Origin of the sequence: Micromonospora sp. Llam0, from assembly GCF_003751085.1 — a bacterium.
GTDB lineage: Bacteria > Actinomycetota > Actinomycetes > Mycobacteriales > Micromonosporaceae > Micromonospora_E.
Genome location: NZ_RJJY01000001.1, coordinates 6154824 through 6212494 on the forward strand (window position 1 = coordinate 6154824; position 57671 = coordinate 6212494).

At 69.9% G+C, this 57671-nt stretch carries 55 protein-coding genes, 1 tRNA gene and 3 pseudogenes (2 of these 59 cut by a window edge); 17 read left to right on the plus strand and 42 right to left on the minus strand.

The annotated features are described in order from the left end of the window. The 4 genes from EDC02_RS26605 to EDC02_RS26620 form a co-directional block, all read right to left on the minus strand. Positions 1-113, minus strand: partial view of a YbhB/YbcL family Raf kinase inhibitor-like protein gene (locus tag EDC02_RS26605; protein WP_123604304.1) — the beginning only. 430 nt of this gene lie to the left of the window's left edge; the window shows 113 of its 543 coding nt (coding positions 1-113); its start codon is at positions 111-113; its stop codon lies off the left edge, out of view. Between the two features lie 66 nt (positions 114-179). After that, a complete protein-coding gene (locus tag EDC02_RS26610; RefSeq protein WP_123604305.1) occupies positions 180-2402 on the minus strand; it encodes an MMPL family transporter in 2223 nt (740 codons plus the stop codon). A gap of 53 nt (positions 2403-2455) precedes the next feature. Next, positions 2456-3037, minus strand: a complete 582-nt coding sequence (locus EDC02_RS26615; RefSeq protein WP_233606301.1) for a TetR/AcrR family transcriptional regulator — start codon at positions 3035-3037, stop codon at positions 2456-2458. Positions 3038-3254: 217 nt separating this feature from the next. Continuing rightward, positions 3255-3914: a TetR/AcrR family transcriptional regulator gene (locus EDC02_RS26620; protein WP_123604307.1), complete on the minus strand. Its 660-nt coding sequence runs from the start codon at positions 3912-3914 to the stop codon at positions 3255-3257. Between the two features lie 275 nt (positions 3915-4189). Between EDC02_RS26620 and EDC02_RS26625 the strand changes: the two genes are divergently transcribed. Genes EDC02_RS26625 through EDC02_RS26635 form a run of 3 tightly spaced genes read left to right on the plus strand, consistent with a single transcriptional unit; the run spans position 4190 to position 7160 of the window. Continuing rightward, complete coding sequence (locus EDC02_RS26625; RefSeq protein WP_148083637.1) at positions 4190-4885, plus strand: DUF3558 domain-containing protein; 696 nt, start codon at positions 4190-4192, stop codon at positions 4883-4885. Between the two features lie 48 nt (positions 4886-4933). Then, positions 4934-6343 carry a hypothetical protein gene (locus tag EDC02_RS26630; RefSeq protein WP_123604309.1) on the plus strand — a complete coding sequence of 470 codons (1410 nt, stop codon included), beginning with the start codon at positions 4934-4936 and terminating at the stop codon, positions 6341-6343. Between the two features lie 16 nt (positions 6344-6359). Then, a complete protein-coding gene (locus EDC02_RS26635) occupies positions 6360-7160 on the plus strand; it encodes a hypothetical protein (RefSeq protein WP_123604310.1) in 801 nt (266 codons plus the stop codon). A 29-nt stretch (positions 7161-7189) separates the two neighbouring features. Here EDC02_RS26635 and EDC02_RS26640 read toward each other — a convergent pair whose 3' ends face one another. The 3 genes from EDC02_RS26640 to EDC02_RS26650 form a co-directional block, all read right to left on the minus strand. Beyond that, positions 7190-7450, minus strand: a complete 261-nt coding sequence (locus tag EDC02_RS26640) for a hypothetical protein (protein ID WP_233606302.1) — start codon at positions 7448-7450, stop codon at positions 7190-7192. Positions 7451-7614: 164 nt separating this feature from the next. Beyond that, positions 7615-7842 (minus strand): hypothetical protein, encoded by a 228-nt coding sequence (locus EDC02_RS26645; protein WP_148083638.1) that lies wholly within the window; start codon positions 7840-7842, stop codon positions 7615-7617. 5 nt (positions 7843-7847) lie between these two features. Then, complete coding sequence (locus EDC02_RS26650; protein WP_123604312.1) at positions 7848-8087, minus strand: hypothetical protein; 240 nt, start codon at positions 8085-8087, stop codon at positions 7848-7850. Between the two features lie 157 nt (positions 8088-8244). Here EDC02_RS26650 and EDC02_RS26655 point away from each other — a divergent pair, with 157 nt between their 5' ends. Both EDC02_RS26655 and cutA read left to right on the plus strand, forming a co-directional pair. Further along, positions 8245-8439 carry an AlpA family transcriptional regulator gene (locus tag EDC02_RS26655; RefSeq protein ID WP_123604313.1) on the plus strand — a complete coding sequence of 65 codons (195 nt, stop codon included), beginning with the start codon at positions 8245-8247 and terminating at the stop codon, positions 8437-8439. A gap of 191 nt (positions 8440-8630) precedes the next feature. Further along, positions 8631-8966, plus strand: coding sequence for a divalent-cation tolerance protein CutA (cutA, locus tag EDC02_RS26660; protein WP_123604314.1), 336 nt, complete (start codon positions 8631-8633; stop codon positions 8964-8966). Between the two features lie 27 nt (positions 8967-8993). Here cutA and EDC02_RS26665 read toward each other — a convergent pair. The 4 genes and pseudogenes from EDC02_RS26665 to EDC02_RS26680 all read right to left on the minus strand — a co-directional run. Continuing rightward, positions 8994-9989: pseudogene (locus EDC02_RS26665) on the minus strand (XRE family transcriptional regulator); the annotation flags it as partial. After that, on the minus strand, positions 9986-11302 hold the full coding sequence (locus tag EDC02_RS26670) for an ISL3 family transposase (RefSeq protein WP_123604316.1): 1317 nt from the start codon (positions 11300-11302) through the stop codon (positions 9986-9988). The pseudogene EDC02_RS26665 and the gene EDC02_RS26670, both read right to left, overlap by 4 nt. Positions 11303-11388: 86 nt before the next feature. Continuing rightward, the gene (locus EDC02_RS26675; protein WP_370461567.1) at positions 11389-11652 is read right to left on the minus strand and encodes a helix-turn-helix domain-containing protein; all 264 of its coding nucleotides are present in this window, start codon (positions 11650-11652) and stop codon (positions 11389-11391) included. 216 nt (positions 11653-11868) lie between these two features. Next, on the minus strand, positions 11869-13119 hold the full coding sequence (locus EDC02_RS26680) for a helix-turn-helix domain-containing protein (RefSeq protein ID WP_123604317.1): 1251 nt from the start codon (positions 13117-13119) through the stop codon (positions 11869-11871). Between the two features lie 461 nt (positions 13120-13580). Between EDC02_RS26680 and EDC02_RS26685 the strand changes: the two genes are divergently transcribed. The 5 genes from EDC02_RS26685 to EDC02_RS26705 all read left to right on the plus strand — a co-directional run bounded on the left by EDC02_RS26685 (position 13581) and on the right by EDC02_RS26705 (position 18595). Then, complete coding sequence (locus tag EDC02_RS26685; RefSeq protein WP_199757460.1) at positions 13581-15308, plus strand: IS66 family transposase; 1728 nt, start codon at positions 13581-13583, stop codon at positions 15306-15308. Between the two features lie 235 nt (positions 15309-15543). After that, the gene (locus EDC02_RS26690; protein WP_233606303.1) at positions 15544-16044 is read left to right on the plus strand and encodes a DUF6879 family protein; all 501 of its coding nucleotides are present in this window, start codon (positions 15544-15546) and stop codon (positions 16042-16044) included. A gap of 8 nt (positions 16045-16052) precedes the next feature. Continuing rightward, positions 16053-16412 (plus strand): helix-turn-helix transcriptional regulator, encoded by a 360-nt coding sequence (locus EDC02_RS26695; RefSeq protein WP_123604318.1) that lies wholly within the window; start codon positions 16053-16055, stop codon positions 16410-16412. Between the two features lie 138 nt (positions 16413-16550). Continuing rightward, on the plus strand, positions 16551-18038 hold the full coding sequence (locus EDC02_RS26700; protein WP_370461507.1) for an ISKra4 family transposase: 1488 nt from the start codon (positions 16551-16553) through the stop codon (positions 18036-18038). 239 nt (positions 18039-18277) lie between these two features. Then, positions 18278-18595: a hypothetical protein gene (locus EDC02_RS26705; protein ID WP_148083639.1), complete on the plus strand. Its 318-nt coding sequence runs from the start codon at positions 18278-18280 to the stop codon at positions 18593-18595. Between the two features lie 546 nt (positions 18596-19141). Here EDC02_RS26705 and EDC02_RS26715 read toward each other — a convergent pair. Then, on the minus strand, positions 19142-19381 hold the full coding sequence (locus EDC02_RS26715) for a winged helix-turn-helix domain-containing protein (RefSeq protein ID WP_233606304.1): 240 nt from the start codon (positions 19379-19381) through the stop codon (positions 19142-19144). Between the two features lie 301 nt (positions 19382-19682). On the opposite strand from EDC02_RS26715, the gene EDC02_RS42920 reads away from it, so the two are divergent. Further along, positions 19683-20090 (plus strand): ABC transporter substrate-binding protein, encoded by a 408-nt coding sequence (locus EDC02_RS42920; protein WP_123605171.1) that lies wholly within the window; start codon positions 19683-19685, stop codon positions 20088-20090. Here the strand turns inward: EDC02_RS42920 and EDC02_RS26725 are convergent. The 5 genes and pseudogenes from EDC02_RS26725 to EDC02_RS26745 form a co-directional block, all read right to left on the minus strand. Next, positions 20057-20890 (minus strand): annotated as a pseudogene (locus EDC02_RS26725) (IS1634 family transposase); the annotation flags it as partial. The gene EDC02_RS42920 and the pseudogene EDC02_RS26725 sit on opposite strands and share 34 nt — an antisense overlap. 193 nt (positions 20891-21083) lie before the next feature. Beyond that, complete coding sequence (locus tag EDC02_RS26730; RefSeq protein ID WP_148083640.1) at positions 21084-22301, minus strand: hypothetical protein; 1218 nt, start codon at positions 22299-22301, stop codon at positions 21084-21086. 66 nt (positions 22302-22367) lie between these two features. After that, complete coding sequence (locus tag EDC02_RS26735; RefSeq protein ID WP_123604323.1) at positions 22368-23798, minus strand: hypothetical protein; 1431 nt, start codon at positions 23796-23798, stop codon at positions 22368-22370. Further along, positions 23791-27207 (minus strand): bifunctional serine/threonine-protein kinase/DEAD/DEAH box helicase, encoded by a 3417-nt coding sequence (locus EDC02_RS26740; protein ID WP_148083641.1) that lies wholly within the window; start codon positions 27205-27207, stop codon positions 23791-23793. Before EDC02_RS26740 ends, EDC02_RS26735 begins: the two co-directional genes overlap by 8 nt. A gap of 363 nt (positions 27208-27570) precedes the next feature. Next, a tRNA-Thr gene (locus EDC02_RS26745) sits at positions 27571-27643 on the minus strand. 121 nt (positions 27644-27764) lie between these two features. Here EDC02_RS26745 and EDC02_RS26750 point away from each other — a divergent pair. Beyond that, entirely contained in the window at positions 27765-29546 is a 1782-nt protein-coding gene (locus EDC02_RS26750) for a metallophosphoesterase (protein WP_233606305.1), read from the plus strand. Positions 29547-29572: 26 nt separating this feature from the next. Here the strand turns inward: EDC02_RS26750 and EDC02_RS26755 are convergent, their stop codons facing one another. The 13 genes from EDC02_RS26755 to EDC02_RS26815 all read right to left on the minus strand — a co-directional run bounded on the left by EDC02_RS26755 (position 29573) and on the right by EDC02_RS26815 (position 44889). Continuing rightward, the gene (locus EDC02_RS26755) at positions 29573-30406 is read right to left on the minus strand and encodes a regulatory iron-sulfur-containing complex subunit RicT (protein WP_123604325.1); all 834 of its coding nucleotides are present in this window, start codon (positions 30404-30406) and stop codon (positions 29573-29575) included. A gap of 254 nt (positions 30407-30660) precedes the next feature. Then, positions 30661-31392: a hypothetical protein gene (locus tag EDC02_RS26760; RefSeq protein ID WP_123604326.1), complete on the minus strand. Its 732-nt coding sequence runs from the start codon at positions 31390-31392 to the stop codon at positions 30661-30663. Next, positions 31392-31754 carry a hypothetical protein gene (locus EDC02_RS26765; protein WP_123604327.1) on the minus strand — a complete coding sequence of 121 codons (363 nt, stop codon included), beginning with the start codon at positions 31752-31754 and terminating at the stop codon, positions 31392-31394. The genes EDC02_RS26760 and EDC02_RS26765 overlap by 1 nt, the downstream gene beginning before the upstream one ends. Position 31755: 1 nt before the next feature. Next, positions 31756-32082 (minus strand): YbaB/EbfC family nucleoid-associated protein, encoded by a 327-nt coding sequence (locus tag EDC02_RS26770; RefSeq protein ID WP_123605173.1) that lies wholly within the window; start codon positions 32080-32082, stop codon positions 31756-31758. Positions 32083-32178: 96 nt separating this feature from the next. Further along, entirely contained in the window at positions 32179-33384 is a 1206-nt protein-coding gene (locus EDC02_RS26775; RefSeq protein WP_123605174.1) for a DNA polymerase III subunit delta', read from the minus strand. Positions 33385-33449: 65 nt separating this feature from the next. Then, positions 33450-35564 carry a dTMP kinase gene (gene tmk / locus EDC02_RS26780; protein WP_123605175.1) on the minus strand — a complete coding sequence of 705 codons (2115 nt, stop codon included), beginning with the start codon at positions 35562-35564 and terminating at the stop codon, positions 33450-33452. 202 nt (positions 35565-35766) lie between these two features. Further along, positions 35767-36471, minus strand: a complete 705-nt coding sequence (locus EDC02_RS26785; protein WP_233606306.1) for a TetR/AcrR family transcriptional regulator — start codon at positions 36469-36471, stop codon at positions 35767-35769. Between the two features lie 214 nt (positions 36472-36685). After that, complete coding sequence (topA, locus tag EDC02_RS26790) at positions 36686-39631, minus strand: type I DNA topoisomerase (RefSeq protein ID WP_123604328.1); 2946 nt, start codon at positions 39629-39631, stop codon at positions 36686-36688. 406 nt (positions 39632-40037) lie between these two features. Further along, complete coding sequence (locus tag EDC02_RS26795) at positions 40038-40733, minus strand: hypothetical protein (RefSeq protein WP_233606307.1); 696 nt, start codon at positions 40731-40733, stop codon at positions 40038-40040. After that, positions 40724-41269, minus strand: a complete 546-nt coding sequence (locus EDC02_RS26800; protein WP_123604329.1) for a hypothetical protein — start codon at positions 41267-41269, stop codon at positions 40724-40726. The genes EDC02_RS26795 and EDC02_RS26800 overlap by 10 nt, the downstream gene beginning before the upstream one ends. Positions 41270-41398: 129 nt before the next feature. Then, the gene (locus EDC02_RS26805; RefSeq protein ID WP_123604330.1) at positions 41399-43792 is read right to left on the minus strand and encodes a sodium-translocating pyrophosphatase; all 2394 of its coding nucleotides are present in this window, start codon (positions 43790-43792) and stop codon (positions 41399-41401) included. A 291-nt stretch (positions 43793-44083) separates the two neighbouring features. After that, complete coding sequence (locus EDC02_RS26810; RefSeq protein ID WP_123604331.1) at positions 44084-44521, minus strand: ATP-binding protein; 438 nt, start codon at positions 44519-44521, stop codon at positions 44084-44086. After that, complete coding sequence (locus EDC02_RS26815) at positions 44518-44889, minus strand: STAS domain-containing protein (RefSeq protein ID WP_123604332.1); 372 nt, start codon at positions 44887-44889, stop codon at positions 44518-44520. Before EDC02_RS26815 ends, EDC02_RS26810 begins: the two co-directional genes overlap by 4 nt. A gap of 234 nt (positions 44890-45123) precedes the next feature. Between EDC02_RS26815 and EDC02_RS26820 the strand changes: the two genes are divergently transcribed. Beyond that, positions 45124-47547 carry a DEAD/DEAH box helicase gene (locus tag EDC02_RS26820; RefSeq protein ID WP_370461568.1) on the plus strand — a complete coding sequence of 808 codons (2424 nt, stop codon included), beginning with the start codon at positions 45124-45126 and terminating at the stop codon, positions 47545-47547. Between the two features lie 100 nt (positions 47548-47647). Then, complete coding sequence (locus EDC02_RS26825; RefSeq protein ID WP_123604334.1) at positions 47648-47860, plus strand: hypothetical protein; 213 nt, start codon at positions 47648-47650, stop codon at positions 47858-47860. 60 nt (positions 47861-47920) lie between these two features. On the opposite strand, the pseudogene EDC02_RS42440 reads toward EDC02_RS26825, so the two are convergent. The 9 genes and pseudogenes from EDC02_RS42440 to EDC02_RS26870 all read right to left on the minus strand — a co-directional run. Next, positions 47921-48307 (minus strand): annotated as a pseudogene (locus tag EDC02_RS42440) (Rv3654c family TadE-like protein); the annotation flags it as partial. After that, entirely contained in the window at positions 48304-48744 is a 441-nt protein-coding gene (locus EDC02_RS26835; RefSeq protein ID WP_233606308.1) for a TadE family type IV pilus minor pilin, read from the minus strand. The gene EDC02_RS26835 and the pseudogene EDC02_RS42440, both read right to left, overlap by 4 nt. Continuing rightward, positions 48741-48869 (minus strand): DUF4244 domain-containing protein, encoded by a 129-nt coding sequence (locus EDC02_RS41915; protein WP_233606454.1) that lies wholly within the window; start codon positions 48867-48869, stop codon positions 48741-48743. Before EDC02_RS41915 ends, EDC02_RS26835 begins: the two co-directional genes overlap by 4 nt. Before the next feature lie 143 nt (positions 48870-49012). Next, positions 49013-49696: a type II secretion system F family protein gene (locus EDC02_RS26845; RefSeq protein ID WP_370461569.1), complete on the minus strand. Its 684-nt coding sequence runs from the start codon at positions 49694-49696 to the stop codon at positions 49013-49015. Positions 49697-49713: 17 nt separating this feature from the next. Next, the gene (locus EDC02_RS26850) at positions 49714-50469 is read right to left on the minus strand and encodes a type II secretion system F family protein (RefSeq protein WP_233606309.1); all 756 of its coding nucleotides are present in this window, start codon (positions 50467-50469) and stop codon (positions 49714-49716) included. An 80-nt stretch (positions 50470-50549) separates the two neighbouring features. Beyond that, a complete protein-coding gene (locus EDC02_RS26855) occupies positions 50550-51800 on the minus strand; it encodes a TadA family conjugal transfer-associated ATPase (protein WP_123604337.1) in 1251 nt (416 codons plus the stop codon). A 280-nt stretch (positions 51801-52080) separates the two neighbouring features. After that, complete coding sequence (locus tag EDC02_RS26860; protein WP_123605179.1) at positions 52081-52263, minus strand: hypothetical protein; 183 nt, start codon at positions 52261-52263, stop codon at positions 52081-52083. Beyond that, positions 52263-52481, minus strand: coding sequence for a hypothetical protein (locus tag EDC02_RS26865; protein WP_123604338.1), 219 nt, complete (start codon positions 52479-52481; stop codon positions 52263-52265). Before EDC02_RS26865 ends, EDC02_RS26860 begins: the two co-directional genes overlap by 1 nt. Further along, complete coding sequence (locus tag EDC02_RS26870) at positions 52478-52663, minus strand: hypothetical protein (RefSeq protein ID WP_123604339.1); 186 nt, start codon at positions 52661-52663, stop codon at positions 52478-52480. Before EDC02_RS26870 ends, EDC02_RS26865 begins: the two co-directional genes overlap by 4 nt. Positions 52664-52890: 227 nt before the next feature. Between EDC02_RS26870 and EDC02_RS26875 the strand changes: the two genes are divergently transcribed. Both EDC02_RS26875 and EDC02_RS26880 read left to right on the plus strand, forming a co-directional pair. Beyond that, a complete protein-coding gene (locus EDC02_RS26875) occupies positions 52891-53745 on the plus strand; it encodes a helix-turn-helix transcriptional regulator (RefSeq protein WP_123604340.1) in 855 nt (284 codons plus the stop codon). Further along, a complete protein-coding gene (locus EDC02_RS26880) occupies positions 53742-53933 on the plus strand; it encodes a DUF397 domain-containing protein (protein ID WP_123604341.1) in 192 nt (63 codons plus the stop codon). Before EDC02_RS26875 ends, EDC02_RS26880 begins: the two co-directional genes overlap by 4 nt. Positions 53934-54009: 76 nt before the next feature. Here the strand turns inward: EDC02_RS26880 and EDC02_RS26885 are convergent, their stop codons facing one another. Both EDC02_RS26885 and ssd read right to left on the minus strand, forming a co-directional pair. Continuing rightward, positions 54010-54324, minus strand: a complete 315-nt coding sequence (locus EDC02_RS26885; protein WP_148083642.1) for a helix-turn-helix transcriptional regulator — start codon at positions 54322-54324, stop codon at positions 54010-54012. Positions 54325-54509: 185 nt separating this feature from the next. Beyond that, positions 54510-55601 carry a septum site-determining protein Ssd gene (gene ssd / locus EDC02_RS26890; protein WP_123604343.1) on the minus strand — a complete coding sequence of 364 codons (1092 nt, stop codon included), beginning with the start codon at positions 55599-55601 and terminating at the stop codon, positions 54510-54512. Between the two features lie 531 nt (positions 55602-56132). Here ssd and EDC02_RS26900 point away from each other — a divergent pair. After that, the gene (locus tag EDC02_RS26900; RefSeq protein WP_123604345.1) at positions 56133-56933 is read left to right on the plus strand and encodes an HAD family phosphatase; all 801 of its coding nucleotides are present in this window, start codon (positions 56133-56135) and stop codon (positions 56931-56933) included. Positions 56934-57168: 235 nt separating this feature from the next. On the opposite strand, the gene EDC02_RS26905 is transcribed toward EDC02_RS26900, so the two are convergent. After that, positions 57169-57671: the 3' portion of an oxidoreductase gene (locus EDC02_RS26905; RefSeq protein WP_123605180.1), read on the minus strand. Its footprint extends 265 nt past the window's final position; 503 of the gene's 768 nt are visible here — the last part of the coding sequence; its start codon lies off the right edge, out of view; the stop codon is at positions 57169-57171.

Genomic DNA, 57671 nt, shown 5'->3' on the forward strand with positions numbered 1-57671 from the left:
TGGGCCGTGGGCAGCGGCCCGCCGTCGGCAAGGTCGGTGCTGGTCAACGCGAACGAGTCGACCGGCGGAAGCAGGTCGTACGGATCTGGTGCGATCGGTCGGTCCAGGTTCATGCCTGGCATCCTGCCGCACCCGGCACCGGTACGCAGCCCAGCGCACCGATGCCGGGTGGAATCGGGTCAGGACTGCTTGGCTCCGCTGCCGACCAGCTCGGCGTCGCGCTGCGCTGCCAGCCGGGCCCGCAGCTGCTCGCCTTCGATGTCCACGTTGGGCATGATCCGGCTGAGGAAGCGCGGCAGCCACCAGGCGGCCCGGCCGAGCAGCGACATCACCGCCGGCACGATGGTCATCCGCACCACGAACGCGTCGATCAGCACGCCGATCGCCAGCGCGAAGCCCATCGACTTGATCACCGGGTCGTCGACCAGCATGAAGCCGCCGAAGACCGAGATCATGATCAGTGCGGCGGCGGTGACCACCCGAGCGCCGTGCCCCATCCCGTTGATGGTGGCCTGGGTAGCGGTGTCACCGTGGACGAAGTCCTCCCGCATCCGGGATACCAGGAACACCTCGTAGTCCATGGCCAGGCCGAACAGGATGCCGATCAGCAGGATCGGCAGGAAGCTGACCAGCGGGCCCGGGGTGTCCAGGCCGACCAGGTCGGCGAGCCAGCCCCACTGGAAGACCGCGACGGTGATGCCGAACGCCGCGCCGACGGTCAGCAGGAAACCGAGGGCGGCCTTCACCGGCACCAGGATCGACCGGAACACCAGCATCAGCAGCAGGATCGACAGCCCGACGACCAGCAGCAGGTAGACCGGCATCGCGTCGGCGAGCTTGTCGGAGACGTCGATACCGACGGCGGTGACACCGGTCAACGCGATCGCGGCGGGGCCGTCGTCGTCCGGGGCCAGCCCGAGTTCGGCGATCTCCACGCGGATCCGCTCGACGAGCTCCTCGGTCTCGGCCTCGGTGGGGCCGGTCGCCGGGATGACCGCCAGGATCGCGGTCTGCCCGTCCCGGCTGGGCTGCGGCGGCGCGACCATCAGTACGCCGTCGAGGGCCTGTACCGTACCGGTGATCTGACCGGCGGCGGCGGTGGTGGCCTCCGCCGAGTCACCGGACACCACCATGATCAGCCGGCCGTTGAAGCCGGCCCCGAACCCTTCGCTGGTCAGGTCGTACGCGGTCCGTTCGCTGCTGCCCAGCGGGGCGGTGCTGGCGTCGGGCAGGGAGATCCGCATGTCGGCGGCGGGGATCGCCAGGGCACCGAGGCCGGCCACGCCGAGCACGATCACCGGGATCCGCAGCTTCACCATCAGTCGGGCCCAGCGGAACCCGAAGGACTCCTGGTTTTCGTGGGCGGTCGGTGCGTCGGCCGGGTCGACGGCCCGCTTACCGCGCGGCAGCACCCGGCGGCCGGCGTAGCCGAGCAGCGCCGGCTGCAGGGTGATCGCGACCAGGACGGCGACGCTGACCGTGCCGGCGGCGGCCAGACCCATCACGGTCAGGAACGGGATGCCGACGACGGAGAGCCCGGCGAGGGCGATGACCACGGTGGCGCCGGCGAACACCACCGCGGAGCCGGCGGTGGCGACGGCGCGGGCGGCGGCCTCCTCCGGTTCCAGCCCTTCGAGCAGGTGCTGCCGGTGCCGGGAGGTGATGAACAGCGAGTAGTCGATGCCGACCGCGAGGCCGAGCATCAGCGCCAGCACCGGGGCGGTGGAGGTGAGGTTGATGACGCTGCTCAGGGCGAACAGGCCGGCCATTCCGGCACCGACGCCGATCAGCGCGTTCAGCATCGTCATGCCGGCGGCGACCAGCGAGCCGAAGGTGATGATCAGGACGACCAGGGCGATCGCCACACCGATCGCCTCCTGCGAGCCGACGTGCGGCTCGGTGCTCATCACCTCACCGCCGTGGGCCACCTGGAAGCCGGCGTCGCGGGCCGGCCCGCCGACCGCTTCGTACGCTTGGCGCGATTCGTCACTGACCTCGTCGTTCGGCTCGGCGAACTGGACGTTGACCAGGGCGAACCGGCCGTCGGGTGACACGCTGCCGGTCTGGAACGGGTCGAGCGCGGCGATCACGCCGGGGATCTGGTTGGCTTCGCCGACCACCTGCAGTACGGCGGCCTGGCCTTCCGGGGTGGTGAGCTGCTCGCCCTCCGGCGCGGCGATCACGATCGTGCCACCGGCCCCGCTGGCCTCGGGGAACTGCTCCTGCAGCAGCTCCAACGCTTCCTGGGATTCGGTGCCGGGGATGTTGAAGTCGCTGGCGGTCGGCCCGCGGAAGGCGAGCGCGGCGGCTCCGAGACCGACCAGGGCGATCAACCAGATCGAGACGACCAGGTGTCGCTTGCGAAAGGCGGTCCGGCCGAGCCGGTATAGCAGGGTGGCCATGCGGCATCCTCTGTCGTGTCGGTCGTTACGAAACTTCGGGTGTTCGGTGCGCGTCAGGCCCCGCTCGCGCGTCGGCCCGGTTCACCGAGGGTCCGGTCGATCACCTGGGCCAGCAGCGGGCGGAGCCGGTCGGCGTCGAGGTCGAGATGTTTGGAGCTGGCGGCGGCGACCCCGGCCAGCACCACCAGGGCGGCGAACCGGTCCGCCAGACGTCCGGACCGACCGGTGAGGGCGTCGAGCAGCCGGTCGATCATCTGTTCCAGGTCGCAGAAGGCGGGTTGGTGCAGCATCTGCGGGATCTCGGCGTAGAGCACCGCGATCTGCCGCTGGTAGCGCAGGCAGAGTTCGATGAAACCGTCGATCGCCGTACGGCGGGCGGTCTCGTCGTCGAGTCCGGCCAGTTGCTGGTCGAGTTGGGCCAGGCTGGCGACCGCCGGGTTCATCAGGGCAGCGAGGATCGCGTCCTTGCTGTCGAAGTGGTAAAGCAGGGATGCCTTGGCGCAGCCCACCTCGGCGGCGATGTCCTGGAGGGAGGCGCCTCGGAAGCCGACCACCGCGAAGCGCTGGGCGGCCACGTCGAGGATCTGTTCGCGTAGCTCGGGCCGCGCTGCGCCGCCCCGGCCGGTCTGCGTCACCTGGCCTGCCTCCTTCCCTCTGGTCATCCGTCGCGACCAAGGATGCCGGAGCCGACCCAGGATGCCTGACCGATCGGTCAGAACGTGAAGTAACTCACAGCGATGCCCTGCTCAACCTCGATCTCTGCCGGCCAATCACAACCGAAGCGGGTGGAAGCCGGACGTGAACTTGATGAGAGTTCGTTAAGAGTCACCGGAAGTGGCCGCTGGAAGCGGGTCACCGGCCGGGCAGGACCGCGTGTTTCAGCTGGCTGGCCAGCCAGTCCCGGAAGTCGGTCTCGCTCCAGCCGCAGCGCAGCACCAGGCTGCCGTAGTGCGCCGGGTCGTTGTAGAACCAGACCAGATCCACCGACCGGTCGAGGTCGGAGCCGTACCGCAGCGGGCCCAGGTCGCGCAGTCGCCCGACCACGCCGGTGGCGCCGATCCGGCGGTTGCGCAGCAGCGTCTCCCAGACCTGGGCGACCTCTTCGGCGTCGTCGGCCGCCTGCCGTACGGTCTCGAAGATCCGTGCCGTCCGGCCGCCGATCAGCCGACACACCTCCGCGTACGCGTCGAGTACGCCTTCGGCGGTGTCGGCGAGACGCACCGGCTGGTACCAGGGGCGTTCGACGACCGACACCGGCTCGTCGTCGCCGGCAAGGGCCTCGTCGAGGACCTGGCGCAGCAGGGCCGGCTTGGAGCCGAAGGCGGCGAAGACGGTGGGGCGGGCGACACCGGCCACGACGGCGACGTCGGCGAGCGAGGCACCGGCGTAGCCGCGTTCGACGAAGAGGTCCCGGGCGGCGTTGACGATCGCCCGTCGGGTCCGGCGGGCGCTCGCCTCGCGTACGGCTGATCGGTATTTCCGGGTCGGCCTGGTCTCGTTGTCGGCTGCCATAGCTCCGTCACCCTACCAAGATATTAACTAGACAGCGTCTCTGGATTAGCTGGTGTCTATTGAATATGCTCGTGGCAGCCTGACCGGCGTCGGACCGCCAGCGCGGTCCCCGACCGGGGCGGCTTCCCGCTGCGACGAACACGCAACCGGCCGACTCCGGCGGTCAGCCGGCCGCAGCGGCCAGCCGGCGGGCGGGCGGGCAACCCGGCGACGGGCCCGGCGACGGCCTCGGCGAAAGCGTCTGCGTGTGGGAGAACCCCGACACCTATCACTCCGTGACGGTCAGCATCGGCGGCCCGGGTACGGCCGCGTCCGGTGAGCTGCCCACCGAATCGGCGTACGGCGAGACCGAACCCGGCCCGGACGGGATCCGGTTCGCTCCCGGCGGCTTCGCCGAGTTCATCGTCGGCGACCGGGCCTGTGAGGTCCAGGTCGTCGCCCCCGACGCCGACCGGGACGTCACCGTCGAGCTGATCGGTCTGATCAGGAACCGGATGTCGACCGCAGGCACCTCGACCGGACTGCCGTCCGGCTTCCCGGACGACAGCGCCGTGACCGGCCAGGCTCCACCAGCGAGCACGGAGACCGAGCCGCCTGCCGCGCCGGCTCTGATCAACGCCTGTGACCTGGTGACCCAGCAGGAGGCGGAGCAGCTGGCCGGCACACCGCTCGACGCGCCCCGACAGGTCGAGGCGACCTGCACGTTCACGTCGCCACCGTCCGGGCCGACCGCTCAGGTGGAGGTCTTCGTCGGACCCGGCGCAAAGAAGATCCTCGACATCAACCGGGAGCTCGGGCATGAGTTTCGTGAGCTGCGCGGCGTCGGCGACGAGGCCTACGCCGAAGACAACAACGTGTACGTCCACACGTCCGGCCAGTGGGTCTCGATCCGGTTGGTGCTGCTCAACGATCCCGCCGAGAACCGGCAGCCGCTCGAAGACCTCGCCCGCGTCGTCGCCGGTCGGCTCTGAACCCCGTCCATCATCCACCGTCATCGGCTCACCCGAAGGGTGTCGGTCATGGGATCCCGTTTCACCAACTCCCGGCGACTGATCGGGTCGGCCGTCGCCGTACTCCTGGCGGTGTCGGCCTGCGGCGGCGCGGGCCCGGCGGACGGGGCGCAGCCGGACGCGGCGTCGCCGGTGAGTGCCGGGGCCGAGCAGCGGTACGGTGCCGCACCGACCCCGCACCCGGACGTCACCTACCAACCGGACGTGGTGTTCGTCGGCGGCGGCGCGGACGCCGTCCGCTCGGTCGCCGCTGACACCTTCACCTGGCGTATCGACCCGGCCGCGAAGAACGCCGACCGGCTCACCCCCGGCAAGGTCATGTTCCTCACCGGGCGGGCGGTGGGCCGGGTGGTCGACGTCCGACGCGACGGCGACGACCTGGCCGTGGCCCTCGGCCCGGTGGACATCACCGAGGTGATCCGGGACGGCACGTTCACCAGTGCCGAACCGGTCCCGTTGACGGCTGCGGTCCCGATGCCGGACGCGGCGGCCAACTGGGCGGAGTCCGGCGACGACAGTGGCGGCGTCGGAGGTGGCGGTGGCGGTGGCGGTGGCACGGTGTCGGCGGCCGCCAAGGTCGGCAAGCTGGCCGCCACGCCGATCTGCTGCTCCGACGGGGTCGGCGCCAAGTTCACCTACGACAGCAACGGAGTGCGCCTGCTCGGCAAGGTCCTGCTCAAGATGACCGCGCCGACCGCCGGCTTCCACCTGGAGATCCGGGGAGCGACGGTGACCCGGGCCGAGTTCATGGTCAACGGGGCCGCCGCGCTGCGGGTGGAGATCGAAGCGACGACGTCGACCGGCCGCAACATCGACCCGCGCATCCTGATCCCGGTCGACTTCAGCGTCCCCATCGGCGAGGTGCTGGGCGTGCCGTTCTCCGCGACGGTGACCCAGGTCATCGGGGTGAACACGGCGTTCGGTGCCAAGGACGGCAACATCAGTGCCACCGGCGAGTGGTCGCTGAGCCAGTCGATCGGCTTCGGCTACGCCAACGGCTCGTTCGGCGTACGGGCACCGAACTCGATCAGCGTCGACCAGAGCCTGATCGACTCGATCTCCGGCATCTCGGTCGGCGTCAACGGCGTGTGGCTCGACTACCACGCCAAGTTCCACGTCGGGCTCGGCGCGCTCGGCTTCATCGCCGGGCTGTACTTCGAGTTGACCCTCACCCTCGGAATGACCATCGGCTCCGCACTCGGCGCGCCGATCGCACTGTGCCGCAGCGCCCAGCTCGGCCTCTGGGCGTCGTACGGCGTCGGCTACACCATCCCGGCCGGTCTGGCCGCGGTGATCAACACGTTTCTGCAGCTCTTCAACGCAAAACCAATTCCGAAGGAAGGCGGCGTCGGCGACACGAAGAACCTCTACGACAAGTATGTGGTGAACCCTCCGGATGTGCCGATCTGTCGAGACTGATTGATACCCTTGGGCTGTGTCGGCCACCGTGGATCCACCGCCGCCGCGCACAGATCCGTCCACGCCCCGGCAGAAGATCAACTGGGTCGACCGTCTCATTCAGGCGGCAGCCATCGCCGGGTCGGTCGCCGGTGTCGCGTCCTTCTTCACCGAGCATCCGACGGCGGGGCTGCGGCTCATCGCGGGCAGTCTGCTCGTCGGCGGGGTCGCGCTCGCTTTCAGATGGCGTACGGCCGGTGGCCCTCGCTTTGGTTTCCTCAGCGCGCTGGTGCTGGCGCTGATCGGGGCGGGCATCGTCGGTTGGTCGGCGCGGTCGGGCGCGGCACCGGAGGCCGGCGCGCCGGCACCGAGCCCGACCAGGACCACTGCGTCGAGTTCGTCGGGTTCGTCGCCAACCACTGCCGGGCCGGATCCCGCGACCGGCGGCACATCGGTGACGGTGCACCGGGCAGAAACCGTCGTCCCCCTCTCCGCGAGAACGGAGATCGACCTCGACTCACTCGCGCCGGACTGGGACGTCGCGGGCTACGACGAGACGGGCCGGGCCGATGTTCGGTTCAGCACCATCGGCCTCGAAGCGATCAACAACGCCGAGCTACGGGAAGCCGCAGGTGACGGCCCGGAGCTCTGCCAGCAGGCGACGGCGCAGTACCAACTGACGCTCGACGAGGACCTGCCCGAGACCAGGTACACCTGCGCGATCACCAACGAAGACCGCTTCGCCTCGGTGCGGTTCAACCGCGAAGACGTCCGGATGGGATACACCGTATTCAGCTCGATCAACCTGACGATCACGGTCTACAACCGCGCCGCCTGACCACCGTCCGACCCGGCCGCCGGGCAGAGTTACGACCCGTCGTGCCGGGGCAGACGATAAAGTCCATCACGTTGCACGAATATCTCCCGCCGCTCGGCGGCTTCGCCTGATTTGTCGATCACATAACCCGTGACCCAGAGCCAGCCCTCGTACGTCGGCTTGGGGTCCACCGAGATGACCCGGAACCGCAGTCTGCGCTCACCAGCGAACTGCACGCTGGCCTCACCGCCGACCACCAGCACGTCACCCGGCCTCGGCTCGGACGTGCGGAGCAGCCGACTACCCGCCACGCCGATCCGCCAACGGGTATGTCGTACGCCCGCAGTCCGGGCACCATCGCGACTTCACCTTGAACGACCACAGCCCGGCGCAGAAGCCCAGCAACGCCGCACTGAACAGCGCCCCGATGTCCCACATCGTTCCGTCCCTTTCAAAGATGACGATTCCAAAGCAGTCACGCGTCGTCGAGTGACACGGGCTCACCGCCGTTGGCCTGCCACCGGGCAAGGATCTCGGCGACGATCCGGCGGGCACCGGCCTCACCGTGCTCGGCCTTCAAGTCCTCGAAGCTCCACCGCAGCGTGAGAGCCATCTCGGCCGCTTCATCGGTTTCGCACTCTCGGGTGACACCGGCGTCGACGTCGGCGGCGTTCGGACCCGACTCGCCAGCACGGTCGTCCACCAGGATCACAACCCTGCCGGTACGCGGTAGCCGACCAGCTGGCCGTAGGTCATCAGCGGACGCAGCGTCGGAGTGAGCATCGTCGGCTCGGACGACCAGCGATGCCCGCGGTTGCCGTCCAACCGCCGCTGCCTGGCCGCCGCACGCTCCCGGTCGAGCCGGGCCAGGCGCTTCGACGCCGCCGACCGCCCGTCCCGCCACTCCTGCCACCGCACCACCAGCTCACGAATCATCTCGACGATCACTGCTCTCTCTCCTTCTCAAGATCGTTTTCGTGTTACCTAATCGATCAAGCTCACGGCGCTACACCGCTAATGTCTCGCCCGGACAGCATCCATGACCGTCCACAGGCAACCTTGCAACTGTCAAGGTTCACGGGGTGCTGGTGCTTACGTTCAGCTTGTGAGAGTCGTCGCGCTGTCCGACGTCGCCGAGATGCTCGGCGGCGTATCGCGCACCCGCGCCACCGAGATCACCAACCGGGCGAGCTTCCCGGCACCGGTCGCGCTCGTCGCCTCCGGCCGCATGCGGATCTGGGACCGCGACGAGGTCGCCGAATGGATCCGCACCCACCGCCCAACCCAGCAGGAAGACTGATGTCTCATTCACCTTCGTGCTCCCTCGTACGGTGGCATCCGTTTACCAAACACCCGCAACAGGACGGAGTCCGCAAGAACAAACCGATACTCACGGCCGCTGGCGCAAGACGCGATAGCGGGGACGTCCGCCGAATACCATCTGCTGTCCGCAGACACCGGATCGGCTGGAGAGGGCGCTAACCTCGGACCATGAGCGACTATCTACAGGTGTCGACCGCAGTCGAGACACGTGATGCCGCAGTAGCCCTCGCCCGATCGGCGGTACGTGCTCGCCTGGCTGGGAACGCCCAGGTGATTGGCCCCGTGATCAGCGTCTTCTGGCATCTCGGCGACCAAGGCGAGGGTGAAGAGTGGCAGGTGCTACTCAACACCACGGCCGCCCGGTACGAAGCCTTGGAGCGCCACCTACTCGCGCACCATCCCTGGCAGAACCCGCAGATCACCGCTACCGCGATCGTGGCAGGATCAGCAGCGTGTCTGGAGTGGCTCCGAGGGTCGACTGGCGAGGCCGCGCCGGAGAGTTGAGGCCGAAGCTGTCTCGACCGGGCGACGCTACCGGCTCATCTCCGCCACTTGGCCATGCAGGTCCACGACACACGGGAGAGCCGCGTACGGATCCAGCCTCGACATGAATGAGTCGATCCGTTGAGCTGGGCGGATCGACCCGACTCCGGCCGCCAACCGCATTGCCTTGCCCGCCACGGAGCACGCCTGTTCCACCTCGTTGGCGTCGAGGTACGCGTCAGCGAGCCAGGTCAGATAGAGCGCCTTGTCACGGGCATGCGTGTCGCTGTACAGCGCCAGGACGTGCTCCAGCACCGATATCGCGCGCACCGGCCGGTGCAGCACCGACCAGCAGCGGCCAGTCATGATGTCGACCTCGACGTCATCCACCCAGTAGACCCAATCTGGCTCAGCCCGGTCACCGGCGGCGCTCAGCCACCGTGCGCCTGTATCGAGCTGCCGTTCCGCTTCTGCTGCCTGCCCTTGAAGGGCGTGAGTCCATGCCCGGCGGCAGTGCAGAAGGGTCAGGACCCTCGGAGTTGCGCCCTCTTTCGCTGTCTCGCACGCCGCGATAGCCAGATTCAAGCCGGACCGGCCGAGCGCGATCGCCTGGTAGGCAAGAAACGCTTGCGCGTTGCCGGCAAGCGCCGGGTTGTCCGCCTCCTGAGCAGCGGTCAGACTCGCCTGATACAGCCGCTCCGCGTCGCCGTGACGGCCCGCGTCGAACGCGGCCCAGCCAGCCAACTGCGCCTGCTCGGCCAGCACCGCCAACAACCGTCGATGGGTATCCTCGGCGTAACGTCCGTCCCGGATGAGCCGATCTGTAGAATCAAGCTCGGCGGCGTACATCTGGTACGTGTCCGCGCCGCCAAGGAAGTCGTCCAGACGACGCAACCGCGCGGTACGCTCCACCAATTGGTTCGGAAGGTCTGCACCGATCTGGCGGCCGTGATCCAGATAGGTATGCGGAAGCGCGGCAGCGAGACCAGCTCCAGCTACGAACTGGCGGCGACTGAGGGCCCTTTGAGGGCTCTTCGAAGTTAAGCGGGGTTGAGGTGTCCGCGGCTTTTCCGGGTGGTCGCGCAGCGGGTTCGTAGGCGTTGGTTGATCGGGTTGCGGAAGCCGTAGGCGTCGCGGGCGACGGTTTTGATGACTCGGTTGGTGCCTTCGGAGCCGGCGTTGGTGATGCCGGTGTGCAGGAACGCGAGGATCTGGGGCCACCAGATCTCGATCGTGGTCGCGAGGCGGGCGAGTTCGGGTAGACCGCTGTCGGCGCAGCGTTGGTAGAAGCGGTGCAGCAGTCGAGCGACGTTTTCCCGGTCCGGGTGGGTGCGGGCCAGGGCCAGCAGGTCGAGGAGGTCTTCCTTGGCGTTCCACGCGGCGAGGACCGGCACGCTGATGCCGGCGGGTAGCCCGGCGATCTCGTCGCAGAGCTTGTCGACGCGTTCCGCGCGCATCCGCTTCGCGGAGCGGGTCAGCCGGTTACGCAGGTCCCATTCGCGGTCACCGGCGCGGCCCCGGCGGCCCCGGACCTGCACGGTGACCCGGCGGCGGACCTCGTTGAGGGCCTGGTGGGCGAGTTGCACGACGTGGAAGTGATCGACGACGAGGATCGCGTGCGGCAGCGCCTCACGGACCGCGGACTTGAAGATCGTGCACATGTCGATCGCGACGTACCGGACCTGATCGCGCCACGTCTGGCTGCGGTGGCCGAGCCAGTCGATGACCACCTGGGCGGTGCGGCCCTCGACCTGGCCCAGTAGTCCCTGACCGCCGGACAGGTCACACATCCCGACGTGCCACCGGTCCACACTGCTCTGCCACGCCTGGCTGACCTGGTCGAAGACCCACTTCGGCCGGCCCCGGCGGGTCTCGTCGATCCCGAGGACCTCCACCGGTTCCGGTTCGTCGGGCAGCACCACGCCCGCGTGGGCGGTGAACGCCGCCGCGACCACCGGCCAGGACAGGTCATGGTCACGGGCGGACTGTACGACCGTGCGGGCGCCGTCGGCGACCGCCGCCCCGGCGGCCTGCCGCAACCGGGCGGTCACCCGATGCCGGGCTGGGACCTGCGCCACCTGCTCGGTGAACGTCCGGCGCCGACATCCGCCGTGGTCGCAATGCCAGCGGCGTTTACGCCACCGTAGCCGCGTCGCCCGGCCCGCCACGGGAAGGTCCCTCGGCCGGGTCGTCACCCAGTCCTTGACCCGCCGGGCCCGCACACCGCAGTCCGGGCAGCATTGTGCCTGCTCATCGGCGGTAGACAGAGCAACCACCGGGACACCGTCGGGGTCCAACCTGACCCGATCCACCACCAGGCCGTCCAGGCCCAGCAGCCGGGTCGTATCGTTGACCATGCTCGCAGCTCTCCGCTTGTGACCATCCGATCTAGACACTCAGATGATCACCGAAGGGCTGCGAGCCCTCTACGCCAGGGGCGCCGTCAACCGCGAACCCCGCTCAACTTCGAAGAGCCCCTTTGAGTGTCAGCTAGTGCTGACAATTCACCGCCGGCTCGGAGCGCAGAATCGAGACGCTGGGCAGCCTGCGCCGTTGGGCGCTTAGAGCCGTTTTCGAGCTCATGCAGATAGGACTTGCTGTAGAAGGTCGCCCTGGCGAGCTGACGCAGCGACATATCGCGCTCGGTCCGCAATTGACCCAGTCGACGGGAGAAGTCCGAACCTTCTGACTCTGCCATCTCGACCATCCCTGATCGCCGGAAGATCAGCACCGCGTCAGCGAGACTTCGACGCTCACCGCTGACAACCGTACCGCAAAATGATGATCATCTTGTCGCTGCCGGATGTGACCGACGCGCTCGCATCCCGCCGCAGCGCAGGAACGAGTGATGGTCTACCGCATCGCGTCCGAGGCGACGGCGTCGATCATGCCCCGATGCGGACATGCCCTCCGTGAAGGATGCTCAGGACCCCGCACCCAGCAGGTCAGCCAGCACGGCCAGCTCCTGACTTACCGGCCGACGGCGACGGGCCAGGATCGTGGTGACGATGTCCCGGGCGTACCGCTGATTCCGCAACCAGGTGGGCGACACCGCTCGGAGCCCGGACAGGATGCGCGTCGCTTCGACCAGGTCGCCGCGCTCAGCGTTGGCCCAGGCCCGGTCGAGCTGGTGACGATTCCGGTTGTCCGACGTGGCCCGGCCACTGCTCGGCGGTACGCGTTCCGCCAACGCGAGCGCCGTGACCGGGTCGCCCGCCACGACCGACATCTCGACCCGCTTCATCTCCACGGTCACTGGGCAGAAGGCACCCATGGTCACCGGCATACGGAGAGCCGCCTCCGCTGGAAGATGCTCGCCGATCCGGACCGCCGCCGCACCGGCGGCGTCGAGCATTTCTCCGGCGTCGTCGGCGCGACCATCGCGGATCGCCGCAGCCGACCCGCGCAACATGAGCCAGCCCCAGACCGCGAGCCGGGTCGGGTCCGTACGTGAGAAGCGTGGCTCGATCGCGTCCGCCGTGGCGACAGCCAACCGCTCAGCCTCGTCGAACCGCCCCTGCCGGAGCAACAGCCAACACATCGTGGTGACAACCGACGCGGCGACCAGTTCGTCTCCGGACTCGTCCGCGACGTCGAGCGCGAGACTCAGCGCATGGTAGGCAAGATCGAAGCGCCGGAGCTGGACCAACGCCGTCGCGGCGATCTGGTACGCCTGAGCAAGCTGCCCCGCGCCAGCGACTCGCTGATCACCGGCACTCGCGTCAACAAGGCTGCGGGCTTCGCCGATCAGCACCGGCAACCGGGCCAGCACGCTGGCGTAATCGTCACCATGGTAGATCCGGTCGATCTCGGCAATCGACGCCTGCAGATCAGGCACCGTCGGCGGATTAACCGAGGAACTGTCGACGAGTCTTCCGTTGAGACCCCGTGCTGGAGTCAACGCCCGCCGTAGCAGGCCGACCGCGATCTCGTCGTCATCGGTCCCGGCCCCGGCTGCCGGGCCAGTGGTGGCAGGGCTGACGAGTGCGGAGGTCGGCACGGCAAGCGCGGCGGCGATCGCCCGCAAGGTCGACATCCGTGGTGATCCCGGCTTGTTCTGCTCCAGCTTCTGGATTGTCTCGACCGCAAGCCCGGCGGCCTCCGCCGACTGCTCCTGGGTGAGCCCTCTGAGCCGACGTAGCCGCCCCACGTTGTCGCCCACCGTCGAACTCATCGAGCTGCCTCCCGAAACCGCGCCCGCCAGCAGGAAGCCGGCACCGCCGCATCGACCGCCGCCGCCAACCGTACCGCGAGGTAACGATCATTGCGGCGCATGGTCAACGCGTGGCCGGGGGTTCGAGTGGCCATCGGCCAAGGTGCGAGCCATCCTTGCACCGGTACTGGGCGGGCACCCGGTTCGGCCGAGCAAGCTTGAGCAAGCTCTATTGAGGTTTGTAGCTGTGCCGTGCACACTCGGCCAAGGGGAATTGCTCGGACCAACAGGACGAAAGATCGTGTCATGGCAGAGCTGCGGTTCATCGCGAAAGATCCCGACAGCCCGCAGGGCGGCTCGCCGACCGTGTGGGTTGACGACGAAGACGGCTCACTGATCGTAAGTAGTCCCAAGTCCCGTGGGTGACTGTGTGTAAGTCGGACAGTTGGTGCGTGGTCGGGCGGCTGTGATGGTGTTGGTTGGTGGCTGTGACGGTTTCGGTGGGTGCTGCGGTGGAGGCGGATGCTGACGCCGGGTTGCGGGATGTGCTGGCTCGGGTGGTGGAGGCCAACGAGCGGTGGGAGCGGTTGGCTGGGCAGTTGCGGGCCGAGGACGCTGAGTTGCGGGCGGAGAATGGGCGGCTTCGGGCGGAGAACGAGCGGTTGTCGGCGGAGCTGGCGGTGTTGCAGCGGCTGGTGTTCGGCCGTTCGTCGGAGCGGGTCCGGCCGTCGTCGCCGGTCGACGGTGACGGTGACGGCCAGGGTGGACATGGCGGTCAATCTGACGGGCGGCAGTCGGGGAAGGCGACGCGGCGGGGGCCGGGTGGCCGGGCCGGCCGTAGGGACTACTCGCACCTGCCGCGGGTGGAGGTGCTGTGGGACTTCACCGGGGGCGGGTACTGCTGCCCGGATTGTTCGTCGCCGTTCGAGGCGTTCGGTGATCACGCCTTCGAGCAGGTCGATTGGCGGGTGACGGTGCGGGTGGTGGTACACCGCCGCCGCCGGTACCGGCGGCGTTGCCGGTGTGCGGGAGCGAGGACGGTGACCGCACCCGGGCCGCCGAAAGCGGTCGGGAAGGGCCGGTTCGGTAACGGCTTCATCGCGATGCTGCTGGTCGAACGGTATGTGGCCGGGCGTTCCCAGAACTCCCTGATCGCCGGGCTGGCCCGTCACGGGGCTGACGTCAGCGGGTCGACGCTGGTCGGGACCTGCACGGCGGCCGGGGCGCTGCTCGCGCCGCTGCAAGAGGCGATCGTCGCCCGTAACCGTGATTCGTGGCATCTGCACGCTGATGAAACCTCGTGGCACGTGTTCACCCCCGATACCGGTGACGGGCCGGCCCGCTGGTGGCTGTGGGTGTTCATCGGCGCGGACACCACCTGTTTCGTGATGGACCCGACCCGCGCCGGGGTGGTGCTGGCCCGGCACGCCGGGATCGACCCCGACACCGGGCAGTTGACCCCGCACGACGACGGCGGGCCGCGCGGGCTGGTCGTCTCCAGTGACTTCTACACCGTCTACGCCTCGGCCGGGCGTAGGACCGACGGTCTGACCAACCTGTACTGCTGGGCGCACATCCGCCGGTACTTCGTGCGCGCCGGGGACGCGAACCCGACCCAACTCGGGTACTGGACCCGCGACTGGCTGGACCGGATCAAGGCCCTCTACCACGCCCACGACGAACTGACCGACGCGTGGAACGCGTCCACGGCCGCCACGCCCGGACGCGCCGCGACCGAAGCCGCCACGCGGCTGGCTGACGCGTACACCGCCTGGGACACCGCTCTGGACGCGATCGACACCGCCCGGCAGGCACAGATGGCCAGCCCCGGGCTGCAACAGCCGGCGAAGAAGGCCCTGGCCACCCTGGACCGAGAATGGGACGGCCTGACCGCCCACCGCGACCACCCCATGATCAGCCTGGACAACAACGCCAGCGAACGCGCGCTCCGCAGACCGGTCGTGACCCGCAAGAACGCCTACGGCTCCCGCACCGACGACGCCGCCCGCCTCGCGGCCACCGTCTGGACCGTCACCGCGACCGCCGAACAGGCCGGCCTCAACCCGCTGACCTACCTCACCGCCTACCTCGACGCCTGCGGCCACCACGGCGGCACACCATTGACCGGCCCGGACCTGGAACGATTCCTACCCTGGACCGCGTCTCCCGCCGACCTGCACACCTGGGCCCAGCCACCACCGACCGGCTGACACCCACCACCACCACCACAACGGCGCCGTCACCACAACCGGCCGCGCCGGCCGTCGGTATGCCCACCTATCCGCGTCACCCACGAGACTTGGGACTACTTACCACTGATCGTGCAAGGCTGGCGCATCGACGACGCGACCATGAGCCAGGTTCAGGCGACCGGCCCGGTACCGGCGCATGAGACCGTGGTCCGCATCCCGGCGCGACTGCTTCCGCACTTGAAGGGAGTCACGGGTGGCGATCCTGCCGCAGCTGTTTAAGAGAGCGGTCCGCTCGGCTATCCACCTGGAGATGCGCGATGGTTACGAGCCGGACGATCCCGACTGGCTCAATTGGCGTGACGGAAACCGCTTCGATCCGGCGGACCGTTGGAACGAGTGGTTCACGATGATGAGTGAGACCACGGCGCGGGGCGTCGAGGTCCGGCGTGCCCGCATCGTCTCTGAGCCGGTCACGGACTACGTCCGGTACGAATACGACGTGACGGAGCCGTTCAACATCGCCAGCGGCGAAGAGGTCCGATGGCTACCCCGTAGTCGCGCAGTAGGGCTGCTCGTTCCGGCGGTAGACTTCTGGATCTTCGACAAGGCCGTTGTCGTGATCAACCACTTTGACGGCTATGGCGGCAAACTGCGCCATCAGCAGCTGGACGACACAGCGCTTGCGGCGCGGTACTCGCTGGCGTTCGAGGACATCTGGGATCGCGCTACCCCGCACGCGCAGTACGCGATCTAGCGCATCGCATGCCTACTCCATATTCCGCCGCGCAGGAAGCTCGCGCAGCGCTCGCCAATCGGCTCCGAGAGATCCGCAACCGGGCGGGCCTCTCGGGCCGTGAACTAGCCAGCCTTGCGAAGTGGCACGAGAGCAAAGTCAGCAAGATCGAGCACGCGAAGCAACCGCCATCCGTGTACGACATCAAGGCGTGGTGTCTGCATTGCGGTGCAGGTGACTCGGTCGCCGAGGAACTTGTCGCGGCGCTGCACGCGGCCGAGGGCATGTGGACCGAGTGGCAGCGCATGGAGCAAGGCGGCCTGCGTCAAGCGCAAGAGTTCGTGACGCCGATCTACGAAGGGTGCGGCTCTTCTGGAGTGAGGCGGTGATTGCCTATGGTCGCGGAGTGGTTGCGGGGAGTGGTCGCGGGGGTGTTTGGGTCGGTTGGAAGGTTGAAGGGCTCCTTCTCGTAGGTTGATGGGTGGTCTAGATCCACAACCGAAGAAGGAGCCCGGGTGTCAGGGTACGTGGTGGCGGGGGCGTTCGACCGGTCGCGGGAGTGTTTCGAGGAGTTGGTGGAGGGGTTGGCCGGCTCGGACAGTGACGGGTTGACGCACGCCGAGTTGGAGGACCGCCTCGCGGTGCGGGGTCGTGAGCTGCTGCGGTTGTTGTTGCAGGACCATGTGGATCTGCGGGCGGCGCGGGAGGTGCGCCGGGAACGGGTGGTCGGTGCCGATGAGGTGGTCCGTTCCCGGGTGGAGGTGGGGCATGGTCGGGGGCTGGGCACGGTGTTCGGTGCGGTGACGGTGACCAGGATGGCGTACCGGGCGTCGGGAGTGGCCAACCTGTATCCGGCGGACGCGGTGTTGAACCTGCCGGTGGAGAGGCATTCGCACGGGCTGCGCCGGTTGGCGGCGGTGGAGTCGGTACGGGGATCGTTCGACGACGCGGTCGCCGCGATCGACCGGTCGTGCGGGGTGGGTGTGGGGAAACGGCAGGTGCAGGAGTTGGCGGTGGCCGCCGCTGTGGACGTGGCCGCGTTCTACGACACCCGATCGCACCGGCCGGTCGGCGATGGCTGGCTGCTGGTGCTGTCGTTCGACGGTAAGGGTGTCGTGATGATCCCGTCCGCGTTACGGGACGCCACCGCGAAGGCCGCCGCCCGGACAGGCCGTAGGTTGACCACCCGGCTGTCGCCGGGAGAGAAACGTGGCCGTAAACGGATGGCGGAGTTGGCGGTGGTCTACGACGCGGCGCCGGTGCCGCGTACCCCGTCCGAGATCATCACCGGTGACGACGGCCGGCGTCGGCGGGGTCCGGTCGCCCAGGCCAGGTGGTTGACGGCGTCCGTGGTCGACGACATCGCCCCGGTCGTCGCCGCCGGGTTCGACGAGGCGTGTCGCCGTGACCCGCGGCAGGCGCGGACCTGGGTCGTGCTCGTTGACGGTAACCGTGCCCAGATCGACGCGGTCCGGGCCGAGGCGGACCGCCGCCAGGTGAAGGTCCACATCGTGCTGGACTTCGTCCACGTGCTCGAGTACGTGTGGAAAGCGGCGTGGGCGTTCTTCTACACCGGTGACCCCGCCGCCGAGGCGTGGGTCGGCGAGCAGGCGGTCAAGATCCTGTCCGGCAAGGCCGGGCAGGTCGCGGCCGGGATCCGTCGGCGGGCCACCCGGTACGGATACTCGGCCAGGGAACGCGCCGGCGCCGACGAGTGCGCCGACTACCTGACCCGCCACCAGCCCTACCTGGACTACCACACCGCGTTGGCTGCGGGGTGGCCGATCGCCACCGGCGTGATCGAGGGCGCCTGCCGGCATCTGGTCAAGGACCGCATGGACATCACCGGCGCCCGCTGGGGACTGGACACCGCCGAAGCCATCCTCAAGCTACGCGCCGTATCCGCCAACGGCGACTTCAACGCCTACTGGGCCTTCCACCTGCAACAAGAACACCAACGCATACACCAGAACAGATACCAGCAACAACGGGAGGGCTACACCCTCGCCGGATGACCAGCCATCACTCCAAAAGAGCCGCACCCAACCGTGAAACCGTGATAGCTAGGCGACGTGATTGAGGTCGGAGAGCAGGACCACATGTCCGGCCGATATGTGCCGGCCGGTGCCGGCCGCTCGCCTGGCCATGGGCGTTCCGAGACAATGCGACACGTAACGACAGGATCGACTCTCGCCCTCACAAGCCAGCCACGACCCTCCACTACATCCCTTGAATAGAAACGCAAGGAGCGATGATGCCCACCCCGGTCATCGACCCGACCGAGCGCCACCCCGACGACATCGCCGACGCCACGGCGTACCGATCTGCCGACCCCGTCTGGGTGTGGCCGCCGCGCGCTGAGCAGTGGCGACCCGGCGTCGTCGACACCAACTCACACCTCGCGCTGCTCGTGAGATACCAACTGCCTGGCGGAGGAACCAGCGTCGACTCCCTCCTCCCGCGCAACGTCATGGCCCGAGCCGAGCCTGCAGACGTTGACGGCACCGACAGCCTTCCGATCCGGCCACGCAACCTCGGCCCTATACCCATGCGATCCGCAGCTTCAGCGTAAACAGCGATCTCCGACACGAAAGGACGACTGTGGACAACCATCCTCGAGTAGCGCTCGATATCATCGAGGACCCGCACCCGGACTGGTGCGAATTGACCGAGTGCACTGCTGGCGGGCCAAGTGAGTTCCACCCCGAGTTGTCACCGCCGGCCCACTGGGGTCGCCGCTACGCTTGCAACCCGCAACCGGGGCGGTACCCGACTGAAGTGACCCTCCAACTCGTTCGATTTGTCGATGACCCGCCGCGAACCGATTTCGTTCGTATCGAGTTGGGGAGTTTCGAGGAGAGGCGGTCGCACTACGTACGCCTCGTCCAGGGCGAGATGATGCGCGACGCTCTCACCACCGTCCTCGCTCAGGCGCGCGCCACTAACCCGGCGAGAACAACGTCTGTCGGGTAGAAATCCTCCGGTGCATAAGAGTCGATCGAGACACCTGCCGCCGAGCCGGCGTACCCGACACGCCTGTCCCCTACCCGTCGGCAGCCTGTCCGACGACGACCGGTCGTGGGCGGAGCGAGCCGCAGGCACTTTGGTTGCGTAGCGGTCAGTCCGGCGCACTGTTGACGTAGACGCCTCGGCCTTGGTGGCCTTGAAGGACGCCGCGTTCCTGGAGACGGGCGAGGGCTTGGCGGACGGTGGGTGCTGAACATTCGTACTGTTCGCGGAGTTCCGAAGTGGATGGGATCTTGTCGCCGGGTTTGAGGTCGCCGGTGGCGATGGCGGTCTCGATGTCGCGCATGATCCGCCGGAAGACCGGCTCAGCGGGCTGGGAGGGGGTCGGCACGGCAGGCTCCTCGCGTAGGTGAAGCCATCGCATCACGCCCTGACCTGTGTTGGCAAGTAAGTCAAGTGCTCCCGTGTCGACTTGTCTTACTTAGCAATCTAGGTTTTCGGTCTGGTTAGAGGTGCCTCCTCGCGTAGGGGCTGAGGCGGGACACCTCTGCCAGGGCCTGCCCTCCTGCACCTGGGCGTCCCCCGTCGTCGAGGACGGGAGGGCAGGCCATCCCACTCTGCCCTGCTGCGGCTTCCTGATGTCCGCGCCCTTCGTTCATCCCGACACGTATTGCTAAGTAAGCGAGGTCTTGATGGTCCGTACGATCACTCGCCGCCGGCTACTCGCCGGTGGTGCCGTTGTCGCGGCTGGGGTAGCTGCCTCGGCTTGCGGTCGGTTGCCCGCTCCCGGCCCCGCCGCTGTGCAGAAGGTCACGGTGTTGACGGGTGCCGGGTTCCAGGGGCGGGAAGCGCCGCTGCTGGTGGCGCGGGCGCAGGGTTGGTTCCGCGACGAGGGCCTGGCCATGGAGGTGCTGCCGGGCAAGGGGTCGGGCGAGAACCTGAAGCTGCTGGCGGCCGGGCAGGTCGACGTGGCGACGCTCGATGTGAACGCCGCGATGATCGAGGCCAGCACATCCGGCGGCATCCGGGACTTCCGGCTGACATCGGTGCTGCACCAGCGGAACCTGGGGTGCTCACGCCGCCATTCGGCCACCGCGTAGGGAACGTCGGCGATACGGGCGCCGAGGATGAACGACAACCCGGCGTCCTCGATCGCGCGTTGGTTGGCCGCCGAGATCATCCCCGCGTCGGCCACGACCGTCACGTCGGGGAGCCGGTGCGCGTCCATGAACGACCGGATGGTCGGCACCATCGTCAACGTCTCTGCCTTGTTGCCCTCGAACGCCTCGACCATCAGCGGGAACCCGCCGGCGTCGGTCAGCAGCCCGATCGTGATCTGCGGTTCGAGACGGCGTTGCTTGGAGAACCCGGACTCGCGGAACCCGTCACCGGCGTCGGTCTCGAAGTACAGGGTCGACACGTCGTACAGCACCAACGACGCCGGTCCCAGCCGGGCGTGCGCCGCGCACGCCGCCGACAGACGCTGACGCCAACCGGCCTTGGCGTACTGCGGCAGGCGACGGTTCACCGTCGGATACGACACCGCGTCGACACCGACCTCGTCCAGGACCCGCAGGCTGTCCTGCTTACTGGTCGGCTCGATGATCCGGGCCAGGACCAGCTGCCGGAACACCTCGTCACCGCCGGCCGCCTCAGCGAACCCGAGCTGGTCGTAGCCGCGGCACAACGCGTCCCACAGGTGCCCCATCCGCGAGCTGGTGATCTCCAACGGGCCGCCCGCGTCCGGACTGTCGTCCAGCCCCAGGTCCAGCTCGCCCTGACCCGCCGCCAACCGCTGCCGCGCGACCGACTTCAACACCGCGAGCTACGTCTCGTCGTGCGCCGACCCGATGTGTTCGATATCGCGTGATCCCCGCCGCGAGGAGTGCACGATCTGCACGGCCCTCGCACCCGAAGCCGTCTTCACAGTGCGGACGTACGGTGACACACCTGACAGCCTAGACGCCACGGTTTAGTGCACACCCACCACACCAAAACCCCAGGTCAGCGACCTACAACCCGCCAAAACCCAGCCCCGTGATAAGAGTCAGGTTTGACGTGCCGTTGTTGATCGATGAATGATCTGGTCTGGCCTAGAACAAGCCTTCCATATTTTCCATGCGGTCTCGCTCCAGTGAGCTGCGGAAGACCCACTCTTGGAATTCCTCGACGTCGGCCGATCGGGAGGTCAGAAGGTCCGCGAATTCTTTGTCGAACCTGACGTCCAGCCCTTCGTTGATCCAGATCATGCCGATCTCGGTGGCTCCGGATTCCAGCCACCCATCCACGCGATCGAGCTCAGAGCAGATCGAGGTAAATCCGTCCACGCCGGCAGGAGTGAAGTCGAACGTCGGACTGTCGCGCACGTCGCTCATCGTCAGCGGCAGCGCCCCGAGGCCAGGAAAGAAGACCGAGATTGTGGAGCCGGCTTTATCGAATCCGCCGTGCGAGTACGGATTCCGATAGTATTCCACGATGGCGTGTATGGTGTCGTAGTGGCCCTTGGCAACACGGTCTTTCATATCGAACACCTTCTGGAACTTTGCACTCCAGCGATCGCCGATGAATTTCTTGATCTCTGTTCCCGGCGGAAGGCCGCCAATAAAAGGCAGAAGCAGCACCAGGACGTGCTCCAGCCAACTGGTGTAGGCGGTGACCATAGCGAAGGTATTGTAGAAGCCGGTCACCTGCCTGAAGAGGGGGCCCTTTACCGACTGGCGCATCATGCCTGGCCGCCCCGGGACCGGCTCCGGTGGCGTGGCTTGAGGTGGAGTACTGAATTCCTCAAAGGCCCGATCTCGGAAGTATTTGTACATCCCGCGCAGGCGTGGGGCCTGGTTGGTAATAGCGAACTCGCCAGCCGCCATAAGGAGTTCAATCCTGGGACTGAGCAGACTCTTCTCAACGATCTGTTGCGCCTTCTTCAGTCGGCTCACAATACGCCGGGACGCCTGCAAAGCCTCCTTCTCGGCGGACCCTGGTCGGCGTCCGACGTAAAGCCTTAACCCGTACTTCTGGAGGCTCAGTGCGCATTCGGATCCCTCGAAGGTGAAGATGTACTCCCAAGCAACCTTATCGCCAGGCCCCATGTTCTGGGCGCCGGCCAGCGCCAGAACAAAACGCGGCAAAAGTGGCACAGGGAGGTCTTTGGGATCGACAGGAAACCTGAAGTGCTCCCCTCCTGTTTTCCACACGAGGCTCGCCGGCTCTGCCGGCGCCGCGCCAAATCCCTTGAGCGCCAATCTGATTCGCCTCAGGAGATCTGCAACCGCGTCCTTTTCAGCTTCGGTTGCGTTACCCTCTTCTGCCATGCCTCGGAATATCGGTGATCCAAGCTGGACGGTCAACCCAATAATCTGCGTCTCTCGCTGCTTTTCTTAACGCCTGGTGGGAGTGCCGGCCCGGGCGATCAGTTCAGCGTAGCGGTTGTACTGCTCGTCGACGTGCGTCTTCTCGCGTACCAGCGTCCCTTCCTCGGGACGGTACGTGCGCGTGGGCTGGTCGCGGAAGGAGAGCCAGTCGAAGCCGCTGTTCACCCACGTATCGTCGAAGATCAGGATGTTCGGCTGCGGTTCGGGGATGTGGGCCACAGTGAGGCGATCGTATCGGCGTGCGAGCCTACATAGCCGGGTGACGGCGTCTCTGTCGTTGTGTGCGATGTCCTGGCCGAGGCCGTAGCCGATGTGGGCGGTCAGGTCCGACCTGCGCAGCATCATTTCCAGTTTGGCCATGAAGTCGTCGGTGATGACGGCATCACGCACCCACGGCGCGGCAAGCAGGAATCTGTTCCGTGCTGTCTCCAGCGCCGTCGTCAGCAGTTCTCGGTGTTCGAACAGCGGCACGCAGCGCACGGTCATGGTGTCGAGTTCAGCGCGGGCCGTGACGCTATCGTGCTGCCGGGCCCCTGGCGACGTGTGGGCGTGCGCAAGGTCGTCTGCTGGCGGCGGGTTGTCGGCCCGGCGCTGTAGGCCGCGGACAACATCGTAGGGTGCGCGTTGTTTGCGCAGCGGTGCGGGCAGGTCTGGTTCGCCGACCGCCGGCGCTATCTGGATCCTGGTTCGTTCCAGTCCTCCGACGTGGTGGAGTGCGCTGTCGTGGGGCTCGCTGAGTGTGTCGTCGACAATGATGTTGAAGCGCTGGTCGTCGGCCGTGTCGGACACGTACACCAGCAACACGGCAGGCAGGTAGAGCCTCGGCTGGCGGGTGACCGCCTCGACGCTGAGCACTTCGACCGCAGGCCGGCCGTCGTCGTGCTGGGCTTGCTCGAGCAGCAGGTTTAGCATCCGGGGCGTGACATCGCCGGTGGCCACGTCGCCGGTACGTGCGGAAGGCAGTAGCAGCATGCCCTGCGCTTCGGCGTCGGCGCGGGTAATCAGGTCAGACCTGCCGTGTGGAATCGGCTTCCAGAGCAGCCGGTCGAAGGCCCGCTGGTGTTCGGTGCGCTGCGGCGTAGTTGTTGACAGTTCCTCGACGGCGCGCTTGCCGCTGTAGCTGAGCAGGACCTTGTGCCCGCCGAGGCTGTCCGGGCGGTATTCGACGGTTTCGGCTGACAACTGGCGAGCGACGGCGTCAGAGACGGTCGGGGTGTCAATGCCGAGTATGGCCGCCATGTTGTCGATCTTGTGGATGCCGTAGCCGGCCAGGCGCAGCACGAACTCGTCGACCAAGGGAAGTGGCTTGCGCTCCTGCGCTAGCACGTCAAGGGTGAGCAGAGACACCGGCACGGCCACTTCACCGGCGTAGGCCAACTCGTAGCCCGGGTGCTGCTCGCTGTAGCGGCGCGCGGCGATGACGGTGGCGTCAGCCATTGCTCGCGTCTCCGATCTTGCAGGTGGCTCCGTTGCGGCGGATGTGGGTCAGCACCTTGCTCAGGGGGCCGGGCGTCGACTCGCAGAACGGTGCGTCGCCGACTATGACGAGGCCGTACCGGGAACGGGACAGGGCGACGTTGATGCGCCGCCAGTGCCGCGGTCCGAGGAACCCGAAGTTGCGTTGGTCGTTGCTGCGGACCACGGAATAGAAGGTGACGTCGGCTTCGCGTCCCTGGACGGCGTCGACGGTGTTGACCTCGATTTCGAGGTGGTTCGACGGCGGTCCGGCCACCGCCCGGCGAAGCTCGTCCATCTGCTTCCTGTAGGCGGTCAGCACAAGCACGCGCAGGGGTTTGCTGTCGGGCGGTCTGATGAGCTGCTTGGCCAGCGCGCTGCGCAGGGTGTTGATCGCGCGACGGATGATGCGCACCTCGCAGTGGTTGACCACGCTGGTGCCGTCTTGCCGTTCGTGCCGGTCGGACATTGCGCCGGTGTCCAGCCACGTGACCGGCTTGTACATAAGTTCCCAACCGGGCAGCGTGCGCGTTGACTTCGACATGAGCTGGCCGTCGTAGAAGCAGGCGGAGATGAGGTCGCCGATGCCAGCATGCATCCGGTACTGATGGGTGAGCCTGTGCTTGGCGGCGGCGGGCGCGTGGTCCAGCAGCCGCCGGAAGAGGCTCTGCTCGACGTCGGCACGGTCGAGGTCGTGGCGCTGCATCAGCTCGGGGTGGTCAAGGACCTCTTCCTGCATTGGCGGAAGCTGGTTGGGGTCGCCCACCAGTACCCACCGCTTGGACCTTGACAAGGGCACAAGCGTCTCGGTGGCGGTTGCCTTGGATGCCTCGTCCAGGATGCACAAGTCGAATTTGAGGTCTCGGACGGCTGGGTGCGACAAGAACCCCAGACAGGTGCCGGCGACCACTCGCGAAGCCCGGAGGACTACGCCCTCGAGTTCCCGTCCCGATTCGATCCGCTGGAACCACTCGGCCTGCAACGCCAGCAGCCCGACGAGCTTGCGTAACTGCTCATCGTCCCCAACGACAGCGTCGAACGCGTCACGGGCGATCTCTTGGGTTAGCTCCTGCGGCAGTTCCAGGTCCCCGCCCAAGGCACTGTTGGCGCGCTCGCGCAGCTCGTCGGCCCGCTCGCTGAGCGCCTGCAACCGTTCGTTGAGCGAGGCTGTCTGCGAGGCGCTGTCCTGCTCGCCGAAGTCGGGCAGTTGTCCGGTGGAGCCGCTGGGGTTGACGGCGAGCGTGTCAAGCCGGGCTCGGGTGCTTTCGAGGTCACGGAGTGCCTCGGCTAGTTCGCGGATCGCCGCCGCGCCCTCCACATGACCCAAGTCCACACCTACGTCACGGGCGCGCTTTCTCAGCTCCGCTGCGGCCCGCTGTCGAACCTGACGGACCATCGGCGGCACCTTCTGTTCGAGCAGGTGCCGGCGGGCTTCAGGGGCGATGCGCGGGTCGTCGTCCTTGCCGAGCCGAACGAGATGGCTTACTCCGGCTTCGGCGAGGCGGACCAGCGCGTTGTCGACCGCGACATGGGTCTGGCTGACCAGCAGGATCTGAGCGTCAGGCTTGCGGGCCAGTTCCTGCTGTACGAGTTCGGCGATGAAGCTGGTCTTGCCGGTGCCGGGCGGTCCTTCCAGCAGGAAGAAGCCGGGCGGTCCTTCCAGCAGGAAGAAGTCGGGGCCGCCCAAGGCCGCGGCGACTGCGGTCTTCTTGTCGTCGTCAAGCGCCGTGCCAAACCATGATCTGAGCGCGCGTGGGGCCGGGGCGCCGATGCGGGTGGGGTCGAGCAGCAGTTGGCGCAGCTGTGGGCGGACCGAGATCCCGGCCCGGACGTTGACCACGGCGTCGCGCTGTCGTCGCAAGGCCGCAGCGGTGGGCCCAATGTGCAGCACGAGTTCACCGGTGCTGGGCAGGCCCTTGACTTTCCGCGAATACGCGACCGTGATGATCAGATCTTCCTGCTCGACGACGATGCCAGGACCGCCGACGAGCCGGCCTGCTGGTCTGCGGCAAACCCGTTCCTGGCCCAGGATGTCGGATTCAGGACGGTGGCGCAGGTAGAACTTCACGCGCCGGCCGTCGACGTCGATCGACTTGTACTCCAGCGGGGTTTCCCGCTCGAGTTCCAGGTTCTCCTTCGCGTCCAGCAGGGCGATCCACTTGTCGAACATGATGTTCTCGGCCTGACGGTGCTTTTCGTCGTCAAGGCGGATGTAGTGGTCGTCGAGCCCGGCGAGGATCATCTCCTTGGTCTCAAGCGCTGCCGCGGGCGGCTGGGGGCGCGAAGTCCACTTGATCTGATCGCCGACCGGCCACCCGCGCCTGCGAACGCTTTCGAGGACCGGGTCCGCGGCGTCGTTGACCTTGGTCACGACGAACTCGGGGCGGTCGTTCACAACGGCGAGCCGCAGACGGCGCTCGCTGCCGATCAGCTCCAGCGTGTCGACTGACACGTGGCCCGCGGGGTCGGTGTAGCGGACGAGATGGCTGCCGTGGGCCAGTTCGCGAGATAGCGCCTGCTCGATGGCGTCGGCGTCGCGGTCGAGCGGGGGCGTAGCGAGGCGTCTGGCCGCTTCGTCGCTGACTCGCAGTTGGGCCTGGCGGACGTAGGTCGAGAATCTGCGCTGGCGGCCAGACTGGATCTCGCGCAGCCTGCTTCGCAGGACGACTGCGTTCTGCGGTCGGGCTTGCGGGTCCTGGCTCATGCACTCTTCGAGCAGTGCGTGAACCTGCGGCGGCACATCGATGTCGGCCAGCGCTGTCTTGATGTCGGGATAGTCGTCGAACGGGCCGCTGGTTAGGCAGCGCAACGCGGTTGCGGCGAAGCCCCACACGTCCCGGCTTTGACTGGCCATGCCCTGCCGGTCCGGCGGGGCATACGGACGCGAGAAGTGCTCAACTACCGTGACCTCCGCGACCATCTGACTGCGGATCTTGCTGATGCCGAAATCAGCAAGCTTGGGTGTGCCGTCCTGGTCGATCAGGATGTTCGCAGGTTTGACATCGCGGTGGACCACATCCCGCTGATGGGCGTGCGCGAGCGCCTCGACCAGCGGCAGCCCCCACTGCTCGGCGAAGTCGTCCCAGCCCAGTTCCCCGTCTGAGGGCAGGACGCCGAGCAGGTTCTTGTCGATCCACGGCATCACGAGGTAGAACGCGTCCTCGTGCTCGTCCTCGCCGAAAGCGAGCAGCGAAACGATGTTCGGGTGATCCAACAGGTAGAGGGCCTCGACCTCGCGTCGGAAGAAGACCTTCTGGATCTCGTCGGCGTCGCGCCGCGAGATGAGTTTCAGGGCGACCTGGGTTCCGTCACTGCCATCAATCGCCTTGACGATCTTGCCTTGGCCGCCGATGCGCTCGGCGTCGGTGTTGACGAGATACCGGTTCGCCACTAAGCGCAACGTCGAGCCCCCCTCACCGTGTCGGCGCAGCGTAGCCTACAGGACTCCTTCGGCTCGATCGAACAATCGTACGAACCTCGGTCGACGTTGGACTCGGCTCCCGTTTCGGCCGAGTTGACCCGGCTCGGAGACAACGACCTGAAGTGATGCCGCATCCGGACCCGGGCGCCGCAAGCATGGACCCTGCCGGACGCGTAGCCCGGCATAGACAGCGACCGACACCCCGCGCGGCGCAGGCATGCCGAACCTGATCGCCCACAGGCGTTACCGGGGGGTTTTCGGGGGGCGATTCAAAACCCCATCGATGAAAATGAGGCCCTGACCAGCGAACCCGCTGGTCAGGGCCTCGCCCTGAGCCGCCTGACGGAATCGAACCGTCGACCTACGCATTACGAGTGCGTCGCTCTGCCGACTGAGCTAAGGCGGCAACGATCAACCAGTGTACGGCACCGGGCGGAGATCACGCCGGCCGGCCGGGGCACCGACGGGTGCGACCGGGCCCAGCCATGGGTGACAGGCGTCGATGACCGACAGTAGGCTCCGGACGTGTGACGGACGAACCGAGCACAACCGCCCCAGCCGTTGACCCGGCCGGTCCGGACCCGGCCGACCCCGGACCGGTCGACCCGGACCCACCCGCCGCCGACCATCACCGACCCCGGTCGCTGGACCCGAGGGAGCTCGGCTTCACCCCCCGGCCCCCGGTGCCCTGGCTGGCCCCGATGTTGCTGCTCAGCACCGGGCTACGCACCCTGCTGGCGATGCTGTTCGGCGCGTACCTCGACAAGCGGGAACTGCAGGGCGCGCTCCCCGACGACGTGCACCGGCACGACGCCGTCGACGGGGAGCTGTGGATCGACTACGTGGCCGACCTGGGTGACGGCTTCCCGGCCACCTACTCGCTGGCGTACCTGCTGGCGCAGCCGGAGCTGGACGTCGACGGCGCCGGCCGGCTGCGCCGCGGCGACCTGCTGGTGATGGGCGGCGACCAGGTCTACCCGGCAGCCAGCGGTGAGGCGTACGAGGACCGGAGCAAGGGGCCGTACCAGGCGGCCTTCCCGAGGCCGCCGGCCGGGCAGCCGCGACCCACGCTGTACGCCATCCCCGGCAACCACGACTGGTACGACGGGCTCACCGCGTTCCTGCGGCTGTTCGCCCGCCGACGCGACGCCACCATCGGCGGCTGGCGGACCGAGCAGAAGCGTTCGTACTTCGCCACCCGGCTGCCGAACGACTGGTGGCTGTTCGCCATCGACGAGCAGTTCGGCGCGTACCTGGACGACCCGCAGTTGATCTACTTCGAGAAGGCGGCCGAGCAGCTCAAGCCGGGCGACCGGGTGATCCTGGCGGTGCCGGAACCGACCTGGGTCAAGGCGGTCGGCGACCCGCAGGCCTACGACGCGGTCGACTACTTCCTGCGTACGGTGATCAAGCCGACCGGGGCCCGGGTGCCGCTGATGATCTCCGGCGACCAGCACCACTACGCCCGCTACGCGAACCCCGACCGGCAGCTGATCACCTGCGGGGGCGGCGGCGCCTACCTGTCGGCGACACACAAACTGCCCGAGCGGATCACCGTACCGCCGGTCGACACCCTTGCCCGTAACGCCAGCCCGCACCGCGACTACGAGCTGGCCGGCCGCTACCCGGACGCGGCCCGGTCCCGCCGCTACAGCTGGGGGATCTTCCACCGGCTGCCGCGCCGCAACCCGGGCTTCGCCACCCTGCTCGGCACTCTGCAGACGCTGCTGATGCTGGCCGTCGCCGGGGTCATCGTCTCCTGGGCAGACCCTGACAACCAGCGGCTGTTCAGCATTCCGCTGGTCGCGATGGTGGTGCTCACCCTCGCCGCGTCGGTGGTCTTCGCCAAGCCGCCGAGCGCCAGCGGTGCCCGACATTCCCGGCACTGGCTGCTCGGGCTCGGACACGGTGTCGCACACATCGCGCTGGCCTGGGTCGGCGCGCTGATCTGGCTGGAGCTGCCGTTCGTCGACTGGCCCTGGCCGCTGCCGGTGGTCGCCGCCGCAGTCGTCTACGGCCCGGTCGCCGGGCTGGTCGCCAGCCAGTTGACCGCCGGTTACCTGGTGCTGGCCGGCGCGTTCGACGTCAACCTCAACGAGCTGTTCGCCGGGCAGGGCATCGAGGACTCGAAGTGCTTTATCCGGATGCGGTTCGCCGCCGACGGGTCGCTGACCCTCTACCCGGTGGCCGTCGACCGGGTGTGCCAGCGCTGGCGGGCCGCCCCGCAGGCCCCCGTGCACGCCCCGTGGATCGTGCCGGAGCAGCCGCTGGCCGCCCGACTCGCCGAGGAGCCGATCACCATCCGCTGAGCCGCGACATCCGGTGAGCCGCGAGGTCAGCCGTACGCCTGGTCGTGGGCGCGGCGCGGACCGCAGACGTCGGCCAGGGCGCAGCGTTTCACCGCCCCGTCGGAAATCTGCCGTACGGTGACCGACTCGCTCGGCGGGTGTCGCGACACCACCTTGGCCGGCCCGTCCGGGGTCTCGACCCGCTGACCCGACGTGGGGTAACTGCCGCTGTCCGCGTACAGCGGATGTTCGTACTTGAGGCAGCACATCAGCCGGCCGCAGGCCCCGGAGATGCGCAGCGGGTTGAGCGGCAGGTCCTGGTCCTTGGCCATCCGGATGGTCACCGGCTCGAAGTCGGTGAGGAAGGTGGCGCAGCACAGGTCCCGGCCGCAGGAGCCGATCCCGCCCTGCACCCGGGCCGAGTCCCGGGCCGACAGCTGCCGCAGCTCCACCCGGCAGTGCAGGGTCGCGCCGAGGTCACGCACCAGCGACCGGAAGTCGACCCGATGCGGCGCGGTGAAGTAGATGGTGGCCCGGGCGCTGTGCAGCGACCCCGGCTCCAGCACGTGGTCGACGGCGACCACCTTCATCGGCAGTCCGTGCTCGCGGATCAGCCGCTTCGCCGCGACCTTCGCCTCCGCCTTGCGTTTGCGCTGCACCTCGTCACGGTGCAGGTCCTGCTCGGTGGCCAGGCCGGCCAGCCGGGGAAAGCCGTCGGTGGGATCGTCGACCCACTGCGGGGCCCAGACGCACTCGGCGACCTCGGTGCCGTCGTCGGTCGGCACCAGCACCTTGTCACCGACCGCCGGCCGCAGATCACCGGGGTCGAGGTAGAAGAGGCGCCCGTACCGGTTGAAGCTGACCGCGCAGAGCATCCCCATGGCCCTACCCTACGTCGACCTTCCGGCATCGAGAAGGCAGCCGGCGGCACCCGATCCGCCGTACGAGGTCGGCTGAACGGGTGAATGTGCCGGGCGGCCCGCAACCTGGCCGGGTCGGCCGCGTTCCCTTCGGTATCAAGAGCCTGCGGGGGGTGCAGGAAAAAGGCAACGGCGTCGCAGCCGGAGCAACAGGCGAAAAGCCGTGCTCCTGAGCGCGGCGCCGTTGCCTTTTCCGGGTCAGTAGCGCAGCCGGATCAGTAGCGCAGCCGGATCGTCCCGTCGGTGCCGGCCCCCGGGCTGGCGACGTCGACCGGTCGGTGCCCGCCGACCGGCGCCAACCGGGGCCGCCAGCGCTCCTGCAGGTCCTCGCCCCGCTCGGTGATCTCCAGGATCGTGGTCAGCACCGCCGCCGCGATCGTGGCGGCGGCACCGGCGGCCCCGACTGCGCCCGGCCCCGACGGCCCGAACTGCGGGAACGCGGACCATCCGGGTTCGGCGTCGACGGCGGTCCGTACGGCGACCGCCTCGGCCGAGCCCAGCGCCTCGGCCAGCACGGCCGCCAGGCCGGCCCGGCTCAGTGCCGCCCAGTCGGCGACCGCCTCGGCGTACCCGGCGGTAGCCGCCAGCCGCCCGGCCAGGCTGTCCGGATCGGCGCCGCCACCACCGCCGGTCAGCCGGGTGGCGAGGGTACGGCGTGCCGCGTCGTACGCCTGTGCCGCCGGACCGGACCAGTCGAGCCGGCCGGACAGTACGTCGACCGCTTCGACGTACCCGTCCAGTTGCGGGCGGATCGTGGCGCCGGCGGCGGCCAGCGGCTCCGGGCGCACCGCGACGAACGCGGCCACCGCGTCACCGGGCAACGCCCGCACCTGGCGCAGCAGCGGCCAGACCGGATGCCCCGGCGGCGCGCCGTTGCCGACGAGCAGCGCGTCCACCCGGGCCAGCAGCTCCCGAGCCGGCCCGGCGACCCGGTCCAACACGTCCATCAGCTGCCTTCCGTCGATTGCCGGCGGCGGGCCGTCACGTCGACGTCGCGGTACGCGCCGACCACTGATCGCAACCCGGCTGCCGTGTCGGCGAGCCGCCGGCCGGTGTCGTCCGCTTCGGCCGCGCGCTGCGCCAACGCGTCCCGCCACTGCCGGCCCAGCGCGGCGGTGAGCGCGCCCAACCGGCCGGCCGACGTCGCCTGCGGTCCGCCGTCGGCGCCGCCGCTCAGCCCGCCGTCTGCGTAGCCGCCCAGCCCACGGTCCGCGTCGTCGCGCAGCCCGGTCAGTTGGCGCGCGGTGCCGGCCAGCTGGTCGGCGCAGCGGGTCAGCTCGGCGGCGATCAGCTGCGCGGTGGCGTCCATGTCAGACCTCCCGCAGTGACGGGTGGGCACCGAACGTCTCGGCCCACAGTTTCTCGCGTGCCCAGCGGGCGGCGTCGGCTGCCGCCGCCACCGTCGAGCGCACCGCGCCGGCCAGTTCGGTGTTGCTCCGGGTGTGCAGTGGACCGAGGATCCGCACGTCGGTCACGGTGCCGGCGGCGTTCACCACGATCTCAACCGACCCGTCCGGCGAGCGCACCGTCACCTCGACGGTGTGCACCGCCTTGTCGAACTCGACCTGTCGGGCCTCGATCTGGCGGTACCGCTCGACCGCGTCCTCGATCCACGCCTCGTCGATCTGCCGTACCACGGGGTCCTCACCATCGTCGGCAAGCGGGAACAGACCGGTCTGCACCCTACGTACGGATGGGGCTGCGCTACGGCACCGAACCGTACCGGCAGCGACCTAACCGCGCCAGAGGCTGAGCATCATCGCTTCGACGGCGATCCGTGGCTTGACGTTGCCGGTGATCGCTTCTCGGCAGCTCAGCACCGCTTCCAGCCGGCGCAGCACCGACTCCGCTGTCCACTTTTCGGCAGCCGCGCCGGTGAGCCCGGTGATGTCGGTGTGTACCGGGGCTACCGGGGCCCGCAGTACGGAAACCAGGACGTCCCGGTAGAAGCCGGCCAGATCGACCAGCGCTCGGTCCAGCGCGTCCCGCTGCGCCCGGGTGGCCCGGGACTTCTGCCGCCGTTCCAGCTCCTTGATCTGCCCGGCGGTGCCCCGGGCCGCGCTGGCGGCGCCGCGCCCGGTGCCGCCGGCGCCCAGCGCGGTCTGCAGCGCCGTACGCTCCGCCGCGTCGGTCTCGGCGACCGCCGCCTCGGCCTCTGCCTCGGCGGCGGCGATCAACGACGACGCGGCGTCGAAGCAGGCCCCGACCGTGGTCAGCCTGCGCGGCACCGCCAGGACGGCGTCCCGGCGCTCCCGTGCCTGCTGGTCCTGGGCCAGCCGGCGGGCCCGGCCGACATGCCCCTGCGCGGCCGCCGCCGCCCAGATGGCGGTCTCCGCCGGTACGCCGTCCCGTTCGGCCAGCACCTGGGCGACCGCCTCGGCCGGCGGCTGCCGCAGGCTGATCACCCGGCAGCGGGACCTGATGGTGACCGAGATGTCGTCCGGGTGGGTGGACGGCGTACAGAGCAGGAACACCGTCCTGGGCGGTGGTTCCTCGATCGCCTTGAGCAGCGCGTTGCCGGCCGCCTCGGTGAGCCGGTCGGCGTCCTCGATCACCAGCACCTGCCAGCGTCCGGCCGACGGGGTGCTGGCCGCCCGTAGCACCAGCGCACGCATCTCGCCGACGCTGATCGACAGGCCGTCCGGCACGACGAACCGGACGTCGGCGTGCGTACCGGCCCGGGTGGTGTGGCAGCCGGCGCACCGGCCGCAGCCCTGTCCGTGCAGGCACTGCAGTGCGGCGGCCAGCGCGCGGGCGGCCACCGACCGCCCGGAGCCGGGTGGCCCGGTGAAGATCCAGGCGTGGGTCATCGCCCCGGCCGACGGCGGCGGGTCGCCGTCACCGGCGGCGAGCAGTTCACCGGCCGCCGCAGCGGCCCGGCGCAGGGTCTGCACCGCCTCGTCCTGGCCGACCAGGTCGGCGAAGACGTCGGCGGGCACGGCCTCGGTCGTCACATCCGTCACGGTCGTCGCCTCGGTCGCGGTCGTCACGTCGGTCGCGGTCGTCACGTCGGTCGCCCCGCTTCGGCGTCGGCTTTCGGCTCAGCGTCGGCTTTCGGCTCAGCGTCGGCTTTCGGCTCGGCAGCGGCTTTCGGCTCGGCAGCGGCTGTTGACTTGGCGGCGGCTTTCGGCTCGGTGGCGTCGACGGGCGCCGCCGGGTCGGCCCGGCCGGTCAGCACCTCGACCCGGTCGAGCACCGCGCCGCGTATCTCGTCGACGCCACGGGTGGCGTCCAGCACCAGGTAGCGTTTCGGGTCGGCGGCGGCCAGATCGAGGAACGCGTACCGGACCCGTTCGTGGAACGCCAGCGACTCGCTCTCCAGCCGGTCGCCGCCGACCCCGCGCCGCTGCGCCCGGTCCAGGCCGGCCCGCGGCTCGATGTCCAGCAGCACCACCAAATCGGGTTTGAGGCCGCCGGTGGCCCAGGAGGAGAGCCAGGAGACCTCGTCGACCGGCAAGGTCCGCCCGGCGCCCTGGTACGCCAGCGACGAGTCGACGTAGCGGTCACTGATCACCACCGCGCCTCGGGCCAGCGCCGGCCGGACCACGGTCGCCACGTGGTGGGCCCGGTCGGCGGCGTACAGCAGGGCCTCCGCGCGGGGCGACGGCGCGTCCGGGCCGCCGTCGAGCACCAGCCGGCGGATCTTCTCGCCGAGACCGCTGGCCCCCGGTTCGCGGGTCACCATCACTTCCCGGCCGCGCTCGCGCAGCACCTGCGCCAACGCCGTCACCTGAGTGGACTTGCCGGCTCCCTCGCCGCCTTCGAAGACGACGAAGACTCCGTTGGCGGTGAACGGCTCCGCCGACGTCAACGGCCGCCCCCGGATCGACCCCCACAGATCAGCCAGGACCGGAACGCCCGGTTTGTCGTCCATCTGGCGGAAGGCGCTGAGCCCGGCGAAGATGCCGAACACCCCGGCGAGCAGCAGCAGCAACCGGGTCGAGGAGAACGAGACGCCCAGGTTGGCGATCTGCAGCTGGCGGGAACCGCCCACGCCGACCAGTACGCTGCTGACCGAGATGGCCAGCATCAGCACCACCCGGGTGCCGGTCTGCACCACGGCGAAGACCCGGCCCCGGACGTCGTCGGCGATCTCGCCGCCGAGCAGGGTGATCCCGGCCAGGAAGGCCATCCCGGCCGCCGCGCCGACCAGCACCGCGCCGAGGATGGCCATGGACAGGTGGATGGACAGGGCGAGGATCAGCACCGAGCCGCTGGCCAGCACGATGCTCAGCCCGAACCAGCGTCGCCGGGACAGGTCACGCACCACCGCCGGGCCGAGCCCGATCCCGGCGCCCAGACCGACGAAGAGCGCCGCGAAGAGCAGGTAGAAGGCGGCGTCACCGGCGCTCAGCGAGGCGGTGAAGAACTTCGCGGTGCCGATCACGATGCCACCGCCGGCGAACGCGCCGAAGATGCCCAATACCAGGCCGCGGACCAGCGGGGTCTGGCCAATGAACCGCCATCCCTCGGCGAACTGCCGGATCAGGCTCTGATCGGCGTGCCCGGCGGCGCCGGCCCGCCCGCTGATCTCCTTGATGCCGTAGAAGACCACGATCGCGGTGGCCAGCCGGGAGGCGGCGTTGAAGAACAGCGCCAGCTGCGCCGGTTCCGCCCAGGATGGCAGATCGGTCACCGTCGCCGCCCGGACGGCGGCGTCGAGGACGGCCAGGCTGATCGCGGCGAGCACCGGGGTGAGCCCGTACGTGGCGATCAGGGTGAGCTGGTTGGCGATCTCCAGCCGGGCCTTGGGGATCAGGTTGGGGACCGCCGCCTCCTTGGCCGGGATCCAGATCAACGTGATCGTTTCGATCAGGAAGATCGCGATCGCCGCCCAGGCGACCGTGAGCGCGCCGCTCGCGCCGAACATCGGCAGCAGCGGGATCGAGGCGAACAGCACGAACCGGAGCAGGTCGCAGATGACCATCGTGTAGCGCCGGTCGAACCGGTCGGCGAGCACCCCGGCGACCGGGCCGAGAACCAACGCCGGCAGCAGCCGTACGGCGATCACACCGCCGAACGCCGCGCCCTGGGCCGCACCGCCGGAAACCTGCCCGGCCGCGAAGATCGAGGTGGCGAGCAGGCCCAGCCAGTCGCTGAACGAGGCGACCCCGAGCACGATCCACAGCCGCCGGAACGGACGGATGCGCAGCACCGAACGCAGCGCCGGCAGACCGGACAGATCGACCGGGGCGGCAGTCTGGTCGGCCGGTGGCGTGTCGGACGCACCACCGCGCTGCTGGCTGCTGGCGTTGTCGTCGATGACCGTTCCTCCCCGTCGGCCCGGCGGCGGGGCCCCGGTGACACTCTAATCCCGGCGCTCAGCCCGGTCGGTCACGGTCGCGAGCACCGTCGCGGGCACGGTCACCGGCACCGTCGCGGTCGCGGCCGGTCGCGGCGGGGTCGACGTGGCGGTGCAGATATTCGCGGATCAGTGCCTTCGCTTCGCGCAGTACGCTGTCGTCGCCCTCGGCGGTGCGCCGGAACGCCAGTTTGATCAGCGCGTCGGCGGCCTCCACCGCGATCTGCAGCGCGAACCGCAGCCGGGGTTCGTCCGGGATGCCGAACCGACCCACCAGGACCTTGGACAGCTCACTGGCGATCACCGCGTTGTTGTCCCGGCTCTCGTCCAGCAGTCGTACGTCGACCACGTCGCCGAAGTGCAGGGTGCGGAATCCGGGCACCGTACGGTGCATGCAGATGTACTCGTCAATGCCGGCGGCAACGCCGTCCCACCAGTGGTCGAACTCGCCACCGGTGAACCGTTCGTTGAGCCGCTGCACGTACGCGTCGATGTTGCGCAGCGTCAGCGCCTGTACGATCGCCCGCTTGTCCGGGAAGAACTGATAGACGGAACCGATGGCCACCTCGGCTCGTTCGGCGAGCAGGGTCGTCGTCAGACCCTCGTAGCCAACCTCGTCCACAATCTCGGCGCATGCGTCGAGCATGCGCTGGACCCGGGCGAGACTGCGCCCCTGGACCGGCACCCGCCGCAGCGGGCCACTGGTGACGGCTGGTGTCGACACTCGTCCCACTCCTTCCGAGAAAGATCTCCCGCGCGTCGGAACCACCGTCGGCAGCAGTGAGATCAAAAACGTTACTCGGATTAACGAGCGAAACGGATATCGGTATTCACCTGTCCCACATCATCCTGACCATGAAGATCATTTACGAAGATCATTCATGGTAATCTGACCGGCGGCGGGCGACCGCCGGCCAGGAGCACGGTCAGGAGTGCGGTCAGGAGTCGTCGGACTGGTCGGCGGCCCGGCTGGCGGCGGCTTTCTTCGGCGCTGCCTTCTTGGCCGCAGTCTTCTTCGTACCGGTTGCCTTGGCGGTGGTCGCCTTGGCCGCGGTCTTCTTCGCGCCGGCGGTCTTGGCCGCGGTCTTCTTCGCCGGCGCTTTCTTCGCCGCCTTCTTGCGCGGCGCCGGGCCCTTCGCCCGCTTCTCGGCCAACATCTCCGACGCCTGCTCGATCGTCAACGACTCGGGCGTCTGGCCACGCCGCAGCGAGGCGTTGCTCTCGCCGTCGGTGACGTACGGGCCGAACCGGCCATCCTTGATCACCAACGGGCGCTCGGTGAGCGGATCCGCGCCCATCTCCCGCAACGGTGGCGCGGCGGCCCGCCGCTGCCGGGTCTTCGGCGCGGCGAGCAACGCCAGCGCCTCGTCCAGCGAGACGGTGAACAACTGCTCCTCGGACTCCAGGGACCGGAACTCGTCGCCCTTCTTGACGTACGGGCCGTACCGGCCGGCGGCGGCGAGCACCTCGAGGCCGTCCGGTGCCACCCCGACCACCCGGGGCAGCGACAGCAGCCGCAACGCCTCGGCGATGCTCAGCGTCTCCGGTGACTGGGAGCGCAGCAACGAGGAGCGGCGCTCGCCACTGGCGACGTACGGGCCGAATCGGCCGGACTTGAGCACGATCGGCTCGCCGGTCTCCGGATGTTCGCCGAGCTTGCGCTCGCCACCACCGCCGAGGAACAGCTCGTTGATCTTCTCCGGGGTCAGCTCGTCCGGCGCGATCCCCTCCGGCAGCGAGACGCGGTCCCCGCCGGCTCCGGCTGCCGCACCCTCCGCCTCGTCACCGCCGCCGGCCGCCGGCTCGGCACCGCCGGCACCGCCGGCAGCGCCCGCTGTGGGCGCGGCCGCTGAGCCACCACCGTCCGGCCCGGCCGCCGCATGGTCGGCACCCTCCGTGTCCGGCAGGAACCGCTGCAGGTACGGGCCGTAGCGGCCGACCCGGACGACGACCTCACGACCCTCGCCGTCGACGCCGAGCGGGATCGAGTTGACGCTGCGGGCGTCGATCTCGGCGAGCTTCTCGGTGACCAGCCGCTTCAGCCCACCGGAGCGGGCGACCGACTCGTCCCCGGCGGTGTCGCTGCCGAAGTAGAACGAGGAAAGAAAGTCCACCGCCTGATGGTCACCGGACGCGATCTCGTCCAGCTCGTTCTCCATGCTGGCGGTGAAGTTGTAGTCGACCAGTCGTGGATAGTGCCGCTCCAGCAGCCCGATCACTGCGAAGGCCAGGAACGACGGGATGAGCGCCTGGCCGCGTTTGGCCACGTACCCCCGGTCCTGGATCGTCTGCAGGATCGACGCGTAGGTGGACGGGCGTCCGATGCCCAGCTCCTCCAACGCCTTGACCAGAGAGGCCTCCGTGTAGCGGGCCGGCGGCTGGGTGCTGTGCCCGACCGCCGCCAACTCCCGCGCGGTGAGCGGCTGGTCCCTGGTCAGGTTCGGCAGCCGGCGCTCGGCGTCCTCCGCCTCGGCCGACTCGTCGTCGGAGGACTCGACGTAGGCGCGCAGGAAGCCCGGGTCGGTGATCGTCTTGCCGGTCGCACCGAAGTCGCACTCCTCGCCGGCGGTGGAGACGGCCCGGATCCGTACCGACACGCTGGAACCCACCGCGTCGGTCATCTGGGACGCGATGGTCCGCCGCCAGATCAGCTCGTAGAGCTTGAACTCCTCGGCGGACAGCTCGTTGGCCAGCTCCCCGGGGGTACGGAAGTGGTCACCAGCAGGGCGGATGGCCTCGTGCGCCTCCTGGGCGTTCTTGACCTTGCCCGTGTAGCGGCGCGGCTCCGGTGGGACGAAGCGGTCGCCGTACAGCTCGGCGACCTGGCTGCGGGCGGCGGCGATCGCCGTCTCCGACAGGTTGACCGAGTCGGTCCGCATATAGGTGATGTAGCCGTTCTCGTACAGCCGTTGCGCGGTGCGCATCGTCTGCTGCGACGAGAACCGCATCTTTCGGGCCGCCTCCTGCTGCAGCGTGGAGGTGATGAACGGGGCGTACGGCCGACGGCGGTACGGCTTCTCCTCGACCCGGGTGACGGTGAACGGCCGACCGTCGAGCCGGGCCGCCAGACCCCGCGCCCCGTCGCCGTCCAGGTGGACCACCGACGCCTGCGGGCGGACCTGTCCGGTGGTCGGCTCGAAGTCCTTGCCGGTGGCGATCCGATCGCCGCCGAGCGCGATCAGGTTGGCGGTGAACGAGCGGGGTCCGTCGGCGTCGGCCGCCGGCTGGCCGGTCACCGCCAGGGTGGCCTGGATGTCCCAGTAATCGGCGGTACGGAACGCCATCCGCTGCCGCTCGCGCTCCACCACGATCCGGGTGGCAACCGACTGCACCCGGCCGGCGGACAGCCGGGGCATCACCTTCTTCCACAGCACCGGCGAGACCTCGTAGCCGTACAGCCGGTCCAGGATCCGCCGTGCCTCCTGGGCGTCGACCAGGTTGCGGTCGATTTCCCGCGGGTTGGCCACTGCGGCCTGGATGGCGGCCCGGGTGATCTCGTGGAAGACCATCCGGCGCACCGGCACCTTCGGCTTGAGGGTCTCCACCAGGTGCCAGGCGATCGCTTCGCCCTCGCGGTCCTCGTCCGTGGCGAGCAGGACCTCGTCGACCTCCTTGGCCAGCTTGGTCAGCTTGGCGATCTGCTGCTTACGGTCGGCCGAGACGACGTACAGCGCGGCGAAGCCGTTGTCGACGTCGACGCCGAGCCGGGCCCACGGCTCCTTCTTGTAGCGGGCCGGCACGTCGGCGGCGTTGCGGGGCAGATCCCGGACATGCCCGAGGCTCGCCTCGACGACGTACCCCGGGCCCAGGTAGCCCGAGATCGTCTTGGCCTTCGCCGGCGACTCGACGATGACCAGACGGCTGGTTGAGGTGTTGCTCGGCACGTCTCTCCTGACCTCGACCCACTCGGACCGCCCGGCGACAGGCGGCGGCCCAGATCGACCGGCGCCCGCCACGACAAGCGGGCGGGCGACGGTCACGATGTCCAACGTAACGCGAACCCGGGGCCGGTGGAGCACACGCACCCAAGCCTTCGGCCCGATTTGCGTCGGTCGTCCGGTTGGTTCACCGCAGCCGGTCAGCAGCCCACCCGATGCCGAACCAGCTCGTTCCTACCGCACCAACGGCGACACGGTACACCCACCGACCGGCGTGACGTGGCGCACCGCACCGCAGCAGCCGGTGGCGTCGGTCGATGTCCCGGCTGTCTTGTCAGCGATCAGACAGCGATCGGGCCGGGTCGGACCGGGCCGGACAGCAGCCGGACCCGGGTCGGACGGGGTCGCGGCATCACGCCCAGCCGTCCTCGGGGGCGGCGGCGGGCCGGTCACCGAGCAGCTCGGCCAGTCTGGTCAGCCGGCGTCGGCCCACGATCCGGTACGCCGGACCGCCGGACCGGGCATCGAGCAGCACCGCCGGCAACCCGATCGCGGCGAGCGCGGCGCCCACCTGGGGCCAGTTGTCCGCGTCCGACTCGGCCAGCCGCAACCGGTAGCCGAGCGGGTCCCTGGCGCCGGCCGCCGTCGCCCACAGCCGCAGCCGCTGACCAGCCAGGTGGAAACCGGTCGGCGGCCGCTTGACCAGCCGGTCGTCCTCGCCACGCCCCGGCCCGGCCTCCGGTGGGCCGGCCTCCGGTGGGTCCGACGGGAGTTGGCCCGGCTCCGCCGGGTGCAGCCAGGCCGCGCCGAGCCGGGCCAGCACCGCCGTGTACGCCGTCCGCACCGTCAGCCGGCCGTCCGGCAGCTGACGCCAACTCGGTGCCAGCCCGCGCCGACGGAACTCGGCCACCAGCACGTGCACCCGCCAGGCCGGCTCGACGTCCACCGACACCCGTACCGTGCCGCCCATCCGGCTGATCCGGCCCGGACCGGCGAGCAGACCCGCCAGGTCACCCGGCGTTGGATCCGCCGCCGCCACGCCGAACAGCGACAACTGCCGGGCCGTCGGGGCACCGGCGGAAGAGTCGGTCGGCGGCGTCAGCGACACTCCGGGACCTCGTCGAAGGCCCGATTGAGCTCCGCGGAATCCAGTGAGCTGGTGTCCAGCGCGCTGCGCTGGTAGTCGTCGGTGAGGGTGGCGAGCACCGCCTCGACCCCGTCGTAGAAGCTGTCCGCCGGTCCGGTGGCGTCCAGCCCGGCGATGCCCTCCTCGGCCTTGCCGTACGCGTCGCGCACCGCGCCGAGCGAGTCGGCGAATCCGGTAGCCACCTGCTCACCCTGGTCCGCGTCGGGTACCCCGGCCTCCACCACTCGGACCCGGGCGGTCTCGGTCGCGGCGGCCGCCCCGGACAGCAGCCGGACCAGGTTCTCCTGCGCCTGCGCCGGGGTCGTCTGCGCGGTCATCTGCTGCTGGGTGCTGCTGGTCAGATTGCTGATCTCGGCCCGCCACGGGCGCAGCGCGGTGCACACCTCGGCCGCCCAGACGACCGGGCTGGGCCCTCCGCCGCAGCCCGACAGCGTCAACGCCACGGCAGTGAGCACCACTGCGATCCGGGCAGTGGACACCACGCGGCGCGCTCCCATGCTGTGCAGCGTACGCACCGGCGACGACAGCCGTACGGCCCGCCGCCGGTCGGCGGTACGTCGAAGCCAGTGGCTCCACCCGGTCCACCGGGATCGGGCGGAGCCACCGGTCGGTCAGACGATGACCGGTCAGACGCTCACGCGCTCCGATTCGGACCCGGTGCTGCCGCCACCGGCCGGACCGTCGCCGATCTCCTCCCCCATCGCCATCGGCTTGCGCTTGGTGAACACCACAGCGGCCACCACGACCAGGGTCGCCAGCACCGCGATGGCGATGCGCAGCGGGTCGTTCTGGTCGGTGCCCACGCCCCACATGATCACCGCGGGGGCGATCAGCAGCGCCACCAGGTTCATCACCTTGAGCAGCGGGTTGATCGCCGGGCCGGCGGTGTCCTTGAACGGGTCGCCGACGGTGTCGCCGATGACCGTGGCGGCGTGCGCCTCGGAGCCCTTGCCACCGTGCGCGCCATCCTCCACCAGCTTCTTGGCGTTGTCCCAGGCACCGCCGGAGTTGGCCAGGAAGACCGCCATCAGCACACCGGTGCCGATCGCGCCGGCCAGGTACGCGGCGAGCGCACCGGCGCCGAGGCCGAAACCGACCGCGATCGGCGCCAGCACCGCCAGCAGACCCGGGGTGAGCAGTTCCCGCTGGGCGTCGCGGGTGCAGATGTCGACCACCTTGCCGTACTCCGGCCGCTGGGTCCGCTCCATGATGCCGGGGTTGTCGCGGAACTGGCGGCGGACCTCCAGCACGACGGCGCCGGCCGAGCGGGACACCGCGTTGATGGCCAGCCCGGAGAAGAGGAAGACCACCGCGGCACCGATGATCAGTCCGACCAGGTTGCCCGGGTTCGCGACGTTGAGCGAGTCGGCCAGGTAGCCCGGCACGTCGTCGATCCCGGCGTCGTTCAGCGCGATGCTGACCGTGTCGGTGTAGGAGCCGAACAGCGCCGTCGCGGCGAGCACGGCGGTGGCGATCGCGATGCCCTTGGTGATCGCCTTCGTGGTGTTGCCGACCGCGTCCAGCTCGGTGAGGGTACGGGCACCGGCCTCGTCGATGTCACCGGACATCTCGGCGATGCCCTGCGCGTTGTCGGAGATCGGGCCGAAGGTGTCCATCGCCACGATCACGCCGACCGTGGTGAGCAGGCCGGTACCGGCCAGCGCCACGGCGAACAGCGACAGGGTGATGGAGCCGCCACCCAGCAGGTACGCCCCGAACACACCCGCGCCGACCAGCAGCGCCGAGTAGACCGCCGACTCCAGGCCGACGCTGATGCCGGCCAGGATGACGGTGGCCGCGCCGGTCTGCGAGCTCTTGCCGATGTCCTGCACCGGGCGGCGGTGCACCTCGGTGAAGTAGCCGGTGAGCAGCTGGATCGCGGCGGCCAGCACGATGCCGATGAGCACCGCGCCGATGGCCAGGCCGGCCGGGGACAGCGGCAGGTCGGCCCCGTCGTCGACGCCGAGCTGCGTACGCCAGTCGTCACCGAGCAGCGCCGTCCAGCTGCTCGGCAGGTAGAAGAAGGCGGCGACGGCGACCAGCACCGCGGCCAGCACCGCCGAGGTGAAGAACGCCCGGTTGATCGCCACCATGCCGTTGCGGTCCGACGGGCGCAGTCGGGTGATCAGTACGCCGAACAGCGCGATCACCGCACCGATGGTGGAGACGATCAGCGGGAAGACCAGGCCTTCCTCGCCGAACGCGGCCCGGCCCAGGATCAGCGCGGCGACCAGGGTCACCGCGTACGACTCGAACAGGTCGGCGGCCATGCCGGCGCAGTCACCGACGTTGTCGCCCACGTTGTCGGCGATGGTCGCCGGGTTACGGGCGTCGTCCTCCGGGATGCCCTGCTCGACCTTGCCGACCAGGTCGGCGCCGACGTCGGCGGCCTTGGTGAAGATGCCGCCGCCGACCCGCATGAACATGGCCAGCAGGGCCGCGCCGAAGCCGAAGCCCTCCAGCACGGTCGGTGCGTCGACCCGGTAGAGGACGACCACCAGGGCCGCGCCGAACAGGCCGAGGCCCACCGTGAGGAAGCCGACCACGCCGCCGGTCCGGAAGGCGATCTTCATCGCGTTCTCCCGGCCACCGGCGCCGGTGCCGGCCGCCGCGGCGACCCGCAGGTTCGCCCGGGTGGCCAGCGCCATCCCGGCGCCGCCGATGAACGCGCTGAACACCGCGCCCACCACGAAGAAGACGGATCGACCGACCTTCACCATCGTCTCGCTGCCCTGTGTCTCGTGCACAGGGAGCAGGAAGAGCAGTATGACGGCGAGTACGACGAACACGCCGAGGGTTTTGAACTGGCGGAACAGGTACGCCGACGCGCCTTCCTGCACGGCGCCGGCGATCTCCTGCATGTTCGTGGTGCCCTTACCGGTCGCCAGCACCGCCCGTACCAGGGCGGCGGCGAAACCCAGCGCCACCAGCGCGATGACCGCGGCGATGACGACGTACGTCAGGTGTGTGCCGGTAAGGGACAGCCCGCCGCCTTCGGCGGCCAAGGTGGTCCCGGACATCAGTGTCCTCCTGTACCGAACGCTCGCCCCGGTCGGTGGACGAACCGGCGGGGCGACTCCACGCGGGGAGCAACGAGGTCTGCTGGCACCCACAGGTTTGTGGGGCCAGGACAGTTGGTGATAACCCGCGTACTCTAGCCGGACCGGGTAAGGCAGGTCACACCGTCCACCCACCGAGTTGTGGATCATTCCTGCAGGCGGAACGAACAGTTGTGACGACGGAGGTTGATCTTCAGCTGGTGGGCTGGGCCGGCGAGGACACATCCGCTTGCGGCCAGGGCCCGCCGAGTCTCACCGGCCGACCGGCCAGACCATCCGCACCTCGGTTCCGACCCCTTCGTCGACCGGCCGCACCTGGAGGTCTTCCACGAAACCGGCGAGCAGGGCGAAGCCGACACCGACCGTCAGGGCTTCGTCGGTCAACGACTCGTCGGCCAACTCGTCGGGCGGCAGCGCGCTCAGGCCGAGCCCGGCTTCGATCGGGGCCCGGTCGATGACCCGTACGGTGTAGGTCTCCTCATCGGACATCTCCACCTGGACCAGGTCGGTCAGCCCGTACTGGCGGTGCAGGGCGACGGCCCGGGTGCAGGCCTCGCCGATCGCCAGCCGGACCTCGTCGAGTAACTCCTCGGCCACTCCGGCCCGGCGGGCCACGGCGACGCCGACCAGGCGGGCGGTGCGCACGTGCACCGGCGCCGGGGAGAACGAGAGGCGGACGGTGGCCATCACGCCGTCGGCGCTGCGCCTGCTGAGCCATCCGGTTCCCCACCGGTGGCGGCCTGTACGGTCGGGAAGATCGGGAAGACCTGGTCCAGCGCGGTGATCCGGAAAATCTTCAGCAGGGACTCCTTGTCGCAGACCAGCCCGAAGGTGCCGCCGGCCGGGCGGAGTCGCTTCAGCGCACCGACCAGCACGCCGAGCCCGGTGGAGTCGAGGAAGTCGACCCGGTGGAGATCAACGACGATCTTGTGGTTGCCGGCGTCGATCAGCTCGATCAACCGCTCCCGCAGCCGGGGAGCGGTATAGACGTCCACTTCGCCGCCGACCTCCAGCACCGTGTACTCGCCCACGGTGCGAGTCGACAGCGACAGCTCCATCGGTCCCCTCCTCGGCTGCGATGCACGCCTATGGCATCTAACCACCGCGCGGCGCGGTTGCGCCGCGCGACTCCGCACGGTCGATGATCTCCCTGCACCCCGCAGACCTACCCCGGGGTGCCGACGTCGGCACCCCGGTGCGAGAGTGCAGACGTGACCTCACCCGCCACCGTAACGCCCGGACCGGGTTCGGACCCGGCGGGGTTGCTGCGTCGGTGGGGCGCGGCCGGCGAACTGCCGCGCCAGACCGGCGCCGCGTCGACGCAGCCGACCGCGGGGCCGCACCTGGCTCCGCACCCGGCCGCAGGGGCGGACCTGGCTCCGTACCCGGCTGCGGTCACCCATGTCGAGCGGTTGCCGGTGCGGCCCGGTGCCACCGCGCCGTGGCCCGACTGGGTGCCCGCCGAGTTGCGAGACGTGTTGACCGCACGCGGGGTCCGGCAGCCCTGGCGGCACCAGGCGTACGCGGCCGAGCTGGCTCACTCCGGCCGGCACGTCATCGTCGCCACCGGCACCGGGTCGGGCAAGTCGTTGGCGTACCTGCTGCCGGCGTTGGCGAAGCTGCTGGCCGACCCTCGGGCCACCGTGCTGTACCTGGCACCGACGAAGGCACTCGCCGCCGACCAGTTGCGTGCCGTCACCGACTTGGGACTCGATGGGATACGGCCGGCCTGCTACGACGGCGACACCCCGCAGCCGGAGCGGGCCTGGATCCGGCAGCACGCCCGCTTTGTACTGACAAATCCTGACATGCTGCACCGAGGCATCCTGCCCCGGCACGGGGCCTGGTCGAACTTCCTCCGCCGGCTGACCTACGTCATCGTCGACGAGTGCCACAGCTACCGGGGCGTGTTCGGGTCGCACGTGGCCCACGTACTGCGTCGACTGCGTCGCCAGACCGAGCGGTACCAGCGGGTCCGGCCCACCAGCGCGCCCGGCACCAGGGCCGCCACGGCCCCCGGCGCCCGACCCGCCAGCGCGCCCGGCACGCCGGTGTTCATCCTGGCCTCGGCGACCTCGGGAGAGCCGGCGCGGGCGGGCAGCCAGCTGACCGGGCTGCCGGTGGAGCCGGTCACCGAGGACAGCGCCCCGCGTGGGGCGGTGACCTTCGCGCTGTGGGAGCCACCGCTGCTGCCCGGTGCCCGCGCCGACACCGACGACCTCACCCCGGTACGGCGGTCGGCGCTGCGGGAAAGCGCCGACCTGCTCGCCGACGCGGTCGCCGCCGGAGTGCGCACGCTCGCGTTCGTCCGGTCCCGGCGCGGGGCGGAGGTGGTGGCCAGCAACGCGCGCCGGGCACTCGACGAGGTGGCGCCCGGGCTCGGCGACCGGGTGGCGGCGTACCGGGCCGGTTTCCTGGCCGAGGAGCGACGGGCGTTGGAGCGCGCACTCACCTCCGGCGAACTGCTCGGGCTGGCCTCGACGAACGCACTCGAGCTCGGGGTGGATCTGGTCGGCCTCGACGCGGTGCTGATCTGCGGGTACCCCGGCACCCGGGCGTCGCTGTGGCAGCAGGCCGGCCGGGCCGGACGCGCCGGACGCGAGGCGCTGGCGGTGCTGATCGCCCGGGACGACCCGCTCGACACGTACCTGGTGCACCATCCGGAGGCGGTCTTCGGCCGGCCGGTGGAGGCGACGGTGCTCGACCCGACCAATCCGTACGTGCTCGGGCCGCAACTGTGCTGCGCTGCCGCCGAGGGCGCGCTGACCTCGGCCGACATCGAACTGTTCGGTGGCGCGTCGGTCAAGCAGACGCTGGACGACCTGGTCGCCGCCGGGCTGCTGCGCCGACGCCCCACCGGCTGGTACTGGACCGCCGCCGGCCGGCCCGAGGTCGACCTGCGTGGCGAGGGCGGCACCCCGGTCGACGTCGTGGAGACCTCGACCGGTCGGCTGCTCGGCACGGTCGACCCCGGCTCGTCGCACTTCCTGATCCATCCGGGCGCGATCTACCTGCACCAGGGCGTGTCGTACGTGGTGGACGACCTCGATCTGGACGGGGCGTGCGCGCTGGTGCACGCCGAGGAGCCGGACTGGTCCACCCACGCCCGGGAGGTCACCTCGCTGTCGGTGGCGGCGGTACGCGAGTACCGCGACGCCGGCCCGGTCGGCCTGTTCGTCGGCGACGTCGACGTGACCAGTCAGGTCGTCTCCTACCAGCGCCGCCGGATCGGGTCGGGCGAGGTGCTGGACAGCCGGCCACTGGACCTGCCGGCCCGACAGCTGCGCACCGTCGCCGTGTGGTTCACCGTTTCGCCGGCCGCGCTCGCCGCCGCCGGGGTCGAGCCGGCGGACGTGCCCGGCGCGCTGCACGCCGCCGAGCACGCGGCGATCGGCCTGCTGCCGTTGATCGCCACCTGCGACCGGTGGGACATCGGCGGACTCTCCACCGCCGCGCACGCCGACACCGAGGCGCCGACGGTGTTCGTCTACGACGGCCACCCAGGGGGAGCCGGGTTCGCCGAACGCGCCTACCAGGCGGCCCGGACCTGGTTGGGGGCCACCCGCGATCTGATCGCCGCGTGTGGCTGCGAGACCGGCTGCCCGTCCTGCGTGCAGTCGCCGAAGTGCGGCAACGGCAACAACCCGCTGGGCAAGGACGACGCGGTCCGGGTGCTCGACGTGGTGCTGGCCAGCCTGCCGGAAAGCGCTGACTGATCCGGCACCGGACCATGTGCGATCTACTGGCATGAATTTCTCCTGATCTGGATAGATTAGACGTGGGAGCGCTTCCACCACGCCACCGGAGGAGAACGCCGTGGCCGACACCGTGGCCGACACCGTCGAACTGCTCTACTCGATCGACCCGCAGAACCTCACCGTCGACCAGCAGATCGCCCTGGCCCAGGCGTACGCGGCCCTGGCCCAGGCGGAACGCCTCGAACTGATCCAGCAGCGGCTCTACAACATCCACCAGGTGATTTCCCGCTGGGCCATGCACGCCACCACCGCCGACGGCCCGACCCGCTGACCAGGGGTCGGCCCGCGCGTCGGCGCCCTCCCACGGGTCGGCCCGCAGCGGACCGGCCCGGGCGGTCGCACTCACCGGCCGTCCGACGCCGGTGGCCGGAAGCGGCGTCACCTCGACGGTGACCACGACTTCCAGCCCGTCGACGGTGCAGGCACGCAACCGCCCGCCGTTGCGTCCGGCCACCTCGGCCGCCCGGTCGCAGATCACGCCCTGGCCGGCGAACACCCGGGCGGCACCGGCGAGCGCGGCCAGGTCGGCGGCTACCGAGGCCTGCTGCCGGGCGAGCCGGACCGCACCGATCAGCGCACCGGCCATCCCGGCGGCGACCAGCGTCAACCCGACAGCGAGCAGCCACAGGCTGGCGCTGCCGCGCTGCCCGACGTCAGCCCCGGGCCGGCATGGGCGGCCTGGGTCACGCAGCCCACACTGGCATCGTCGGCCGGTCACCGGTGACGCTCCGGCGGCGATCCAGCGCCGTCACCGCCGCCGACGGCACCGCTGCTTACTGCGCTCCCAGATACACCGGCTGCGGTCCCAGTGACGCCCGGCTCGACCGCAGCGGTCACGGACGCGGTGACCGACGCCGGCCCGAGCCGGGCACCCAACGCCCGCAGCGGTGCCCGGACCGTGACGGTGACCAGGTCACCGTCGACGACCACGGAGACCTCGGCTCCCGGCGGCCCGGCCACGGCTGCCGCGTCACGGTCGCCCCGGGCGGTGGCCAGCGCGACCGACCGTGCCATGTCGAGACACTCGGACTTGGTGACCACGGCGCTGACGGCGGACAGCCCGACCGCCAGCAGCAGGACCAGCGCCGGCAGACCGGCGGCCAACTCGGCGGTGAACGAGCCCCGGTCACCGCCGGCCTGCCGGCGCGGCCTCACCCGAGCGCCCGGTCGATGACCGAGGCGAGGGCGGCCTGCACGCCCTCGCTGGTCAACACCTTGAGCAGGATCCCGGCGAAGGCGACGGCAGCCAGGGTGCCGACGGCGTACTCGGCGGTGTTCATCCCCGCGTCGTCACGCAACCGGCCGGCCAGCTGGGCCCGCCACCGGCCGACCGCCCGCCGTCCGGACACCGTCGTCACTGTCACTGTCGGCGGCACCGCCGCGTCGGGCGGAACCTTCGTCGACCGCATGATGACTCCTTTCCTCAGAGGATGTCGCCGAGGACGGCGACGATCACCGGCACCAGACCGGCGAGAATGAAGGCGGGCAGGAAACACAGCCCGAGGGGAAGCACGATCAGCACCCCGGCGCGGCGGGCCGCCGCCTCGGCCGCTGCCGAGCGACCGGCCCGCAGATCGTCGGCGAGCCTGGTCGCCGCACCGGCGAGGGCGGCGCCGCTGGCCGCAGAGCGGATCGCGGCGGCGGCCAGGCGCTCGCCGCCCGGCACCGCGTCGAGATGCCGCCACGCCTCGGCCGGCTCGGCACCGAGCCGCAGCGCCCGAGCCACCCGGCTCAGCCGGGAACCGAGCGGCCCGGCCAGCGCGTCGGCCACCGCGACCATCGCCTGGTCCACCGGCGCTCCGGCGCGCAGCGCCGCCGCCAGCAGATCGGCGGCCAGCGGCAGGTCGGCTGCCGCGCGCAGCCGCCGACGGCGTACCGACGGTGGCTCGATCCGGCGCAGTGACCGGTCGACACCGACAGCAGTCGCGACGGCCAGCGGCACGGAGAGCCAGCCGCCGCCGATCACCAGCACCGCCACACCGGAAAGCGCCGCGACCGGCCGGACGAGCCGCGACAGGTCGGACTCCGGTGGCTGACTGTCACTGAGCCGGGCGAGCCGGCGACGGGCGGCGAGCGCCGTGACCGGGCGGACCGCCGGCGGCAGCATCACGCGGGTGCCGGCCATCAGCTGGTCGCCTCCGGTGCCCGGTTCAGCCGCTCTGTCCAAGCCAACCCGGCGACCTGCAGGGCCACGGCGGCGAGCGCGCAGGCCGCGCCGATCGGCGTCCGCAACAGCACCGCCAACGGATCCACCCCGATGCTGTAGCCGAGAGCCAGGCCGCCAGCGGGCAGCCCGGCCAGCAGCCAGGCGGTCATCTGCGCACCGGCGGCCTGCGCGGCGGCCGCCTCCCGCGACCGGTCGAACGCTCGGGCGTCGGCTTCGATGCGTTCGATCAGGTCGGCCAACGGCGCACCGGTGCGCTCCGCCAGCCGTACGGCGGCGGTCGACAAATCGGCGAGCCGGGTCGCGGTGGTGTCCGCCGTCGGACCCGGCGACGTCGTCGGCTGCGGCAGCGTCATCGGCCCCGCCGGCAGACCGGCCCGCAGGTCGGCGGCGTGCGCGGCCAGCGCGTCCAACTGCCGTACCCGCCGGTCCCGCCGGACCTTGGCGGCGGCCCGGTTCGCCGCCGTACGCAGGCCGAGCCCCAGGTACGCGGCGGTGATCGCCGCCGCCACCGGCCCGCCCAGCCAGCCGGCGGCGAGCCCGCCGGTGCCGGCGACGGCCACCAGCGCACGGCGCGGATGCCGACGCGCGGCGTTGCCGAGCCACCGTGCCCGGGACCACAGCGCCTGGGACCACAGCCGGACGCTGAACCGAACGGGGGCCGGTGTCGGCGAGTCCGGGGCGCTGTGGGACCGGACCGGGGTCGGTCCGGTCACGGCCAGCAGCCGACGACGGTGTCCCCACGGGCGGCGCAGCCGACGCGGCCAACGCCGGTGCGACGTACCGGGTCGCCGGCTCACCGTGGCCCCCGGCTGTCGAGCACCGCCGGCACCGGTACGCCGCGTTCGACGAGCAACCTGGCCAGGGCCGGGCCGGCCGGCTGCGGACCGGCCCCGCGCCGCCAGGCCGGGGTGACCGTAATCAGCCGCTCCGGCCCGTGCGGGGTGAGCAGACAGATCGCGTCGACGAATCGCCGCCCGGCGAACCGGCGCAGCTGCACGACCACCTGGATGGCGGCCGCGATCTGCGCGTGCAACGCGGCGCGGGGCAGCCCACCGAGCAGCCCCAACGCCTCCAGCCGGGCCGGCACGTCGCTGGCCGCGTTCGCGTGCAGGGTGCCAGCGCCGCCGTCGTGGCCGGTGTTGAGCGCGGCCAGCAGGTCGACGACCTCGGCGCCCCGACATTCGCCGACGACCAGCCGGTCCGGCCGCATCCGCAACGCCTGCCGGACCAACGCACCGAGCCCGACCGACCCGACCCCCTCGACGTTGGCCGTCCGCGCCTGCAACGTCACCACGTGCGGATGCTCCGGCCGCAACTCGGCCGCGTCCTCCACCATCACGATCCGCTCGTCCGCCGGCACCAGCCCGAGCAGCGTGTTCAACAGCGTCGTCTTGCCCGACCCCGTACCACCCGCGATCAGGTACGCCAGCCGCCCCGCCACCACCGCCCGCAGCAGCTCCGCCACCGGAGGATCGACCATGCCGCTGCCGACCAGCTCGGCCAACTGGAACGGACGCTGCCGGAATGTCCGCAACGACAGGTACGGCCCCGTCGCCGCCACCGGCGGCAACACCGCGTGCAACCGGGTACCGTCCGGCAACCGGGCATCGACGTACGGACATCCGTCATCGAGCCGACGCCCACAGGCCGCCGCCAACCGCTGCGCCAACCGACGTACCTCGTCCACGGAACCGACGCCCACCGCCGCCCGCTCCAACCCGGCACCCCGGTCCACCCACACCTGGGTGCCGTTCACCAGAACGTCGGTGACCCGAGCGTCGGCCAGCAACGGCGCCAGCGGCCCCGCCCCGGCCAACTCACCGTGCACCCGGTCGGCCAGCCGCAACAACCCGGCGTCACCCCGCAACGCCGCCCCCGGCTCGGCCCGCACCGCACCGACCACCGACGCCGGCGTCACCGACGTGCCGTCCGCGATGAACCGCTCCCGCACCCGGGCCGCCACCACCGCCTCATCGACGCCCGCACCACCCGGCCACCCGGCGGGCGCGGCGAAACCGCCCGTACGGGCCGACCCGGCCGTCATGACGCCGCCGCCGCACGATCGACCAGGCCCGCGACGTCACGCCGAGGTCTTGCCTCGGCGGTGACGAGCGGCGGGCAGGTGTGGGGAATCGCGGCGGGGTACAGCGGCGGCATCTGAGCCCTCCTACGGCTCGGGGAGCGATGCCGAAACTGTGGACGCTGACGCGGCGTTCGCGCCTGGACGATCAGGCAGGCTGTGGACAACCGACCTGCCTGTGGATAACTCCTCCCGGCCGGAGGTGATCTGCTACGGCGGCCGGGCAGGCAATGAACCGGCAGGGTCAGATCGAGCGGCGTGGCCAGCGCTTGCGGGGGCGCGGCTCCTCCTCACGGTGCTGACGCTTGTGCTCGCGTACCCGGTCCTCCCACGCCTGCTGGTCGTCGTCGGCGGGATCGAACGGGTACCAGCGGTGCGAACCGTCCTCGAAGTGCATGTCCTCGTCACCGGGCCGGATGACCGACATCAGCGCCACCACCCCATGAATCGCCAGTACAGGTAGCCGCTGCGGTCGTCGGCCAGGTCGATCATCGCGTCGAGCAGGCACGTCGCCATGTAGACCGACAGCGACACCGTCGCCCCCGCGTACTCCGCGAGCAGTTCCTGACGGCGGGTGTGACAGGGCCACGGATCCGCGCATCCCGCGCAGGTCCACGCCGGCTGGATCGGGGTGTGGAAGCTCACGCGCCCTCCTTCGGCCAGTGACCCCGGTTGATCGGTATCCGGTGCCGAGCCCGGCAGGGCAGCGCCGCCCCGCACCGACAGACCTGCTGCCACTTGCTCCAGGACCACACCGGCCGGTGTCGCCTGGCCAGAGTCCGTGCGACTGCGACGACGTACGCCTCGTAGCTGACGCGCTGGGTCATCCGCCCCCCCTTCAGTGAGGGGATGTGACGGCCGGGCCTATCGGTCATCCGACCGCCACACCCAGCAACCATGGTTCCCACGAACCATGGTCAATGCAATATTACATTTTAGATGAAACACTTGACGATACTTCACCTAGTGATGTTTCATTGCTGAACGTGGTCGATGGGTGCTACATATCGAGTGCGAATGTCGCCCGGTGTGTAGTCGCGGAGAGGAGAATCCAGTGACGACCGACACCGGCTCGACCGTCCCGAGGCGACAGCTCGGCAGGCATCTACGGCAGCTCCGCGAGGAGGCCCGCATGACCGTGAAGGCTGCGGCCACCGCACTGGAATGGTCGACGCCCAAGATCTGGCGCATCGAAACCGGTGCCACGTCGATGCGGTCCCTCGACGTCGAAGCCATGTGCAAGGTCTACGGAGCGTCACCAGAAATCACCGAGGCGTTGATGGGGCTCGCCAAGGAGACCAGGGCCCGTGGCTGGTGGCACTCGTACGGCGATGCCATCCCCGAGTGGTTCGAGCTGTACGTCGGCCTTGAGTCAGGCGCGACCCGGCTGCGCAAGTACGAGGCGCACCTGGTCCCCGGCCTTTTGCAAACCAAGGCGTACGCGACCCGGGTATACGAGGCCGGACGCCCCGACATGAAGCGCGAGGACATCGACCGAGGGGTCGCCTTACGGCTCGACCGTCAGGCACTGCTGACCCGAGCCACCCCACCCGCGCCGCAGGTCGACATCATCCTCGACGAGGCTGTGCTCCGGCGCGACATCGACGCCGAGCAGCTCAACCTGATCGTCACCGTCAGCCGCCAGCCCAATGTCTCCGTCCGGGTGGTGCCGTTCAGCGCAGGCCTGCACCGCGCCACGTTGGCGAACGGCGCGTTCACCATCCTGGATTTCGACGGCTCCGACGAACCGACGATCATCTACGCCGACGGACTGACCGGCGCCCTCTACCTCGACAAGCCCGCCGAGGCGGCGGCGTACGAGGAGGTCTGGTCAGCCGTCGAGTCCACGGCACTCAGCGAGGCGCAGTCTCGCAAACTCATCGCATCGATCGCGGAGGAACTGTCTTGACCGAACTCGTGTGGAAGAAGAGCACCCGCAGCAACGCCGGCGGGGACTGTGTCGAGGTCGCCAGCCCCAGCCGAGCAGTCCTGGTCCGTGACAGCAAGGACCAGGCCGGACCGGTGCTGTCGTTCACCGCCGATACCTGGACCGGCTTCGTCCAGGGGATCAAGATCGGCCAGTTCGACCACGGCTGACCCCGATGAACGTCTGCCCCTGATCCCACGACCGGACCAGGGGCAGACCCCGGTGTCAGCTCACCCCCACGGCTGTTTAGGCTGCGATGAACTCGACAGCACCGCCGCTGACCTTGATATTGAAATCCATGCCTGTGCCCTTCGACAGCTTGACCAGGGTCGCGATCGACGGAGGCTGATCGCCCGACTCAAGGCGCGCGATCACCGACTGAGTCATCCCGACCTCGCGGGCAAGACCCGCCTGGGTGAGGCCATGTTCCTGGCGGTAGCGCAAGATTCGCAGCGCGACGTCGTTGGCGAACGCTGTGCGGTCCCACTCCGAGCGAAACTCTGGGTCGTGGCGCTGCTCGTCGTGGACTTGGGCCGAGGTCTTCAGATCGGACAGGTTCATCACTCGTCGCCCTTCACTTCAGCTCCAGGAGGTCGGTAGCTCGCGCAGCTCCGCTTCCGCCTCGGGGTGGTAGTAGACGGGCCACGATACCTGAGAAGTATAGCAGAATTGCGATAATGGCGGGTGCCTGGAGGCCGTTTCACCAGAACGTCGGTCACCCGCGCCCGAACCGGCCGAACCCGCCGTCACGACGCTGCCGCCGTACGGTCGACCAGGCCGGCGACGATCCGCTGACACAACTCGGCCAACGGACCCCGGCCCGACGAACCTGGAGCGTCACCGCGCTCCAGCCCTCGGCTGACTCGTGGCTCAGATTGCAGCACCCCGGTCACCGGCAGCCCCAGGGTCCGCCCGATCTCCCGGGCCCGCAGCCGGCCCGGGGCCGGTCCGCGCACGACCAGCGACAGGTCGGTGCAGTGCCGCTGGATGTCGGCGATCACCCGGGCGGTCGCCGCCGTGGCCCGCAACTCGGCCGGGACCAGCACCAGCACCCGGTCGGTGGCGTGCATCGCGGCGATCGCCGCGTCGTCGGGCCGGCGGGGCAGGTCGACGACGACCACGTCCCGCTCCCGCCGGGCCGCGTCGAGCGCGGCGGTCATCGTGGCGGCGGGCAGCGGTAGCGGTTCGCCCCGGTCCCAGGAGAGCAGCCCGAGGTCGCCCCGGCAGGGCAGTGCACCGGCCAGCGCCGACGGGTCGATCCGGCCGTCGCTGTCGGCGAGGGCCGGCCAGCGCAGACCGTCGATCTGCTCCCAGCCGAGGACCAGGTCGAGGCCGCCGCCGAGCGGGTCGGCGTCGACCAGCAGGCTACGCATCCCGAGCCGGGCGGCGGTGACCGACAGGGCACCGGCCAGCACGCTGGCGCCGGCCCCGCCCCGGCCGCCGATCACCCCGATGACAGCTGCGGCCGGCTTGTCGGTGCCGCCGTTGTCGGTGAGGCGGTCGACCAGCCACGGCTCCGCCGCCGGCAGGATCGCGACGTGCTCGGCACCGAGCAGCTCGGCGACCTGCCAGGGCTGGTCCTGGTCGGCCCGGCCGACCAGGACCAGCCGGGGTCGGCGGGGCATTCTGGCCCGCAGGTAGGCGTCCGCCTGGTCGGCACCGATCAGGACGAGCGGGGCGGCGGCCTGCCGGGACCGGGCGGCGGCCGGGTCGGCGGCCAGGTCGACGTCGGTGCCGGCGAGCGCCGCGAGGCGCAGCAGGTCGTCGAGCAGTCGTTCGTCAGCGGTGACGACCAGTGGCAGCCGGCGGGGTGCGGCGGTGCTGGTGCGCGGCGGCATCCGGACCTCCTGCGGTCGGTGAGGGGATGCCGCAACTGTGGGTGCCGACCCGGTGCCGGCGCGTCCACGACGGGGCTGCCTGTGGACAACGGGACTGGCTGTGGACAACGTCAGCGCCGGTCAGCTGATCTGGTAAGTGAGGAGGACCGGGTGGCGGGACAGCGCCGGAAGCTGGAACGCGCCCTGGAATAGCGACGACCCCCGCCGGGGGGAGACGGGGGTCGCCTGGGGTCCGGCTCCGGGGGGGTCGAGCCGAACCCGCTCAGCGGTCACGGGGGGTGCAACCGCCGAGTGTCCTCTGGATGAAGCCTGGGACGGAAAGATAACTGTGTCATGACAAGCATGCCTGAGCAGACCGCCACCCGTCGAGTGGCGTTTTCACCGGGAGTCGCACCGCTGACGGCACAGGACGCAGGTTGGGCCACTCAGGTTCCTGATCGTCGGGTCAGATCCCCGGGGATCCCCGGCGACGGCCGGTGCGCCGGCGCACCGGCCGTCGGCGACGGCCCGCTCCGGCTAGACTGCACCGTCGTGGGCCGCAGCGCCGCTTTTTTTGATCTCGACAAGACTGTCATCGCCAAGTCCAGCGCCTTGGCGTTCGGCCGGCCGTTCTACCGCGACGGGCTGATCACCAGGCGGGACGTGGTCAAGTCGGCGTACGCCCAGCTGATGTTCCGGCTCGGCGGCTCCGACGAGCAGACCATGGCCCGCACCCGCGACTACCTGGCCGCGCTGTGCAAGGGCTGGCAGGTGGAGCAGGTCCGGCAGATCGTCGCGGAGACGTTGCACGAGCTGATCAACCCGTACGTCTACGCCGAGGCGGCGGCGCTGATCGAGGAGCACCAGAACGCCGGTCGGGACGTGGTGCTGGTCTCCGCGTCGGGCGAGGAGATGGTACGGCCGATCGGCGAACTGCTCGGCGTCACCGACGTGATCGCCACCCGGATGGCCGTGGAGAACGGCCGGTACAGCGGAGAAATCGAGTTCTACGCGGCTGGGGCCGCCAAGGTCACCGGTGTCACCGAGCTCGCTGAGCAGCGCGGATACGACCTCGCCGAGTGCTACGCCTACTCCGACTCGGTGACCGACGTACCGATGCTCGAATGCGTCGGGCACCCGACGGTGGTCAACCCGGACCGCCAGCTCCGCAAGCTCGCCACCGAGCAGGGCTGGCCGGTCCTCGCCTTCCGCCACCCGATCCCGCTCGGCCGCAGGTTGCGGGAGCGTCCGGCGGTCCCGGTGGCGGCCGCCGCGTTGAGCGTCGGGGTCGGGGTCGCGATCGGCATCGCCTGGTACGGCCGGCACCGCCGGACAAAGACAGCCTCGGCCTGACCCCGCACCTGCCAAGCGAGATCAGCGACGCGCGACCAAGCCAACAGGCGCGACCTGGGCGAGCCTCTGGTTGGCCTGCGCGAGCCTGATGCCACAGGTGCATATTGATGCACCTGTGGCATCAGGCCACAGCACACATGATGGGCCAAGCCCACGGGCCGAAGGGGATACATGACGGTTTGGACCGGTTCAGCAGGTTACGGAACCGGTCGTCCAGCCGACCCGGTCGCGCGACTCAGGCGTTGGCGAGCACTTCGTCGGCGACCCGGGTCAGCTCCTGGGCACCCAGCTCGACCGCGGTCAGATAGTGCCGCAGCCAGGAGCGGACGCCGTCCGGCGTACCCGTCGCGAAGGCGCCCGCTGAACCCACGTACTCGGGTTGCCGCTCGTGGTGACCGACCTCGACGGCGAGCAGGCCACGCGGGTCCGTGCCGGCCGCGACCAGGGTGAGCCGCGCGGCGGCCCGGGCCACCACCCCGCCCGGCCCGGCGAACGGCCGCAACGCGAGCAGCTCGGCGTGCACCACGGCGGCCAGCAGCAGCGCCGGCACCGAGGTGCCGCCGCCGACCAGCGCGGAAACCCCGTCCAGCCGCAGCGCCGCATCCGGCCCCGGCGTGACGTCGGGCCCGGCGACCGGACGACCCAGCTGATCGGCCGGCACCAGCCCGCGCGCGGCGAGCACGTGCAACCGGGCCAAAACCTGACGGGGGGTACGGGACCAGCGGTCGGCCAGCGCGG

Bases quoted from the DNA above. Each gene is read 5' to 3' on its own strand.
- EDC02_RS26610 (WP_123604305.1), bottom strand. From the start codon at position 2,402: ATGGCCACCCTGCTATACCGGCTCGGCCGGACCGCCTTTCGCAAGCGA.
- EDC02_RS26620 (WP_123604307.1), bottom strand. From the start codon at position 3,914: ATGGCAGCCGACAACGAGACCAGGCCGACCCGGAAATACCGATCAGCC.
- EDC02_RS26630 (WP_123604309.1), top strand. From the start codon at position 4,934: ATGGGATCCCGTTTCACCAACTCCCGGCGACTGATCGGGTCGGCCGTC.
- cutA (WP_123604314.1), top strand. From the start codon at position 8,631: ATGAGCGACTATCTACAGGTGTCGACCGCAGTCGAGACACGTGATGCC.
- EDC02_RS26670 (WP_123604316.1), bottom strand. From the start codon at position 11,302: ATGGTCAACGATACGACCCGGCTGCTGGGCCTGGACGGCCTGGTGGTG.
- EDC02_RS26675 (WP_370461567.1), bottom strand. From the start codon at position 11,652: ATGGTCGAGATGGCAGAGTCAGAAGGTTCGGACTTCTCCCGTCGACTG.
- EDC02_RS26680 (WP_123604317.1), bottom strand. From the start codon at position 13,119: ATGAGTTCGACGGTGGGCGACAACGTGGGGCGGCTACGTCGGCTCAGA.
- EDC02_RS26695 (WP_123604318.1), top strand. From the start codon at position 16,053: ATGCCTACTCCATATTCCGCCGCGCAGGAAGCTCGCGCAGCGCTCGCC.
- EDC02_RS26705 (WP_148083639.1), top strand. From the start codon at position 18,278: ATGCCCACCCCGGTCATCGACCCGACCGAGCGCCACCCCGACGACATC.
- EDC02_RS42920 (WP_123605171.1), top strand. From the start codon at position 19,683: ATGGTCCGTACGATCACTCGCCGCCGGCTACTCGCCGGTGGTGCCGTT.
- EDC02_RS26730 (WP_148083640.1), bottom strand. From the start codon at position 22,301: ATGGCAGAAGAGGGTAACGCAACCGAAGCTGAAAAGGACGCGGTTGCA.
- EDC02_RS26735 (WP_123604323.1), bottom strand. From the start codon at position 23,798: ATGGCTGACGCCACCGTCATCGCCGCGCGCCGCTACAGCGAGCAGCAC.
- EDC02_RS26755 (WP_123604325.1), bottom strand. From the start codon at position 30,406: ATGGGGATGCTCTGCGCGGTCAGCTTCAACCGGTACGGGCGCCTCTTC.
- EDC02_RS26760 (WP_123604326.1), bottom strand. From the start codon at position 31,392: ATGGACGTGTTGGACCGGGTCGCCGGGCCGGCTCGGGAGCTGCTGGCC.
- EDC02_RS26765 (WP_123604327.1), bottom strand. From the start codon at position 31,754: ATGGACGCCACCGCGCAGCTGATCGCCGCCGAGCTGACCCGCTGCGCC.
- EDC02_RS26800 (WP_123604329.1), bottom strand. From the start codon at position 41,269: ATGGGAGCGCGCCGCGTGGTGTCCACTGCCCGGATCGCAGTGGTGCTC.
- EDC02_RS26805 (WP_123604330.1), bottom strand. From the start codon at position 43,792: ATGTCCGGGACCACCTTGGCCGCCGAAGGCGGCGGGCTGTCCCTTACC.
- EDC02_RS26815 (WP_123604332.1), bottom strand. From the start codon at position 44,889: ATGGAGCTGTCGCTGTCGACTCGCACCGTGGGCGAGTACACGGTGCTG.
- EDC02_RS41915 (WP_233606454.1), bottom strand. From the start codon at position 48,869: ATGAACACCGCCGAGTACGCCGTCGGCACCCTGGCTGCCGTCGCCTTC.
- EDC02_RS26845 (WP_370461569.1), bottom strand. From the start codon at position 49,696: ATGCTGCCGCCGGCGGTCCGCCCGGTCACGGCGCTCGCCGCCCGTCGC.
- EDC02_RS26855 (WP_123604337.1), bottom strand. From the start codon at position 51,800: ATGACGGCCGGGTCGGCCCGTACGGGCGGTTTCGCCGCGCCCGCCGGG.
- EDC02_RS26860 (WP_123605179.1), bottom strand. From the start codon at position 52,263: ATGTCGGTCATCCGGCCCGGTGACGAGGACATGCACTTCGAGGACGGT.
- EDC02_RS26870 (WP_123604339.1), bottom strand. From the start codon at position 52,663: ATGACCCAGCGCGTCAGCTACGAGGCGTACGTCGTCGCAGTCGCACGG.
- EDC02_RS26885 (WP_148083642.1), bottom strand. From the start codon at position 54,324: ATGAACCTGTCCGATCTGAAGACCTCGGCCCAAGTCCACGACGAGCAG.
- ssd (WP_123604343.1), bottom strand. From the start codon at position 55,601: ATGCCGCCGCGCACCAGCACCGCCGCACCCCGCCGGCTGCCACTGGTC.